General features: G+C 66.8%; 47 protein-coding genes and 2 pseudogenes. 18 read left to right on the top strand and 31 right to left on the bottom strand.

The genetic code is table 11. The annotated features are described in order from the left end of the window. Positions 1-132 precede the first annotated feature (132 nt). A pseudogene (locus tag FB548_RS18925) lies at positions 133-447 on the top strand (hypothetical protein); the annotation flags it as partial. Positions 448-1,270: 823 nt separating this feature from the next. Then, entirely contained in the window at positions 1,271-3,160 is a 1,890-nt protein-coding gene (gene mnmG / locus FB548_RS00245) for a tRNA uridine-5-carboxymethylaminomethyl(34) synthesis enzyme MnmG (RefSeq protein ID WP_142122784.1), read from the top strand. Between the two features lie 142 nt (positions 3,161-3,302). On the opposite strand, the gene FB548_RS00240 is transcribed toward mnmG, so the two are convergent. From FB548_RS00240 to glyQ, 7 genes and pseudogenes are all read right to left on the bottom strand, one after another. After that, the gene (locus FB548_RS00240; RefSeq protein ID WP_142122783.1) at positions 3,303-3,470 is read right to left on the bottom strand and encodes an oxidoreductase-like domain-containing protein; all 168 of its coding nucleotides are present in this window, start codon (positions 3,468-3,470) and stop codon (positions 3,303-3,305) included. Then, on the bottom strand, positions 3,467-5,614 hold the full coding sequence (locus tag FB548_RS00235) for a S46 family peptidase (RefSeq protein WP_142122782.1): 2,148 nt from the start codon (positions 5,612-5,614) through the stop codon (positions 3,467-3,469). The genes FB548_RS00240 and FB548_RS00235 overlap by 4 nt, the downstream gene beginning before the upstream one ends. Positions 5,615-5,687: 73 nt before the next feature. After that, complete coding sequence (locus FB548_RS00230) at positions 5,688-6,746, bottom strand: winged helix DNA-binding domain-containing protein (RefSeq protein ID WP_142122781.1); 1,059 nt, start codon at positions 6,744-6,746, stop codon at positions 5,688-5,690. A 1-nt stretch (position 6,747) separates the two neighbouring features. Then, positions 6,748-10,538 (bottom strand): annotated as a pseudogene (locus FB548_RS00225) (translocation/assembly module TamB domain-containing protein); the annotation flags it as partial. Between the two features lie 36 nt (positions 10,539-10,574). Beyond that, entirely contained in the window at positions 10,575-12,359 is a 1,785-nt protein-coding gene (locus FB548_RS00220) for an autotransporter assembly complex family protein (RefSeq protein WP_142122780.1), read from the bottom strand. A 248-nt stretch (positions 12,360-12,607) separates the two neighbouring features. Then, positions 12,608-14,785 (bottom strand): glycine--tRNA ligase subunit beta, encoded by a 2,178-nt coding sequence (gene glyS / locus FB548_RS00215; protein ID WP_142122779.1) that lies wholly within the window; start codon positions 14,783-14,785, stop codon positions 12,608-12,610. 168 nt (positions 14,786-14,953) lie between these two features. Next, on the bottom strand, positions 14,954-15,883 hold the full coding sequence (gene glyQ / locus FB548_RS00210; protein WP_142122778.1) for a glycine--tRNA ligase subunit alpha: 930 nt from the start codon (positions 15,881-15,883) through the stop codon (positions 14,954-14,956). Positions 15,884-15,966: 83 nt separating this feature from the next. Here glyQ and FB548_RS00205 point away from each other — a divergent pair, with 83 nt between their 5' ends. Both FB548_RS00205 and FB548_RS00200 read left to right on the top strand, forming a co-directional pair. Next, complete coding sequence (locus tag FB548_RS00205; protein ID WP_345775909.1) at positions 15,967-16,692, top strand: glutamine amidotransferase; 726 nt, start codon at positions 15,967-15,969, stop codon at positions 16,690-16,692. A 32-nt stretch (positions 16,693-16,724) separates the two neighbouring features. Beyond that, a complete protein-coding gene (locus FB548_RS00200) occupies positions 16,725-17,606 on the top strand; it encodes a BPSS1780 family membrane protein (RefSeq protein ID WP_142122776.1) in 882 nt (293 codons plus the stop codon). A 114-nt stretch (positions 17,607-17,720) separates the two neighbouring features. Here FB548_RS00200 and tatC read toward each other — a convergent pair whose 3' ends face one another. The 4 genes from tatC to FB548_RS00180 all read right to left on the bottom strand — a co-directional run bounded on the left by tatC (position 17,721) and on the right by FB548_RS00180 (position 20,128). Next, positions 17,721-18,473, bottom strand: a complete 753-nt coding sequence (tatC, locus tag FB548_RS00195; protein WP_142122775.1) for a twin-arginine translocase subunit TatC — start codon at positions 18,471-18,473, stop codon at positions 17,721-17,723. Continuing rightward, a complete protein-coding gene (gene tatB / locus FB548_RS00190; RefSeq protein WP_142122774.1) occupies positions 18,470-18,940 on the bottom strand; it encodes a Sec-independent protein translocase protein TatB in 471 nt (156 codons plus the stop codon). The genes tatC and tatB overlap by 4 nt, the downstream gene beginning before the upstream one ends. Before the next feature lie 24 nt (positions 18,941-18,964). Continuing rightward, positions 18,965-19,186, bottom strand: a complete 222-nt coding sequence (gene tatA / locus FB548_RS00185) for a Sec-independent protein translocase subunit TatA (RefSeq protein ID WP_062353690.1) — start codon at positions 19,184-19,186, stop codon at positions 18,965-18,967. 84 nt (positions 19,187-19,270) lie between these two features. After that, entirely contained in the window at positions 19,271-20,128 is an 858-nt protein-coding gene (locus tag FB548_RS00180) for a lipid-binding SYLF domain-containing protein (RefSeq protein WP_142122773.1), read from the bottom strand. A gap of 170 nt (positions 20,129-20,298) precedes the next feature. On the opposite strand from FB548_RS00180, the gene hemH reads away from it, so the two are divergent. After that, positions 20,299-21,261: a ferrochelatase gene (hemH, locus tag FB548_RS00175; protein WP_142122772.1), complete on the top strand. Its 963-nt coding sequence runs from the start codon at positions 20,299-20,301 to the stop codon at positions 21,259-21,261. Continuing rightward, positions 21,258-22,103 carry an alpha/beta hydrolase gene (locus FB548_RS00170; RefSeq protein ID WP_142122771.1) on the top strand — a complete coding sequence of 282 codons (846 nt, stop codon included), beginning with the start codon at positions 21,258-21,260 and terminating at the stop codon, positions 22,101-22,103. Before hemH ends, FB548_RS00170 begins: the two co-directional genes overlap by 4 nt. On the opposite strand, the gene FB548_RS00165 is transcribed toward FB548_RS00170, so the two are convergent. From FB548_RS00165 to ttcA, 4 genes are all read right to left on the bottom strand, one after another. After that, positions 22,104-22,703 carry a hypothetical protein gene (locus tag FB548_RS00165; RefSeq protein ID WP_142122770.1) on the bottom strand — a complete coding sequence of 200 codons (600 nt, stop codon included), beginning with the start codon at positions 22,701-22,703 and terminating at the stop codon, positions 22,104-22,106. It abuts the gene before it with no gap. A gap of 146 nt (positions 22,704-22,849) precedes the next feature. Further along, on the bottom strand, positions 22,850-23,638 hold the full coding sequence (locus FB548_RS00160; RefSeq protein ID WP_142122769.1) for a SprT family zinc-dependent metalloprotease: 789 nt from the start codon (positions 23,636-23,638) through the stop codon (positions 22,850-22,852). Between the two features lie 81 nt (positions 23,639-23,719). After that, on the bottom strand, positions 23,720-24,622 hold the full coding sequence (locus FB548_RS00155) for a recombination-associated protein RdgC (protein WP_142122768.1): 903 nt from the start codon (positions 24,620-24,622) through the stop codon (positions 23,720-23,722). 166 nt (positions 24,623-24,788) lie between these two features. Beyond that, the gene (gene ttcA / locus FB548_RS00150) at positions 24,789-25,712 is read right to left on the bottom strand and encodes a tRNA 2-thiocytidine(32) synthetase TtcA (protein WP_142122767.1); all 924 of its coding nucleotides are present in this window, start codon (positions 25,710-25,712) and stop codon (positions 24,789-24,791) included. Positions 25,713-25,762: 50 nt separating this feature from the next. Here ttcA and FB548_RS00145 point away from each other — a divergent pair, with 50 nt between their 5' ends. Both FB548_RS00145 and FB548_RS00140 read left to right on the top strand, forming a co-directional pair. Next, positions 25,763-25,969: a YdcH family protein gene (locus FB548_RS00145; RefSeq protein ID WP_142122766.1), complete on the top strand. Its 207-nt coding sequence runs from the start codon at positions 25,763-25,765 to the stop codon at positions 25,967-25,969. A 276-nt stretch (positions 25,970-26,245) separates the two neighbouring features. Then, positions 26,246-26,965, top strand: coding sequence for a GNAT family N-acetyltransferase (locus tag FB548_RS00140; protein ID WP_142122765.1), 720 nt, complete (start codon positions 26,246-26,248; stop codon positions 26,963-26,965). An 86-nt stretch (positions 26,966-27,051) separates the two neighbouring features. Here FB548_RS00140 and plsB read toward each other — a convergent pair whose 3' ends face one another. The 4 genes from plsB to FB548_RS00120 form a co-directional block, all read right to left on the bottom strand. Beyond that, on the bottom strand, positions 27,052-29,736 hold the full coding sequence (plsB, locus tag FB548_RS00135) for a glycerol-3-phosphate 1-O-acyltransferase PlsB (protein ID WP_142122764.1): 2,685 nt from the start codon (positions 29,734-29,736) through the stop codon (positions 27,052-27,054). Positions 29,737-29,853: 117 nt separating this feature from the next. Next, a complete protein-coding gene (locus tag FB548_RS00130) occupies positions 29,854-30,801 on the bottom strand; it encodes a hypothetical protein (protein ID WP_185741915.1) in 948 nt (315 codons plus the stop codon). Positions 30,802-31,057: 256 nt separating this feature from the next. After that, entirely contained in the window at positions 31,058-31,780 is a 723-nt protein-coding gene (pyrF, locus tag FB548_RS00125; protein WP_142122763.1) for an orotidine-5'-phosphate decarboxylase, read from the bottom strand. Beyond that, on the bottom strand, positions 31,777-32,685 hold the full coding sequence (locus FB548_RS00120; RefSeq protein ID WP_142122762.1) for a 5'-nucleotidase, lipoprotein e(P4) family: 909 nt from the start codon (positions 32,683-32,685) through the stop codon (positions 31,777-31,779). The genes pyrF and FB548_RS00120 overlap by 4 nt, the downstream gene beginning before the upstream one ends. Positions 32,686-32,802: 117 nt before the next feature. Here FB548_RS00120 and FB548_RS00115 point away from each other — a divergent pair, with 117 nt between their 5' ends. Further along, complete coding sequence (locus tag FB548_RS00115) at positions 32,803-33,456, top strand: DUF480 domain-containing protein (protein WP_142122761.1); 654 nt, start codon at positions 32,803-32,805, stop codon at positions 33,454-33,456. Positions 33,457-33,459: 3 nt separating this feature from the next. Here the strand turns inward: FB548_RS00115 and FB548_RS00110 are convergent, their stop codons facing one another. Continuing rightward, positions 33,460-33,996, bottom strand: coding sequence for a DinB family protein (locus FB548_RS00110; RefSeq protein ID WP_142122760.1), 537 nt, complete (start codon positions 33,994-33,996; stop codon positions 33,460-33,462). Positions 33,997-34,112: 116 nt separating this feature from the next. Here FB548_RS00110 and FB548_RS00105 point away from each other — a divergent pair, with 116 nt between their 5' ends. Together FB548_RS00105 and FB548_RS00100 are read left to right on the top strand one after the other, a co-directional pair. Further along, the gene (locus FB548_RS00105; RefSeq protein ID WP_142122759.1) at positions 34,113-34,787 is read left to right on the top strand and encodes a hypothetical protein; all 675 of its coding nucleotides are present in this window, start codon (positions 34,113-34,115) and stop codon (positions 34,785-34,787) included. A 16-nt stretch (positions 34,788-34,803) separates the two neighbouring features. Beyond that, positions 34,804-36,240 carry a DUF2235 domain-containing protein gene (locus tag FB548_RS00100; protein WP_142122758.1) on the top strand — a complete coding sequence of 479 codons (1,437 nt, stop codon included), beginning with the start codon at positions 34,804-34,806 and terminating at the stop codon, positions 36,238-36,240. 16 nt (positions 36,241-36,256) lie between these two features. On the opposite strand, the gene FB548_RS00095 is transcribed toward FB548_RS00100, so the two are convergent. The 3 genes from FB548_RS00095 to FB548_RS00085 are packed head-to-tail and all read right to left on the bottom strand — an operon-like array spanning position 36,257 to position 39,087. Further along, positions 36,257-36,631, bottom strand: coding sequence for a VOC family protein (locus FB548_RS00095; protein ID WP_142122757.1), 375 nt, complete (start codon positions 36,629-36,631; stop codon positions 36,257-36,259). A gap of 34 nt (positions 36,632-36,665) precedes the next feature. Then, positions 36,666-37,052, bottom strand: a complete 387-nt coding sequence (locus FB548_RS00090) for a hypothetical protein (protein WP_142122756.1) — start codon at positions 37,050-37,052, stop codon at positions 36,666-36,668. Between the two features lie 58 nt (positions 37,053-37,110). Beyond that, entirely contained in the window at positions 37,111-39,087 is a 1,977-nt protein-coding gene (locus FB548_RS00085) for a UvrD-helicase domain-containing protein (protein ID WP_142122755.1), read from the bottom strand. 97 nt (positions 39,088-39,184) lie between these two features. Here FB548_RS00085 and FB548_RS00080 point away from each other — a divergent pair, with 97 nt between their 5' ends. Together FB548_RS00080 and FB548_RS00075 are read left to right on the top strand one after the other, a co-directional pair. Then, positions 39,185-39,892 (top strand): sel1 repeat family protein, encoded by a 708-nt coding sequence (locus FB548_RS00080; RefSeq protein ID WP_142122754.1) that lies wholly within the window; start codon positions 39,185-39,187, stop codon positions 39,890-39,892. Between the two features lie 31 nt (positions 39,893-39,923). Next, on the top strand, positions 39,924-40,547 hold the full coding sequence (locus tag FB548_RS00075) for a thymidine kinase (RefSeq protein ID WP_142122753.1): 624 nt from the start codon (positions 39,924-39,926) through the stop codon (positions 40,545-40,547). Positions 40,548-40,553: 6 nt separating this feature from the next. Here the strand turns inward: FB548_RS00075 and FB548_RS00070 are convergent, their stop codons facing one another. The 4 genes from FB548_RS00070 to FB548_RS00055 all read right to left on the bottom strand — a co-directional run bounded on the left by FB548_RS00070 (position 40,554) and on the right by FB548_RS00055 (position 45,686). Then, on the bottom strand, positions 40,554-43,358 hold the full coding sequence (locus tag FB548_RS00070; protein WP_142122752.1) for a serine/threonine-protein kinase: 2,805 nt from the start codon (positions 43,356-43,358) through the stop codon (positions 40,554-40,556). Between the two features lie 24 nt (positions 43,359-43,382). Next, positions 43,383-43,949 carry an ECF-type sigma factor gene (locus tag FB548_RS00065; RefSeq protein ID WP_142122751.1) on the bottom strand — a complete coding sequence of 189 codons (567 nt, stop codon included), beginning with the start codon at positions 43,947-43,949 and terminating at the stop codon, positions 43,383-43,385. A gap of 83 nt (positions 43,950-44,032) precedes the next feature. Next, the gene (gene mutM / locus FB548_RS00060) at positions 44,033-44,860 is read right to left on the bottom strand and encodes a bifunctional DNA-formamidopyrimidine glycosylase/DNA-(apurinic or apyrimidinic site) lyase (protein WP_142122750.1); all 828 of its coding nucleotides are present in this window, start codon (positions 44,858-44,860) and stop codon (positions 44,033-44,035) included. Continuing rightward, positions 44,853-45,686 carry an ATP-binding cassette domain-containing protein gene (locus FB548_RS00055; protein WP_142122749.1) on the bottom strand — a complete coding sequence of 278 codons (834 nt, stop codon included), beginning with the start codon at positions 45,684-45,686 and terminating at the stop codon, positions 44,853-44,855. Before FB548_RS00055 ends, mutM begins: the two co-directional genes overlap by 8 nt. A gap of 85 nt (positions 45,687-45,771) precedes the next feature. On the opposite strand from FB548_RS00055, the gene FB548_RS00050 reads away from it, so the two are divergent. After that, positions 45,772-46,104 (top strand): hypothetical protein, encoded by a 333-nt coding sequence (locus tag FB548_RS00050; RefSeq protein ID WP_142124024.1) that lies wholly within the window; start codon positions 45,772-45,774, stop codon positions 46,102-46,104. 6 nt (positions 46,105-46,110) lie between these two features. Here the strand turns inward: FB548_RS00050 and FB548_RS00045 are convergent, their stop codons facing one another. The 3 genes from FB548_RS00045 to FB548_RS00035 all read right to left on the bottom strand — a co-directional run bounded on the left by FB548_RS00045 (position 46,111) and on the right by FB548_RS00035 (position 49,672). Beyond that, a complete protein-coding gene (locus FB548_RS00045) occupies positions 46,111-46,491 on the bottom strand; it encodes a tautomerase family protein (RefSeq protein WP_142122748.1) in 381 nt (126 codons plus the stop codon). Positions 46,492-46,613: 122 nt separating this feature from the next. Next, positions 46,614-48,275 carry an MFS transporter gene (locus tag FB548_RS00040; protein ID WP_142122747.1) on the bottom strand — a complete coding sequence of 554 codons (1,662 nt, stop codon included), beginning with the start codon at positions 48,273-48,275 and terminating at the stop codon, positions 46,614-46,616. Between the two features lie 11 nt (positions 48,276-48,286). Then, positions 48,287-49,672, bottom strand: coding sequence for a DcaP family trimeric outer membrane transporter (locus tag FB548_RS00035; protein ID WP_142122746.1), 1,386 nt, complete (start codon positions 49,670-49,672; stop codon positions 48,287-48,289). A 321-nt stretch (positions 49,673-49,993) separates the two neighbouring features. Here FB548_RS00035 and acs point away from each other — a divergent pair, with 321 nt between their 5' ends. From acs to FB548_RS00015, 4 genes are all read left to right on the top strand, one after another. Further along, complete coding sequence (acs, locus tag FB548_RS00030) at positions 49,994-51,937, top strand: acetate--CoA ligase (protein ID WP_142122745.1); 1,944 nt, start codon at positions 49,994-49,996, stop codon at positions 51,935-51,937. Positions 51,938-52,054: 117 nt separating this feature from the next. After that, positions 52,055-52,723, top strand: a complete 669-nt coding sequence (locus FB548_RS00025; RefSeq protein ID WP_142122744.1) for a response regulator transcription factor — start codon at positions 52,055-52,057, stop codon at positions 52,721-52,723. Positions 52,724-52,869: 146 nt separating this feature from the next. Next, positions 52,870-54,225: a Gfo/Idh/MocA family oxidoreductase gene (locus tag FB548_RS00020; protein WP_345775914.1), complete on the top strand. Its 1,356-nt coding sequence runs from the start codon at positions 52,870-52,872 to the stop codon at positions 54,223-54,225. After that, on the top strand, positions 54,222-55,379 hold the full coding sequence (locus FB548_RS00015) for an NAD-dependent epimerase/dehydratase family protein (RefSeq protein ID WP_185741913.1): 1,158 nt from the start codon (positions 54,222-54,224) through the stop codon (positions 55,377-55,379). The genes FB548_RS00020 and FB548_RS00015 overlap by 4 nt, the downstream gene beginning before the upstream one ends. 105 nt (positions 55,380-55,484) lie before the next feature. On the opposite strand, the gene FB548_RS00010 is transcribed toward FB548_RS00015, so the two are convergent. Further along, positions 55,485-55,994, bottom strand: coding sequence for an HIT family protein (locus FB548_RS00010; RefSeq protein WP_142122741.1), 510 nt, complete (start codon positions 55,992-55,994; stop codon positions 55,485-55,487). Positions 55,995-57,057 lie beyond the last annotated feature (1,063 nt).

The raw sequence follows: 57,057 nt of genomic DNA, 5'->3' as shown, positions 1-57,057 counted from the left end.
AAGGTTAACGCATCACCCGTCCATCAGACCGGTGTTGACGGGCTTTCCGCGCCCGGATGGAGCCGGAGGGGTTAAGCACTGATTCAATGCGCCGGGCAGATGCTGCAAAGGCAAAGTAACGGGGGTTCCGCCATGAAGCGCACATCTCTTTTCGCCATCGCGTTAGCCAGCCTGGCCCTGGGCGGCTGTGCGACTTATGACTATGTGGGTGATACCGCACCGGGTGGCTATTACCACGGTCGGCCCAGCACCCAGTACTACGATCCCTACGGCGGCTACTACGGTGGCGTCGGGTCTTATGGTGGCTATGGATATGGCGGACCCTATCGCTACAGCAGCTATTACGGCTATCCGTACTACGGCTACTACGGGTCTCACTACCCCTATTACCCGCCGCACCACCATCCCAGACCGCCGCGTCCCGGTGACAACACCCCCAAGCCGCCCGGCAATGGGGGAAGTGGCAATCGGCCGCCGCCGTGGCGGGACCCCACCGGTCGCTGGCGCGAAGGCGGTTCCCAGCCGATGGTCCCGAATCGTCCCGGCCAGGTCATACCTTCCCCCAGCCAGCCGCGCGTGGGTGAAGGTGGTTATCGCCCGCCCCGCGTGACGCCGTCGCCCAACCAGCCACGCATGAGTGAGGGCGGCTATCGTCCTCCCCGCGTGACTTCTTCGCCCTCCGCACCGCGCGCGGTCGAGCGGCCCCAACAGCGCATGGAGCGCCCGGCACCGGCCAGGGTGGAGCGTCCCGCGCCGCCGCCGCGACCGTCATCTGGACGTTCGGAGAATGCCACCCGTCAGCTGGAGCGCTGAAACAGCCCCCTGACGGGGTTCTTCCATTGCTTTCCCCTCGCCGTCGTCGCAGGCTCCGAACAATCAGTTGACCGGTTGCGTCGCTTTCTGACGTAAGCGGCAATAAAGGTTCAATGTCGACGTCCGGTGGGGAAATCTGGATCCCCCCTGTTCCGGCCCTGCCGGGCGTCGGCGCCTCTGCAAAAAGCCCGGCAATGCCGGGCTTTTTCTTGTCTCTGCTATCCTGCGCGCATAAAAAAGGGGCCGGTAGTCCCCCGACTACCGGCCCCTCGGCATCCCCGGCGTGCGCATGGCTGGCCCCTGTTCCAATTACCAGCCCGGCGCCCCTGGTCGCTTGCCACGACGGGTGCACGGTAGTACAGCAGGAAGCGTGCCAACTTTGCCCTCCCGGCATGCCGGATCCGCCCGACCCAATCCCATTGCCTATCGACATCCGCACAGATGCCGGACTCCCACGATGAATGCCAGCTTCCACCACTACGACGTCATCATCATCGGCGGCGGCCATGCCGGCACCGAGGCCGCGCTGGCATCCGCGCGCGCCGGCGCACGCACGCTGCTGCTGACGCACAACGTGGAAACGGTGGGCGTGATGAGCTGCAATCCGGCCATCGGCGGCATCGGCAAGGGCCATCTGGTCAAGGAGATCGATGCGCTGGGCGGCGTGATGGCGTGGGCGGCCGACCGGGCGGGCATCCAGTGGCGAACGCTCAACGCGAGCAAGGGTCCTGCCGTGCGCGCGACGCGCTGCCAGGCGGACCGTGCGCTCTACCGCAGCGCGATCCGGCGCGCGGTGGAGGCCCAGCCGAACCTGACGCTGTTCCAGGCCGCCGTCGATGACTTCGTCATCGAGCAAGGCAGCGTGCGCGGCGCGATCACCCAGACCGGCCTGCGCTTCGATGCGCCCGCTGTCGTGCTGACCGCGGGCACCTTCCTCGCCGGCAAGATCCATGTCGGCGAGACACAGTACGCCGCTGGGCGCGCTGGCGATCCACCCGCCACCGCGCTGGCGCAACGACTGCGCGAAGGCGCGTTCGTCGTCGATCGCCTGAAGACCGGTACGCCGCCGCGCATCGATGGCCGTTCGCTGGACTATTCGGTGATGGAAGAACAGCCCGGTGACGATCCGCTGCCGGTGATGTCCTTCATGGGCAGCGCAGCCGACCATCCGCGCCAGGTGTCGTGCTGGATCACCCACACCAGCGAACAGACGCACGAGATCATCCGCGGTGCGCTGCACCGTTCGCCGATGTACTCGGGCCAGATCGAAGGCATCGGCCCGCGCTACTGCCCGTCGATCGAGGACAAGGTGGTGCGCTTCGCCGAGAAGGCCAGCCACCAGATCTTCGTCGAGCCGGAAGGGCTGGATGTCAGCGAGATCTATCCGAACGGCATTTCCACTTCGTTGCCGTTCGACGTGCAACTGGCACTGGTGCGCAGCATCCGCGGCATGGAGAACGCGCACATCACGCGCCCGGGCTACGCCATCGAGTACGACTTCTTCGATCCGCGCGGGCTCAAGGCGTCGCTGGAAACGAAGGCGGTCGCCGGCCTGTTCTTCGCTGGCCAGATCAACGGCACCACAGGTTACGAAGAGGCGGCGGCTCAGGGCCTGCTCGCCGGCCTCAATGCCGCGCGCTTCGCGCAGCAGAAGGAGGCCTGGTCGCCGCGACGCGATGAGGCCTACTTAGGCGTGCTGGTCGACGACCTGATCACGCACGGCACCAAGGAGCCGTACCGCATGTTCACCAGCCGCGCCGAGTACCGGCTGCAGCTGCGCGAGGACAACGCCGACCTGCGCCTGACGGAAACGGGCCGCATGCTGGGCCTCGTAGGTGACAAGCGCTGGCAGCGCTTCGACGCCAAGCGCGAGGCCATCGCACGCGAGACCGGTCGCCTGCGCGCGCTGTGGGCCACGCCCGCGAATGCACTGGGTCGCGAGGTCGCCGACACGCTGGGCGTGCAGGTCAGCCGCGAGACCAACGTGCTCGACCTGATCAAGCGCCCGGAACTGGACTACGCCAAGCTCGTCGCCGTGCCGTCGATCGGCCCCGGCGTGGACGATGCGCAGGTGGCGGAACAGGTGGAGATCGGCGTGAAGTACGCCGGCTACCTGGACCGCCAGCGCGACGAGATCGAGCGCCAGCAGCGCAACGAATCCACGCCCATCCCGACCGGCTTCGATTTCGCCGGCGTGCGCGGTCTGTCAGCCGAAGTGCAGCAGAAGCTGGAGCGCGTGCAGCCGGAAACCATCGGGCAGGCGCAGCGCATCCCCGGCATGACGCCGGCGGCCATCTCGTTGCTGCTGGTGCACCTGGAGCGCGCACGGCGTACGCGGGTGGCGTAAGCGGACGTTGCCGCCTTTGTAGGAGCGACGTGAGTCGCGACCGCATATTCGCTGCGGCAGCGAACCATCGACAGCGGGCGAACCACGTTCCGTAGTTCGGAAGGCGTGAGGTCGCGACTCACGTCGCTCCTACAAGTAAGCCCTAAGCGGCGTCCGGATGCCGCGCCTTCCACGCCGCCAACTGCTCGCGATAGTGCTGCAGCTGTTCCGCATACAGGTCATGCACGCAGATCGGGCAGCCGCTGTTGCAGCAGTCGCCGGGCAGCGGCGGCTCGGGTTCGACCGGGCGCGGGTCGTCGTCCGGCGTCACTTCGCGCCCATCTCATCCAGCAGATGCGGCGCGGGGTAGACCTTGCCCATCAGCCAACGCAGGTAGCGCATGTCGACGTGCACGGCGCGCTTGTAGCGCGGGTCGAACATCCAGCTGGCGCTGACGGATTCCCAGTTGCTGTCGAAGTTCAGGCCGATCAGTTCGCCGCGCGCGTTGAGCACGGGCGAGCCGGAGTTGCCGCCGGTGGTGTCCAGGTTGGTGAGGAAGTTGACCGTTTGCGTCTTCAGCGCCGGATCTTCGGTGCCGGCGAAATCGCCTTTGGCGATAGCGTCCAGCAGCGGTTTCGGCGCGTCGAACGGCACCTCGCCGGTGTTCTTCTCGACGATCCCGGCGACCGTGGTCACCGGCGTGTACTGCACGCCGTCGCGGGGCGAGAACCCGTCCACCCTGCCGAAACTCACGCGCAGCGTGCCATTGGCATCCGGATACAGCGCGCGCCCCTGCTGCCGGCGCCAGGCGAACAGCGCACGCATGTAGGCCGGACGCAGTCGCAACTGTTCGCCTTCGCGCGTCTTGCGCTCCTGCTCCAGTGCCAGCTGTACAGGCACCAGCGTCGCCGCCAGGTCGATCAGCGGGTCGGCCGCCATCGGCTTGCCTTCGCGGGCTGCCGCGAAGCGCGACAGGCGTTCGGCCTCGTCGCCCAGTTTCGTGTTCGCGTACAGCGCATCCAGTGCCTGTTTCAGCGCGGCGGGCGTGCGGCCGAACGCGGCATCGAAACCGGGCAGACGCTGCGCTTCCGGCAGCTGCTGGTAGCGGGTCAGCAAGGCCGTGAGCAGGGCCTTCTCCACCTCGGGCGCATAGCGACGCTGCACCTGCTTCAGGACGCCTTCGATCAGGGCGTGGTCGCGCACCTGGTAGCCGCTCTCGCGCTCGGCGTCCGGCTTGGCCGATTCCACGCGCAGCCGTTCCAGCGTGATCGCGCTGCGCATCAGTTGGGACTGCGAGCCGAACAGCGACAACAGCAGCTCGCGCTCGCGCACCGCCGAGCCGCCGGCGATCGAAGCGGCGAGCGCATCGATGTCCGCCCGTTCCTTCGCTGCAGCCGTCGTGGCCAGCATGTCGCGCTCATCCTCGGCGCGGACGCGGACGGCATCGCTGCGCCGCAGGCCTTCCAGTTCGCCGGCGGCGCGCTTGCGGTTGTTCTTCAGCGACTGGAGCTGAGCGGCATAGCGCGTCTTCGCGTCGACATCCTGCTTGCCGGCTGCTTCGATCACCTCGATCAGCTGGTCGAACACGGCCACGCGCGCCGGCAGCGTCCAGTTGACCTGCTCGTCGAACTCGGCAGCGCTGCGGTGCCGGTACGTCGTGCCCGGATACCCGGCCAGCATCGCGTAGTCTCCGGCCTTCGGTCCGTCCTTCGCCAGCGACAGGTGCGCGGGCGCGCGATAGGGCAGGTTGTCCGGGCTGTAGGCGGCGGGCTTGCCGTCCTTGCCCACGTAAGCGCGCAGCAGAGTGAAATCGCCGGTGTGGCGCGGCCACATGAAATTGTCGATCTCGTCGCCATAGTTGCCGATCGCGCGGGGCGGTGCGTAGACCAGGCGGATGTCGCGCAGTTCCAGCTGTTTGATGCGGTAGAAGTCCGTGCCGTAGTACATGTTCGCCACGCTGCAGCGGACGCCGGCCTCCTGCTCGCAGTCGGCGACGATGGCCTTGCTGGCGCGGTCGACGGCATCGAAGTACGCGCGCCCGGTCTTGCCGGCCGCATCCTTCAGCACTGCGTCGGTGACCTTGTCGTAGCCCACCGTGACCAGCACGCGGAAATCCGGATTGGCGGGCAGCTCGGCGGCAAGATCGCCGGCAATGAAGCCGTCGTCGATCAGGTTGCGCTCGGGCTTGCTGTTGTACTGGATGACGCCGTACGCGACGTGATGGTTGGTCAGGATCAGGCCGTCGGGCGAAACGAATGCACCGGTACCACCACCCGCCCGCACCACCGCGCTCAGCGGTGCGGCGGTGACGTCGGCCAGCGTCTTCGGGTCGCCCCTGAAGCCTGCTTCGCGCAGCGGCTTCGCCAACTGCGGCAGCTGCGATGGCATCCACATGCCTTCGTCGGCGTGGGCGGGCAGGGAAAGTGCGATACCCAGGGCGAGGGCGGACGTCGGGAGTCGGCGGCGCATGGTCAGGATCCGGCGGAGAAGACGGCGACGACGATATCGGGCCCGTGGCGGTGCGGCAACGATGGCCTGTGCCGCGTCGTCAGCGGGCGTCGCCGAGGAAGCGTCGCCAGTGCTGCGCCGCGCGGTGGATGCCGGTGTGCTCGGCTTCCTCCAGCGCGCGGAGCGGCTCGAGCGCGATATCGGTGTTGCTGGCCGTGGCGCGCTTCCATGTCGCCGCCACGCGGCCCTCGATGATCGCCGTTGCCGACACCAGTCCGTTGATGCTGATCACGCGCCGGGTATGCTCGACATCCAGCACCGGTGCGCGATCGCGGTAGCCGATCAGGTATTCGTCGAACGCGGGCAGCAAGTGGATGGCGCGCGACCGTGCGGTGACGGGAGCGTCGGCTCGCCACCACCACGTCGTACCATCATGCGTCTCCTTCTCCAGCGCGGAGTCGGCGAGCGTCAGCGCCCGCAGCGCATCTTTCTGCGTCAGTCCCGACCACCACGCGAGATCGGCGGCAGTCGCCGGCCCGTGGCCCTGCAGGTAACGCTGCGTCAACCGGTGCAGGGCTTCGTCGCGGCCGAGCGGTGCACTGGGCGGGACCCAGGCATCCATCAGTACGAAGGTCGGCTGTTTGCCATGCCGAGGTCCCTGGCAGATCACGCTTTCGTGCGCCAGCCAGTTCAGCAGGTGCAGGCCGCGCTGGTGGGCGCTTGCGATACCCGCAGTCTCCATTCGTGCATACAGGTCGGATCGCGTGACCGGCGTGCCGGAGGAAAGCGCCTGCTCCATCACGCGGCGGCCGTGTGCCAGGGTGGGCATGTCGAAACCGAATTCGCGGGAGATGCGCGCAGCATTGGCGGCCTGCACGCGCGGCGCCAGTAGCGCCACCATCCAGCGCACGTCATCGCGCGCCAGCAGGTGCAGCGTGCCGCGCATCGGCCAGGTGCGCACGATCTCGCCGCCCGCGATCGCATCCTCCACCTGCGCCAGCGTGGCGCCCTTGGTGCGCAGGCCGACAGCCCACAATGCAGCGTGGTAGTCCTGCGCCTGCATCGCGCACAGGTGGCGCACCGCACCAGCGGGGGATGCCGCGGCAGGCGCGCTGATGCCCTGCGCATGCAGGCGCCGCGCCGTCAGCGACGGCAGCACGCTACTTCTCCTTGCGCCAGTTGATCGAGCCGCGCGTCTCGATGGTGCTGGATTCGATCTCCACGTCGAAGCCCTTGCGCAGCAGGTACTTCAGGGTCACGGCCGAACCGGAACCTACCATCGATACGCCGTAGCTCACGTACAGCTTGGGCGACAGGTATTTCCCCACGCCAAACACGGAGCCACCGAGCGTGCGCGACTCCAGCACGCCGGCATCGTCCAGGCCGATCTTCGCGCCGAGCTGCGATGCGAGCAGGCCCGCACCCGCGCCGAGTGCGGACGAAGCGGCGTTGATCTGCCGGCTTTCGTCACTGCTGGCGGTGTTGAGCGAACGGCCAAGCACCAGGTACGCCAGCGCTTCGGATTCGGACAACGAAGGATTCGACCACACGCGTGCGCGCGGCTGGCTGGCGCGGCCGGTGACGTCGATGCCGGCGGTGACGCTGGCACTGGCCACCTCGCGTTCGGCGCGGATGTTGATGCGCGGATCGGAGATCGCGTTGTTGCTCCAGGTCAGTTCGCCGCGGGTGATGCGCAGTTTCTGCCCGTAGGCTTCATAGCGGCCGTCCACGTCCAGGCGGCCCGTGCCCAGCATTTCGCGGCCGGGCTGCGAGCGCACGTGCAGGGTGCCGGCCAGCGTGCCTTCCAGGCCATAGCCCTTCAGGTTGACCTCGTCGCCTACCTTGAGCGCGAGGTCCAGGTCCAGTCGCGAACTCGGCGCGCGTTCGGGATCGGCGGGATCCAGCACCACCACGTCTTCCGAGGCGGACACGCCGTCATCCAGTTTCTCCACGTCGATGGTGGCCGAAGGAATGCCGACTTCGCCGCGCACGAGGATGGTGTTGTCGGCGAAGCCCACCTGGATATTCGGCGACGCGACGGCGCGCAGGTCGGTGGTGTCGGCGACCAGTACGTTGTCGCCGCGCACCTGGAACCGCAGCGGCGTGGTGTCGTTGTTCCAGCCCAGCGTGCCGGCCACGTTGAGTACGCCGCCGGTACCGGTGCCGCCGGTGGACGACACCGTCTTCATGCTGCCGTCGATGCGTGCGCTGCCGTCGGACAGCGCGACCAGTTCCGCGCCACCTTCTGCCAGCGACACGCCGAGCGCGGGCAACTCACCGGTGAACTCGGTGAGAGTGGCTTCGCCGCTCAACAGCGGTTGACCACGCGTGCCGGTCACGCCGATGTGCCCGGCCAGCTTGCCGCGCGGGCGCACCAGGTCCGGCGAGAACAGTTCCATCCAGAACAGCCGCGAGTTGTGGAAGTAGAGGTCGCCCTTCAACGGCGCGAACGCATCCCAACCGGTGTTGAACGTGGCGTCGACATAGCCATCGCCCTTGAAGCCGGTGCCGAGGCGACCCTGGATGCGCTGCGGAGTGAAGTCCACGTCGAGGGTGAAGTTGTCGTAACGGATGATCTCGCCGCGCGCGGTGGTGCCCATCTTCAGGCCGCCATCCAGCGAGGCCAGATGCACTTCGCCCTGCCATGCATTGCCGGCGGGGCGCAGCGTCGCGTCGAGGGTGAACTCGCCGCGCAGCGTCAGCGGGCGGCCGTTGCTGGGCGGCAGCCACGGCTGCACCAGTGCCAGCGACAACGCATCGCCGCGCACCTGCAGTCCCTGCCGCGGCCAGTCGGCGCTGGCGCACAGGGCGCCGCCGATGTCCGAGGCCAGGCAGCTCTCCGACAGTGTCCAGTTGGCGCCGTTCTGCGCGAATCGCGCCGGCTGCCGCAACGTCCACGGATTGCCCTTCGACGGCGCGATGCGCAGCGCGTCGAGCGTGCCCTGCCAGTTGGCGCCGCGCTTCTGCGCCGAACCGGACAACGCGACCGCGCCCATGGCATTGCGGGCATCGCCCTCGAAGCGCAGGTCCTCCACCGCCCCGCGCGCAGCGAGGTTGACGCTGTCCAGCACCGTGCCAACCTCCACGGCGCGGCCCTGCAGCGTGAGGTCGCCGTTGCCGCTGCGCCAGGGCAGGCGGCCACGCAGGCTGAGGGCACCGGCGCTCCAGTCGTTCCAGCGCAGGTTCTCACCGCCGAGATCGGCGAGGATGTCCGGCGCCGTGCGTGCACCGGTGAGATTGACCGTGCCCGCCAGCGTGCCGCTGGCGTCAGGCAGCAGGTCGGCCAGGTTGAGCGGGCTGAAAGTGGCGTTCACGTCCAGTGTGTCGCCGACCTTGCCTTTGGCGGTGACCCGGCTGCCGCCCAGTGACAGCGCAAGATCGCCTTCACCGTTGTTGCCGTCCAGCGCGAACGTGCCACGTGCGTCGAGCGGACGGTCGCGCAGGCGACCGGCGAGCTTGGGCACGTCCAGCGTGCCCTGGAACAACCCATCCTCGCGCTGGCTTCCCTTCGAGGCGAGATCGCCCGAGATGGTGCCGTTCCAGCCCGTCGCGAAGTAACCGGGATCGAAACCGGCCAGCGTCGCCTTCACGTCCCAGTCCAGCACGGGGGACCAACCCACCATGCCGGTGGCGTCCAGCGTGCCGGTGGGCATGCGTGCCTGCAGTTTCTCCAACTGCACGCGTTCGGCATCGCCACGGCCATCGAACTCCACCACCGCGCTGTCGTCGCCGCGGGTCAGCGTGGCCTTGCCGATGGCGGCCCATGCTTCCAGTTTGCCGGCCACGCCGAAATCGCCCTCGGCACCGATCATGCTGTCCGCTTCCGTGCCCCAGCGCAGGCCGCGTGCGTTCACCGCGAAGCGGAAGGTGGGGTTCTCCGGCACGGTGAAGTCCGCGCGACCACGCAGCGCGGCATAGCCGTCGAACGCACGGATCGCCAACGGCTCCACGGTCAGGACTTCGCCGTCGATGCGCGCATGCGAAGGTTCGATCACCACGGCGATGTCGCCCTGCTGCACGGTGCCCTGCAGGTCCGCGGCACCGCCCGCACCCTTGGCCACCAGGTCGAAAGAGACGGGCGCACTATCCTCCATCACGCCCAGCAGCGACAGGTCCAGCGCCTCTGTCTTCGCGGCGAGGTTCCATGTCGGCCTGGTTTCGCCGCGCAGCGTGAGCGTGGCGCGCAACGGCGCGGGCGCGGCACCGGAAATGCCCACGTTCATGCGGGCGCGATTCCCGCGTGCGACCAGTCCGATGCGGGCGGGGGTGCGCCCGCCAGCGGCCGCGAACACGCCGGTGGCCGTCAGGTCGGTTTCGTAGCCGTCGCGGGGTTCGTAACGGCCATGCACGCCGAAGGTGCCGCGATCGCTCGCGATGGCCAGCTTCTCGGCCTGCACGTAGCCGTCGCCGATATCGATGCCGCCGCCCGCATGCACGATGTCGATCAGGGGCTGCCCGCTCTGGCGGATCAGGAAGCGGTCCACCTCCAGCCGGTCGGCCTGGATCGCCAGCGGCATCTCGATCTGCGGCAGCATGTCGGGCCAGTGCGGCAGCTCGAACGGCTCGTCGCTTTCCGGCACATCGAGCATCGCACCGCGCAGCTTCAGCACATCCAGTCGCAGGCGCTTGCCGAGCAGCGGGCGCAGGTCCGGCTCCAGGTAGACTTCGTCGGCGGTGAAGCGGATCTTGTCCCAGCGGAAGTCGACGCCACGCAGCGTCAGCGGGCCCGCGATCGGGCCGTCCACTTCCCTGTATTCCAGCGAGGCGTCGGCCGGCAGTCGTGCCTTGATCTGCGCGAGCAGCATGTCGCGCCCCGCGACCGTCTGCAGCAGCCAGTACAGGCCGATGCACAGCAGCAGCACCAGCACACCGGTGCCGATGGCGCTGCGGATCGCCAGCGTGCGTATGCGTGCCCTGCGGCGCGCGCGCAACTCGGCGATGCGGGCGTCGCGCTCTTCCGGCGTCAGGTTGTCGGGTACGCGCTTCTTCACAGATCGGTCCCGATGTTGAGGTAGATCTGGAAGCTGGAATCCGGGTCATTCAGGCCATGCGCCAGGTCCAGGCGCACCGGCCCCACCGGCGAGCGCCAGCGCAGGCCCACGCCGATGCCGGTGCTCAGATCGGGACGGGTGCCGTCGAAGGCGCTGCCGGTGTCCACGAATACTGCGCCACCGTACGGGCCGCCCTTCGGATAGAACTCGTACTCCACGCTGCTGGTGAGCACGTTCTTCGCCCCCAGCGCGTAATCGCCGCGGCGCGGACCGACTTCGCGCCAGGCATAACCGCGGATGCTGCGGTCACCGCCCGCGAAGAAACGCAGCGACGGTGGCATGGCGACGAGCGAGCTGGTGAAGGTGTGGCCGTACTCGCCGCGCACGATCAGCGTGCTGTTCGTCTTGTAGCGCTGCGACCAGCGCGCGCGCATGTGGAACTGCAGGAAGTTGGCGTCCGAGCCCGCACCTTCCACGCCGCCGCGCAGCAGGATGGACCCGGCCAGCTGGTCGGGGCGGTTCGAGCCGACCGGCGAGTTGGTGTAGTCCGCGCGCAGCGACGGGTAGGTGAACGTGGCGTACTGCACGGTGGTGTCCGGCAGGCCGCTGACCGGGTCGTCTTCGACATAACGCCAGCGCTCGCGCAGCGCGTGGATCGACGCCACCGCCGTCCAGTCCTCGCTGACCTGGCCGCTGCGGCTGCCGGTGAATTCGACATGACGCAGGTCGATATAGTCGGTCTGCTCATCGCTGGCCTGCACGCCAACGGTGTACCACCCGTCCAGCCACTTGAACGCGGGAATGCGGTACTGCGTCAGCAGTGTCTTGCGCTTCTGTGCGTAATCCAGGTGCGTGGACAATTTGTGACCGCGCGAATTCACGTAACGACGGTCCAGGCCCAGCCGGATACCGGGGCCGCTCTCGGTGCCGTAGCTGACGCCGGCGGTGTAGATGTCGCGCTTGGCCAGCTCCAGGTTCACGTCCACGGGCACGCGGCCGTCCTCGGCCTTGTCCGGATTGGCCTGGATGTCGATGCTGGAAAAATAGTCCAGGCCGACCAGTGATTCACGCAGGCGGTCCAGTTTGCCTTGGTGGAAATAGCTGCCTTCCTCCCAGTACACCAGCTTGTCCAACAATCCCTGGTCGAACTTGTCCTGATGGAAGGTGGTCGGGCCCATGTCGTAGCGGATGCCGCTGACCCAACCCAGCGCGATGTCGGCGGCGTGTTCGGCCCGCGTGACTTCCACCCGGCGGTGGGTGAAGTCGGCATCGAAGTAACCGCGATCCGCCAGTCGCCGCACGATGGTCAGCTTGCTGGCTTCGTAGGTGGTGTGGTCGAAGATCTCGCCGACCTTCGGCGTGAACGCGTCCAGGTCTTCCTTCAGATAGCGGTCGTCGCCGCCTTCGCCCTCGATGGACAGGTCGCGTCCACGCACGCGCACGGGTTCGCCGAGGGTTACCCGCAGGGTGATGGTGAGCCGCTCGTCATTGGCGCCTTCGGTGCGCGGGGCATCCACGGTGATGGTGGGCGAGTAGTAGCCGAATGGCTCCAACGCTTCGCGCGTTTCGGCGACGGCTTCACCCAGCAGGTATTCCAGCCGAGACTCGCCCAGCCGCTTGCCGAGCGAGTCGTTGAGCGACAGCGCGGTGTTGACGTTTTCGATCATCAACTCGTTGTCGAGCCCTTCGATCTGCACCTTGTCGACGATGGCCGCGGCACCGGCGTGGCTGGTCGCGGCAAGGAGGAACAGGGCAGTGGCGAAGCGGGGGAGTCGACGCATGCGGGCAGGATAACCGGTGATGGTTAAGTGGAGTGAAGGGTGGGCGCGCAGTTTCAGGTCACGTTTCCCGCGAAGCGCCGTTGACCGCCGCATGCGGGAGCTCCCTCTCCCCACACGCGGGGAGAGGGAGCCGAAGGCGGGTGAGGGGCGAACTGAGACAGGATGCGTCGGAGCCTGATGAGTGGCCGCGCTGGCCCCTCATCCGCCCTCCGGGCACCTTCTCCCCGCGCGCGGGGAGAAGGAAACCATCAGCTCGACAGATGCTCGATGGCCGCGACCGCACGGAAGCGGTCGGCCAGGCGTTTCAGCAGCGCAAGGCGGTTGGCGCGCACGGCCGGATCGTCGGCATTGACCATCACGCTGTCGAAGAACGCGTCGACCTGCGGGCGCAGGCGGGCGAGGTGGTTCAGCACGGTCACGTAGTCGTGGTGGTGCAGGGCCTCGTCGGTCTCGCCGAGCACGGCCTCCACCGCTTCGGCCAACGCACTTTCCGCCGGGTCGGTCAGCAGCGTGCGGTCGATCGCGTGCGGGATGGCGATGTCCGCCTTCTTCAGGATGTTGCCGATGCGCTTGTTGGCCGCGGCCAATGCCTCGGCTTCCGGCAGCGTGGCGAAGGTGCCGATGGCATCCAAGCGTGTGTCGAAGTCGTAGAGCGAGGCCGGGGCAGGATCCAGCTCAGCAACCGCACTGAAATGAGCAGCAGGCACGCCTTTCTCTGCGTAATAGCTGCGTAGGCGATCAAGAATAAACGGATAAATCTCTTGGAAATTGGTTTCTACCAATGACCTTTGCTGGCTGTGTGTTGTGGGCGCATCTACTCCCTTCTCGCGCGCGGATTCAGCGGCAGCCACTTTCGTGCGCAGATACACGTCGGACATCGCAAACATGACGAGTTCGGCCGCCTTCTGAATCAATGAGCGGATATCCAGATTGAACCCACTCTCAATCACCGTCCGCGCCAACCCCAACGCATTACGGCGCAGCGCGAACGGATCCTTGTTGCCGGTCGGCTTCAACCCAGCAGCGAATCCACCCGCCAGCGTATCCAGCCGTTCCGCAATCGCCAGGACCTTGCCCAGCGGCGACAGCGCGATATCGTCGCCGGCGAAGCGGGGCTGGTAGGCCTCGTCGATGGCCAGCGCGATCTCCTTCGGCTCGCCAGCGGCGAGGGCGTAGTGGCGACCTGCGATGCCCTGCAGCTCGGGGAACTCGTTGACCATGCGCGACTGCAGGTCGTTCTTCGCCAGTACCGCTGCGCGACGTGCCTGGGCCGGATCGGCCCCGACCTGCGCGGCGATGATTTCCGCCAGCGCGGCCACGCGCGCGACCTTGTCGGCGACGCTGCCCAGCTTGGCCTGGTACGTGACGGTCTTCAGGCCATCGCCCATCGACGCCAGACCTTGCTTCAGGTCTTCGTCGAAGAAGAACTTCGCATCACTGAAACGCGGACGGATCACGCGCTCGTAGCCCTTGCGGACTTCCTCCACGTTCTGCGATTCGATGTTGGCGATACCGATGAAATGCTCGGTCAGCTTGCCGCCGTCGCTCAGCACCGGGAAGAATTTCTGGTTGATCTCCATCGTCTCGATCAGCGCTTCCTGCGGCACGGCCAGGAATGCGGATTCGAAACTGCACAGCACCGCGGCCGGCCACTCGGTCAGGCAGATCACCTGTTCCAGGTTGTCGTCGGTGATGCGCGCGCTGCCGCCGGCCTGCGCCGCTGCCTGCTGCACCTCGGCGACGATGCGCGTGCGGCGTTCCTCTGGATCGACCAATACGCGGGCACCGCGCAGGGCGTCCACGTAGTCGTCCGGGTTGCCGATCCACACCGGCTTGTCGTGTTCGAAACGGTGCCCTCGGCTCATGCGGTCGGACTTCACGCCCAGCACATCGGCCTCCACCACGTCCTTGCCCAGCAGCAGCACCAGCCAATGCACCGGCCGCGCGAACGCATAGTCGTGATCGCCCCAGCGCATCGGCTTGGGGATCGGCATGCCCGCGATGGCCTCGCGCACGATGTCGGGCAGCAGCGCGGCGGTCTTCGCGCCCGGCTTCACCGCGCGGTGGACGAAGCGCTCGCCCTTGCCGTCGGTGGTGCGCTCCAGCTGCGTCCAGTCGATGCCGGCCTTGGCAGCGAAGCCTTCCAGCGCCTTGGTCGGCACGTCGTTCGCGTCCAGCGCGATGTTGAGGTACGGGCCCAGCACTTCGGATTTCTGCTCAGGCTGCTCCACGTTCACGGCCGGCAGCAGCACTGCCAGGCGGCGCGGTGTGTACAGGGGCCTGGCATCGCCACGTTCGAAGCCGATACCGCGCTTTTCCAGAGCCCCGATCACGCCGTCGAAGAAGGCCTGCGCCAGCCCGGGCAACGCCTTGACCGGCAGCTCTTCGGTGCCGAGTTCGATCAGCAGGGATTTTTGTTCGCTCATGTGCATGCAACCTTGAGTTGTTCCCTTCTCCCTGCGGGAGAAGGTGCCCGAAGGGCGGATGAGGGGCGAGCGGAGTCATGACGGCCAAACCATCGGGACTCCATCGCCCCTCTCCCCAACCCCTCTCTCCCACAGGGACTTCCTGCGGTCGCCGAGGGGAGAGGGGCTTTATTCGGTGTCTTTCTTCAATCCCGGAAACCCCAGCTTCTCCCGCTGCGCGTAATAAGCCTCGGCCACCGCCTGCGCCAGCTTGCGCACGCGCAGGATGTAGCGCTGGCGCTCGGTCACGGAGATCGCGCGGCGCGCATCCAGCAAGTTGAAGCTGTGGCTGGCCTTGCAGACCTGCTCGTAGGCGGGCAGCGGCAGGCCCACGTCGACCAGCTTCAGCGCTTCCTTCTCGCACGCGTCGAAACGGTGGAACAGCTCCGCCACATCGGCATGCTCGAAGTTGTAGGTGCTCTGTTCGACTTCGTTCTGGTGGTACACATCGCCGTACTTCACCACGCCCTGCGGACCGACCGTCCACACCAGGTCATAGACGTTGTCGCAGTTCTGCAGGTACATGCACAGGCGTTCCAGCCCGTAGGTGATCTCGCCCAGCACCGGGCGGCATTCCAGGCCGCCGGCCTGCTGGAAGTAGGTGAACTGGGTGACTTCCATGCCGTTCAACCAGACTTCCCAGCCCAGGCCCCAGGCGCCCAGCGTCGGCGATTCCCAGTTGTCCTCGACGAAGCGCAGGTCGTGCACGCGCGGATCGATGCCCAGCGCCTTCAACGAACCCAGGTACAGCTCCTGGATGTTGTCGGGGTTGGGCTTCATCACCACCTGGTACTGGTAGTAGCGCTGCAGGCGGTTGGGGTTCTCGCCGTAGCGGCCATCGGTGGGGCGGCGGCTGGGCTGCACGTAGGCGGCATTCCACGGCTCTGGCCCCAGCGCACGCAGGAACGTGGCCGGATGGAAGGTGCCGGCGCCCACTTCCAGGTCCAGCGGCTGGATCAGCACGCAGCCTTGGTCGGCCCAGTACTGGTTCAGCGTCTGGATCAGGTTCTGGAATGTCAGGCCCTGGAAAGTTGCCGGTGAAATTGTCTGTCCGGTCATCGACTTATCGTGCACTGCGGAAAAGCGGGCTAGTATACGGGCAAGCCCTTTTCCCGCTGATGTTTGCCGTCGTGGATGCCGCCGTGAAAGCCCCTTTTCTCATCGTTGAAACCGGCCAGCCGGTGCGCTCGATGCGACGGTATGGCGGCTTCCCGCACTGGATCCGCGTGGCGGCCGGGCTGGAGGCGGACGAAACCGTGGTGGTGAACGTGGAGCGGGGCGACGCATTGCCGCCTCGCGAAGGCTTTGCCGGCGTCATCGTCAGCGGCTCGGCCGCGATGGTCACCGACCGGGCCGACTGGAGCGAACGCAGTGCGGACTGGCTGCGCGACGCGGCCCATGAAGGTCTGCCGCTGCTGGGCATCTGCTACGGCCACCAGCTGCTGGCGCACGCGCTGGGTGGCGAGGTGGCCTACAACCCTGCCGGGCGCGAATCCGGCACGGTCCACATCGACCTGCATCCGCAGGCGCAGGACGACCCACTGTTCGGCGCGCTGCCGCTGAAGTTCACCGCCCACGCCACCCATGTGCAGACCGTGGCGCGGCCGCCGGAGGGCGCCACCGTGCTGGCGCGTTCCGAGCAGGACGATTGCCATGCGTTCCGCTGGCGCGACCACGCCTGGGGCGTGCAGTTCCATCCCGAATTCGCCACCCACCACATGCGTGGCTATGTGCACGCCCGCGCCGACCACCTGCGCAGCGAAGGCCGTTGCCCGGGCACCATCGCGCGCAGCGTGACGGCGGCGCCGCAAGCCCGCAAACTATTGCGGCGGTTCGTCCGCCATGCGCGTGGCCTGCACGCGCGCTGAGTCCACCGCTGCACCCTCTCCAGAGAACCCCGATGTCGACGATCAACAAGGTGCCGGCCAGTGCCGGCGCGGAATGGCTGCTGGCAGGCTTCGCGCTGCTGAAGCGCGCGCCGGTGCCGCTGGCCACGCTGGCCGTGCTGTGGGGCCTGCTATCGATGGGCGTGATGCTGGTAGCCGTCACGCTGCCTGCCATGACGGTGGCCATGCAGTTCCTGCTGGTGCTCGCCGGTCCGCTGTTCTTCGCAGGCATGCTCTGGGCCGTGCGCGAAGTGGACCAGGGTCGTGCCGCGCAACCCTCGAACCTGCTGCAGCCGGTGCGCGACGGCCATGCACCTGCCTTGTTGGCCACCCTGCTGCCGCAATTGCTCGCGGCCCTGGTGATGGGCGCGCTGCTGTTCGTACTGGTGGGCACCGAACAACTCCAGCATCTGGCCGAGGTCTACCAGAAGATGCAGACCATCGCCGAAGCAGGGGGGCAACCCGATCCTGCCCTCGTGGAAGGCCTGCCTGCCGGTCGCCTGCTGTTGTGGCTGCTGCTGGTGGCGACCGTCTTCGTGGCCGTGAAGTGGATGACCTTCATCGCCTCGCCGCAGATCCTCTTTTCGGGCGCCCATGTCATGGAGGCCATGCGCAACAGCCTGCGCGCCTGCCTGCACAACTGGACCGCGATGCTGGTGTTCTACCTGTTGGCGGGAATCGCCATCTTCGCGGTCGGCATCGGCTCCTTGCTCGTGGCCTCGATCCTGGCGCTGGCAGTGGGCGCGACCATCGCGATGGGGCTGTGGCAGTTCACCCTGATGGCGGTGGTGATGCCGGTGCTGGCTGGTGCGGCATACGCGGCATGGCGGCAGATGCTGGGTGACGGGGCAGTCGCACCGGATAGCCCGGCTGCGCCTACGCGGATCGAGGTCTGAGCCTCCGACATCGCCATGCGGCGGGCCAGGGCCCGCCCTACGAGGCGACCGGGTGGCTAAAGCGCGATGGTTCTCCATCCGGGCGCGCTGCGGCGCGCTTGCTGCCGCGACTGCTCAGGCGCTATCGGGGCGCGGTTTCAGCCAGCTCGCCGCGACGATGCCCAGTTCGTACAGCAGGCACATGGGGATGGCGAGCATCAGCTGCGACACCACGTCCGGCGGGGTGATCAGCGCGGCGACGACGAACACGCCGACGATCGCGTAGCCGCGGCCCTCGCGCAGTTGCTGCGGTGTCACCCAGCCCAGCAACACCATGATCACCAGCGCCACCGGCAGCTCGAAGCTCACGCCGAACGCCAGGAAGATCACCATCACGAAGTCCAGGTACTTCGCAGGGTCTGGTGCCAGCGTCACGATGTCCGGCGTGAATACCGTCAGTGCGTGGAACACGCTGGGCAGCACCAGGAAATACGCGAACGCGCAACCCGCATAGAACAGCACGATGGCCGACGCCAGCAGCGGCATCGCCAGTCGCTTCTCATGCCTGTACAGCCCGGGGGCGACGAAGCTCCACGCCTGGTACAGCAGCCACGGCGAGGACAGGAACAGGGCGGTGAAGAAAGCCAGCTTGATCGGTGCGAAGAAGCCCGAGGTCGGGTCGCTGGCGATCATCTGCGCGGCCTGGCCGGCCGGCAGCTGCGAAATCAACGGCTGCGCCAGGCGGTCGTAGAGCTGGCGCACGAAGGGCAGCAACGCCAGCAGGATGACGCCCGTGCCCGCCAATCCACGCACCAGCCGCGTGCGCAGCTCCAGCAGATGTTCCATCAGGCTGCTTTCGGCTTCATGGTTCGAGGATTCGCGGTTCATCGCGTCTCCTTCGGCGGGAACAGGTCGGCCGTGGTGCCGGTTTCGGGCGCGTCGGTGGCGGCCTCACCGGGGGGCGTGTCGACAGCGTCGGCCGCCTGTTCGGTCGCCGCGGCCGGCCTTGCCAGCGCGGGTGGCGTGATCGCCGATGCGACGTCATCGTGCAAGGCCTTGGCGTCGTCGCGCGCGGCCTGGCGCACTTCCTCGAACTGCTGCTCGGTTTCGCGGGCGCTGTCGCGGATGCGTTGCTCGGTTTCGCGCATCGCGTCCTTGGCGTCCTGCAGGTTGCGTTTCAGCTCGTCGGCGGCGAGTTCGCGTTCCAGCTCGTCCTTCACCGAGTACCACTGCGCACGCGCGCGACGCACCCACAGGCCGGCGAAGCGCGCCGCCTTGGGCAAGCGCTCGGGACCCAGCACGATCAACGCAACGATGGCGATGACCAGCAGTTCACTGAAACCGATGTCGAACATGGCCGCGGCCGCGATGCCGCGCGATCAGTTGGCGTCGCGGTCGCGCTCTTTGGCAGCGCTGGACTCGTCGGTGCGCGACTGGTCGTTCAACTGGCCGGCCGGCTTGTCGTCGTCCTTCATGCCCTTCTTGAAGCCCTTGACCGCCTCGCCCAGGTCCTGGCCGGCGTTGCGCAGGCGCTTAGTCCCGAAGACGAGCAACACGACCACCAGCACGATGATCCAATGCCAGATGCTCAAACCGCCCATGGTGTGTACTCGCTGGAAAAGTCGGGGCGCTCAGGATAGCGCAGCCGGACCGCGGGGATGGCGATCCACCGCCCATTACTTCCGTTACGGGTTGCCGTCCAGCGGTTCGGTGCGTACTTCGCCGTCCTGCACCGGTTCGAACCCCTGCGCCTGTGCGGGAGCTTCCACCACGACCGGTGCGGTGACGGGCGCGGGCGTGGAGGCCGCCACCTGCGTGGAAGTGCCCGTGGTGCCGCGGTTGCCCCGGGCCAGTTCAGTGACCTCTTCCAATTGGTCGCGGAAACCGACCACGGCGCTGGAAGGTTGGCCGGCACGGCTCTCGAAGATCGCACGCGGCGTCGCGGCGCTGCCGTAGACCGAAGTGTTGGCCTCGTCATCAATCTGAAGCACGGCGCCATCCAGTGCCACGCCGGCGAACAGGCCGCGCGCGCGCGACCACGACCAGATTTCGGCTTTCAGCTGGCCATCGGTGGCAGCACTGGCATTGCGGCCAACGGGGCCTGCGGCCACGCCGGCATCCGCACCCAGGGTGAACTTGCCATTGACGATCGAGTCCAGCGAGCGGTCATTGCGGAATACCAGCACCACGTCCGAGGACTGCACGCCGGCCTGAAAGCCGATGCTGCCGCCGGTGAGCTTGATGAAGACTGGCTGCGACCAGCTGCCATCGGCGCTTTTCACCGACATCAGGCCGTGGCCACGACGGCCGCCGATCACCAATCCTGCCTTGAGCGTGTCCGGGATGACGATGATGGCCTTGCCTTCGTCCAGCAGCTTGTCGGGGATGCCGTTCTCCGGAATGCGCTGGATTTCATTGAGCACGCGGACCGCATTGTTCGCACGCTCGTCCTCCTTCGGACCTGCGATGGCCTGCCCGGCGAACAGGGCGGCGGCGAGCGCGAGGGCGGTGGGCGGCAGCAGGCGGCGGGACGTGCGGTTCATGGGGAGCTCCAGAAGCGGATTGGCAGCAAGTTACTGCAATCGCTTGAAAATAGGCGTGAATGGATGAATCGCCACTGACGCTGGACGGTGCTCGCCGCGGTTTGCGAGGTTGATCGCCGCAATGGGATTTCCGAATCGGTGTGCGTGCACGGCTCTGCCACAATAAGGAGATGCCCGATACCTCTCCCACCGCCCTGCTCGCCGTCAACCTGGGCACCCCGGAAGCGCCGACGGCGCCCGCTGTGCGCCGATACCTGTCCGAGTTCCTGCACGACCATCGCGTGGTCCAGCTGACCCGCTGGCTGTGGTGCCCGCTGCTGCATTTCCTGATCCTCCCGCTGCGTGGCCCCAAGGCGGCGGCGAAGTACGCGAGCATCTGGATGCCGGAGGGTTCGCCGCTCGCTGTGTACACCCGTCGGCTGGCCGGAGCGTTGCAGGCGCGGCTCCCTGATTGGCACGTGGTCGATGCGATGCGTTACGGGCAGCCCTCCGTGGGCGCGCGCTTGGAAGCGATGCGTGCCGCCGGGGTGCGGCGCGTGGTGGTGTTGCCGCTGTATCCGCAGTACTCCACCACCACTACCGAATCCGTGCGCGACGTGGTCACCCGGGAGGCCGCAGGGCTGGAGGTGCACTTCATCGAGGATTACTCGGTCGACCCCGGCTGGCTGGCGGCCGTGACGGCATCGATCCGGCAGTGGCGGCGGGCGAATGGTGCCGGCGAGCACCTGCTGTTCTCCTATCACGGGCTGCCGCAGCGCCTGGCACGCAAAGGCGATCCGTATCCGCAGCGCTGCGAGGCGAGCACGCGCGCCATCGTGCAGGCATTGGGGTTGCGCGATGACGAATGGACGCTGACCTACCAGTCGCGCTTCGGCAAGGAACGCTGGCTGGAACCCGCCACCGACGTGACCTTGCGCGAACTGGCCGCGCGCGGTGTGCGCAGGGTGGACGTGGTGTGCCCCGGCTTTGCGGTGGACTGCCTGGAAACGCTGGAGGAGGTGGGGATCGGCTTCGCCGAGGAATTCGCGCATGCCGGTGGCGAACTGCGCTACCTGCCCTGTCTGAATGACGATTCTGCCCATGCCGATGCGCTGGCGGCACTGGCGCAGCGCGCCGTCGGCACCGCCGCATGATGTTGCGCGAGTTCGAGGTCGACATTCCGCTGGGCCGGATCACGGGACTTCGTGGCGACGGTGATGGCCCGCGCGTGCTCGCCTTGCACGGCTGGTTGGACAATGCGGCGAGCTTCATTCCCCTGGCCGCCCACCTGCCGGGAGTGGAACTGGTCGCGCCCGACCTGCCGGGCCATGGCCGCAGTGCGCATCTGGCGCCGGGCGCGGAGTACACCAGTGGCGTGGCGGTCAATGCCGTGCTCGACATCGCGGACGCGCTGGGATGGGAGACGTTCTCCCTGCTGGGTCACTCGATGGGCGCTGGCATCGCGAGCCTGGTGGCCACATCCGTTCCCGACCGCGTTCGCCGGCTGGTGGTGATCGAAGCCCTGGGCGGGCTGACCGAAACCGTCGAGCGCACGGCCGACCGGTGGCGCGAAGCCATTGCTGCAGCGCGCGCGCTGCCGGGCAAGCAGCTGCGCGTGTTCACCGACCTGGCCGCGCCGGTCCGTGCGCGTATGCAGGCAAACCAGTTGAGCGAACCGGCCGCCCGGTTGCTGGTCGAGCGCGGCGTCCGGCCGGTTGAAGGCGGCTTCGTTTGGAGCAGCGATCCGCGCTTGACGCTGCCTACGCCGCAGCGGCTTTCCGAGGCGCAGCTGGCGCGTCTCGTGGCAGGTATCGAATGCCCCACCACGGTGATCTATGCGGACCCGCCGCAAGCCTATTTCCCGGAACCGTTGCGGACACAACGCGCCGCGCTGCTGCCCGATGGGCGCCTGCATGTACTGGCGGGCACCCATCACCTGCACATGGAGGATCCGGCGGCGGTCGCCGCACGGATGCAGGCGTTCCTGCGGCAGTGATCAGGCGCGTTTGGCGCGCTGGAAATCCAGCGCCAGCCGGATGTCGCCCTTGCGGATCGGCGCGGTACTGCGCCACCACGCCGTGGTGACGGCGTCGAGCTCGGAATCCTGCTGGGCCAGTCGCCGCAGGAGGGTGATGTCTTCCGCGCTGGCCAGCTGCTCGTCCGGCAGGTAGTACTGCTCGAGTGGGAGGCGCGCGGCGTCCGGCGTGCGTGTGAGCCGCGACAGCAGCGCAACTGCCGCCAGCGCCAGCAGCGCGTAGCCGGACAGCAACATGTTGATGGAGTTCTGGGCGCTACCCAACCACGCGAGTGCCGCTGCGGCGGGCAGTAGCAAGGCCAGCAACCTGGCGCGGCGATCGAATCGCTGGATCTGGCTGGCCGTGCGCCGGCGTTCCCGCGCCCGCTCGCTGATCTCCTCCACGGATAGACCCTTCCGGCTCATCAGCGCGCGCCGCGCGGCAAGGCTGGCGGCGGTTTCCGAACCTGGCATGGCGTACAGCGAGAAGGCTTTCAGCGAGGCCACGGTATCGGCCTGGCGGACTGGCCTGGTCGCGGCCGGGGTCGCGGGAATCGCGCGCGAGGGTGCGGGACGGGTCATTGAGCGGGTACCGGAGAAGACGAGGCGCCGGAGTGCAGGCCAGCTCTCCGTGCGGGACCTGCCCTCTCCGACATGTCTTCTTGATTCGTGACGCATGTCTCATTCCGGACATCGGCGCCGGAAGTCCGCGGGTTCGCAGGCCGGTGTCAGGGGGTGGCCAGCAGCCTGTGCAGTCGCGCTTTCAGGCGGCGGCCCTCGGCATGGAAATATGCGCGCTCGTCGCGCCAGGCGGGGAAGCGCGCTTCCACTTCCTGCCAGAAGGCCGGCGAATGGTTGGCCTGCAGCAGGTGGCACAGCTCGTGGACGAGCACGTACTCGAACGCCGAAGGCCGCCCCAGCACGAGGGCCAGGTCCAGGGCCAGCGTCCCGTCGGGCGCCAGTGAGCCCCACTGGGACGACATGGTCTTCAGGCGGATCTGGCGGGGCGCGCGTGGCAATCCCGCCAGATAACCGGGCAGCCAACGGCCGATGTCGGCGCGCGCCTGCGCTTCATAGAAGGCCCGCAGGGTGCGCTGCAGGCTGGCAGCACTGGTCCGCGACGTCGTGTGCATGTGCAGCGCATCACCGACCCGCTCGATGCGCGCGTAACGGCCCTCGTGCCACTGGAGCGGCAGATACTCGCCCCGCAGCGGCAGGCGATCGGTCCGGCCGGGTACCAGTGTGTCGTCCCCGTCGTCCGGCGCATGCCGGGTGATCTGTGCTGCGAGCCAGTCGCGGTGTTGCTGCAGGAAGCGGTCCCCCGCCACCAGGCTGGCGCGCATGGGGAGCGTCAGGCGCGCGCCGCGCTCGTCGATGCTGAGCTTGAGGCGCTTCGCACGTGGATCACGGACGCGTTGCACGTCCAGGATGCGTCCGTCATCGAGCTCCAGGGTGATGGTGTCCCGCTCGACGCTGCGTGGCGCGCGGGCGATCAGGAGAGAGTGCAGCGAAGGCATGCCCACGATTGTAGTGGGCATGCGCGGACTGGAGGTGGCGGATGCGATTCAGCTACACCCGATCCCGCTTCCCTGGATGGCTCAATCCGCCTTGCTGAGCTTGAGCGCATGCTCCAGCACCAGGAACAGGCGCTTCACCTCGCCGGACATCAGTGCGAAGCGGGCATCCAGCTCGGCGCGCAGGTCGTCGTGCTCGGTGTTCTCCAGCTGGTCGACGGCGCCGTCGAGGAACTTCAGCTTGCGCACGATCAGGTCCTCGCCGAGGACGAACGACACGTGGTCGTCCAGCACCAGCGCCAGCTTGGTGACCTGTTTGCCGGCGTCCAGGTGCTTGGCGATCTCGTCGCTTTGCAGGTCCTGGTTCTGGCACTTCACCACCGCGCCGCCTTCCATCGCGTCCTTCAGCTCGCACTCCTCGCCCAGCGACAGGCCTTCCGGCAGCGGTTCGCCGGCGATCCAGCCGGTCAGCACGCTGCGCGGTGCCACTTCAGCATTCAGCGGCAGCGCGGGGAAGCTGCCCAGCGCGCGGCGGACTTCCGACACTACGTTCTCGCCGGTCTTGCGCGACGACGCATCGACGGCGATGAAGCCGTGCTCCAGGTCGATCAGCGCGTCGGTGCGCGAGGGTTTGACGAACGCGCGCGGCAGCAGTTCATGCAGCAGGTCGTCCTTCAGCCGCTTGCGGGTCTTGCCGCCGGGCTTGCGGCCTTCCTTCGCCTCGATCTCCTGCAGCTTCTTCTGCAGCAGGTCGTTGACCACGGCGCCGGGCAGGATCTTGTCCTCGCCACCCACGCTCAGCCAGATCGCGTCGTTGATGCGGTGGGACAACGTGTCGTCACCGCGGCCGAACGGCGAGATGAAACCGCGCGAAGACAGTTCGAGTGGGCCGACCGGCTTGAGTACGGCTTCGGGAAGCAGTTCGTCGAGTTGGGAGAAATCCAGCGAAGTCGGGAAGCGGAACAGGGTCAGGTTGCGAAAGAACATCAGGGAATCAGGGTCCGGTAAATGAGGGGATGCGTGTTTTTGCTTTGCCCGCCGTCCCGGCCAAAGCCGGGATACATTCTGCTTCTGCTTCTGCTGTCCGCCAGTCCGCTGGAGCGCAACAGCAAGGTTCCCGGCTTTCGCCGGGTGGCGGCGGGGTGTGGCGAGGTCAGGTGTCCTCGTCAGCCAAGGTGGGGTGCGGTTCGCCCGCCAGCCATGCCTGCGCATCGGGCAAGGCGGCGCCGTCGCGGTGGCCCAGTGAAAGGAAATCAAACAGCTTCGGATCGCTGAGCTGCGACGGGCGGATGTCGCCCAGCGCGCGTGCGATGGTCTCGATGCGGCCGGGATTCTCGCGCTCCCACGCATCCATCATCTTCTTGACCTGCTTGCGCTGCAGGTTCTCCTGGCTGCCGCACAGATTGCACGGGATGATGGGGAATGCCTTCGCCTCGGCGTAATGAGCGATGTCGTCTTCGCGCACATAGGCCAGCGGGCGGATCACCACGTGCCTGCCGTTGTCGGACAGCAGCTTCGGCGGCATGCCGGAGAGCTTGGCGTGGAAGAACATGTTCAGGAAGAACGTGGCCACCAGGTCGTCGCGGTGATGGCCCAACGCGATCTTGGTGAAGCCGTTCTCCTCGGCGTAGCTGTACAGCGCGCCGCGGCGCAGGCGCGAGCACAGCGAACACATGATCTTGCCCTCCGGGATCACCCTGCTGACCACCGAATACGTGTCCTGCTCGATGATGTGGTACGGCACGCGCGCACGTTCCAGGTATTCCGGCAGCACGTGCTCGGGAAAGTCCGGCTGCTTCTGGTCCAGGTTGACCGCGACCAGTTCGAAGCTGACCGGCGCCTTCTTCTGCAGTTGCAGCAGGATGTCCAGCATCGTGTAGCTGTCCTTGCCGCCGGACAGGCACACCATGACCTTGTCGCCCTCCTCGATCATGCCGAAGTCGGCGATCGCCTGGCCCACCTGGCGGCGCAACCGCTTGGCCAGCTTGCCCTGTTCGTGCGCGGCGCGGCGCGGATCGGCGGCTGGGCGGCGCAGGACGGGGTCGGGCAAGGGCAGGACGGTACTCATGGGCGTCATTGTACCGGGGTGCGGTGACGCCCTTGCCGCCGCCGGTGTACGCTCGCCGCGTGGAAATCAGCAACCCCGCCGACATCACCCAGAAGGTCACCGAACTCAAGCTCGAGCACCGCGAGCTGGACGAGGCGATCGCGCGCCTGGTGGATGATGCCGACGCCGACGAGGTGGCGATCAAGCGCCTGAAGAAACGCAAGCTGTGGCTGAAGGACTGCATCGCGCGGCTGGAGAGTGCGTTGATTCCCGACGAGCCAGCCTGAGCCCGCGCGCCGCACGACAGCCTGGATCTGACGCTGCGCGTCACCCCCTTGCCGGCGCGGACGCATGTGTCCCGCACCTGGGGTCGCCAGAAGCCTGAAATACCCGTCCGTGGACCCCGTGGTTCCCTTCCGGTGCGGTCGGCGCAGTTGGCCCGATGCTTGCTTGATTTCCCGGCGTGGGGGTTTTCCCTACGACTGACCGTTTGCCGTCCTGCCGGCGCCGCGGTTCCCAATGACTGGCTGCGTGCGCCTCCGGCGCCGTGGCGAGGGAGTGGCATGGAGCAGGACAAACCGTTCAATCACCGCACGCCATCGTCGGTCCGTGAGGCACGGCTCGTGGCGGCGTCGGCGGACGAGGCGATGGCCGGGCTGGGCCTGCGCATGCATCGCTTCGCGCCGGGCGATTCCCTGGGGGACGTGCCGCGCCTGCGGCGCGAGGTGTATTTCCACGAACGGGGCCAGTTCGGCGACCGGAGCAAGCGTGTCACCGACGGTCTGGACGCGTGCGGCACCACGCTGGCGGTGGAAAAGGGTACGCAGGCGATCGCCACCCTGCGCCTGCACGACTTCGCGCCGCTGGCCGTGCAGGTGGAGTACGGCAGCCTGTTCCAGATCGACGCCTTCGCGCGCTCCTGGCCCCTGGCGCAGGTCGCGGTGGGTACGCGTTTCGCCGTGCAGGCCGACCAGCGCAGCAAGCCGGTGGTGGACCGGTTGATGGAAGAAGCGTACCGCTGGGCGCAGGAAAACCGCATCCAGTTCTGTCTGCTGGCATGCGAGCCGTTCCTGCACGATGTGTTCGAGCACTATGGCTTCCGCGAATACTTGCCCCCGGCCATCCTGCCGGGCGGCGTGGACCTGTTGCGGATGGTGCTGGTGATCGAGGACGAGCCCTATCTGTCCGAATGCGGCTCGCCATTGCACCGCCTGATACGGGATCCCTCGCGCGCGCTGCCGGCGAAGGCGTGGCTGACGCGCTCGTTCAGTGCGGTGTCCTGAGCGGTACTGCCATGCGAAAACGAAACCGACCGGTTACGTCCTGCGTGATGCGGCGGGCATGACCATCAGCTTCCAGTAGCAGGACCTCAGTCCTGCGGCGTCGGTGTCGGCTCGGCCGGTTTGGCGGCTTCCGGGCTGACCTTCTCGATGGTGTGGCGCAGTTCGCGGCCGAGGATGGCCTTGGCGTCGCGCGCCCAGGCATCCAGGCGTTCGTCGAACAGCAGCTTGCTGTTCTCGTCGGGCCAGACCAGCTTCAGTTCGCGCAGTTTCTGGATGAAGCCGCGGAACAGCGTCTTGTCGAAGAACTCAGGCGCAGCAGGTGCGTAGAGCAGGCTCAGGCGCTGAGCTGCTTGCTGGCACAGGCTCTCCAGCTCGGCGGCGCCCAGCGTGCCGGGGCCGTTCTTCACCAGCACCGAGATGGCGATGTAGTAGCGCTCGAACGCCTGCTGCAGCGAGTGGCCGATCGCGCGCAGGCGGAACACCTCGTCGGTCTGGCCGGCGCTGCGCGCGAGGATGCCGCCATCGTCGTCGTTGACCTGCTGCAGCAGGCCCTCGCGGATGAATACCTCGATGGTGCGCTCCATGCGTTCGGCGAACTCGTCTTCGCTCCATGGCAGGAACAGCTCTTCCTGCAGGAACGGATACAGCGTGCGGCCCAGGCGCAGCACGCCGGCACGACTCATGCGGCGGTTGTTCTGGAAGCAGCAGGCGATCCACGACGAGGCCGTGAACAGGTGCAGTACGTTGTTGCGGTAGTAACTCAGCAAGACGGCGGTATCGTCGTCCACGCTCAGCACATCGCCGAGCGGATGCTTGATCCGCTGCAGCATGTTGATCTCCTCGGCATGGGAGATGATGCGGTCGGGCGAGTGCGGGGTGACGGTCACGCGGTCGGAATACGGCAGCTCCGCCAGCAGCGTCTTGGACAGTTCGATCTGCGCGACCAGGTCGGCTTCGCCCATCGCGTGCTTGGGCGTGGACAGCAGCGCCAGCGCCAGCAGGTTGATCGGGTTCACGTCGGCGGCGCGGTTGATGTTGACCTGGATCTGCTGGGCCAGTGCATCCACGATCTCGGACAGCCACGCGGGCTTTTCCTCTTCGCCCACCGGCGTGCCGTCCCACTCGGGTGCGTACCTGGCCAGGGCGTCGTTCAGCGGGATCGGCTCGCCGAAGTTCACCACCACCTGGCCGTAGTTCTGCCGCAGCACCTTGGGGATGCCCCACAACACGGCCCAGATGGATTCCTTCTCCTTCGGCCGGCCGCTGAGTTCATCCAGGTAGCTGGTGCCCTCCAGCAGCTTCTCGTAGCCGATGTAGACCGGCTGGAACAGCACCGGCTTGCGCGGCTGGCGCAGGAATGCGCGCAGGGTCATCGAGATCATGCCGCCCTTGGGCGGCAGCAGCCGGCCGGTGCGCGAGCGCCCGCCTTCGATGAAATACTCCAGCGAATAGCCGCCGGAGACCAGCTGCGCCACGTACTCGGTGAACACCGCCGAGTACAGCGGATTGCCACGGAAACTGCGGCGCATGAAGAACGCGCCGCCCTTGCGCAGCAGCGTGCCCACCACCGGCAGGTTGAGGTTGATGCCTGCCGCGATGTGCGGCGGCACGATGCCGCGTTCGTACAGCAGGTACGAGAGCAGCAGGTAGTCCATGTGGCTGCGGTGGCAGGGCACGTAGACCACTTCGTGGCCGGGCGCGGCTTCCTTGAACTTGTCGAGGTGGTGCACCAGCACGCCGTCGTAGATCTGGTTCCATACATGGCTCAGCAGGAAGCTGGCAGAGCGCACCACGGGGTTGGAATAGTCGGCGGCGATTTCCCACGCGTAGGCGTGTGCCTTCTTCCACGCATCCTCGGGCTTGGACTTGTCGCGTCGTGCCTGTTCGGTGATCGCTTCCTTCACCGGCTCGGCGGCCAGCACCTGGTCCACCAGCAGGCGGCGCGTGGACAGGTCGGGGCCGATGATGGCTTCGCGGATGCGGTGGAAATGCGTGCGCAGTACGCGCGACAGCTTGCGGACGGTGCGCTCGGGCTCAAGGCCTTCATCGACCGTGCCGCGCAGCGACACCGGCGGCGCGAACCGCACGATGGTGCCGCGGCCGTTGAGCAGGATCGCCAGCAGGCGGCGGAAGCGGCCGACGATGGCCCAGTTCTCGGAGAACAGCACCGAGAACCAACCGCTCTGCTTGTCCGGCGCGCGGCCGACGAAGATCGACACCGGCACCAGCTGCACGTCCAGTTCCGGATTGCCGCGATGCGCCTCCAGCAGGCGCGCCAGCGAACCGGAATGCGTCTTGGCGCTCACCTGGTCGGGGATCAGCGTGCTGGCATTGCGGCGCGACAGCGCCACGTACGCGCGCTTGCGGCCGAGCGGGTTGCCGCCCACCGGCAGCGGCACCAAGGGCGAGGGCAGGCCGGCGTCGCGGCAGGCGCGATCGAGGATCAGCGCGTTCGACAGGCCGTAGTCTTCCAGCACGTAGCAGACCGGGCGCCCGTCCAGCAGGTCGGCCGGGACGCCGGGCTCGATGTTCAATGCCAGCCAAGGATCGGCCAGGCGGCCCAGCAGCCGCGCCCACAGCGGACGCTTGGCTTGGCGATGGACGGGCGGCGTCATCGGGACACCTGCCGTGACGGGCGCATCGGCGACCACCGGGGTGTCCGGGGTGCTTCCGGGTGCGGCGGGGTCCGTCGCACCCGGGGTCTTTTCCGGTGTCGTCGGTTTCGGGGCGTCCGGGAACGGCAGGGGATTCTGTTCAGGCATCCGGCGCATTATGGCGCACGCCCGTGACCGGCTGGGAAGCGGTTACAGGTTCAGGCGGAGGCCCTCCGTCCATGGGGAGGGACCAAGTGGGCCCTGTGTCGGCACCGGGGTCCGGATGTCGACGGCCTAAGATGCTGGATCGATATCGCCCTGCGGCGAGACGGGAGGGGGCTCGGTGGTGGGTGGCGCGACCGGGGGCGGGGGCGCAGGCAATGCCTTCAGCAGGTCCTCGGCATGGCGGAGGTAGTCGGTCAGGTACCACTGCCCGCCGCGCCGGGTCAGGCTGACCACGGTATCGATCTCGCGTTCGGCCAACGGATAGTGGATGCGCACCGTGGCGGTGTCGCCCTTCTGTTCGATCAGGCCGGTCCGCAGGTCGTTGAAGGTCTTATCCAGGGGCAGCCCGTAGCGGGCGAAGGTGGCCTTGGTCTCGATGAAGAATGGCGTCAGCCGTTGCAGGCTGGTGACCATGCCCGCTTCGCTGAGGGACTGGTCCGTGATCAGGCCGCTGCGGCGTGCGGCCGGTGCCAGCCGGGACAGCGTGGTCTGTGCCAGTGCGGTATCGCCGAGCGGCGCCTGTTGCGCCCACTCGCCAAGGGCGGCGATCACCTGCGCGTAGTGGTCGCGTTCTTCCTGGGTATAGTCGCCTTCGTTCTTCACGTACTGCACACCGAACAGGCCCAGCGTACGAGCGGCTTCCTTCAGGTCGCGGTCCTGCCGGCCGAATTGTCGGTCGAAGCTGCGTTGCAGCGTCTTTTCAGAATCTTTCGCAGCCAGCGCGGCCAGCATCGGCACCAGCTTGTCATCCAGCGGCAGCTCGGTCAGCGGCCAGCGACTGTGGCCCTGCCGCCAGGCGGCGTCCAGCCGGGCGTGCAGGTCGGCGGGGACGGCGTCGCGTGCGAAGGCCACCAGGTCGTTGCGCTGCAGATGCGTTGCCAACTGGCGCACGGCGGCAGCCGGCTCGCTGGCCGCGCCGGCGAGTTCTTCGGGTTCGGGTTTGCAGGCGGCCAGCAGCACGAGCGACAGCCCGAAGGCGGCCAGCGCGCGCAGCAGGGACGCGGACGGCGTGGACATGATGCGGTGACTCCCCAGTCTCCCCGCATCTTCATGGCAGCGGGGGAAGGCGGCAAGCATGGCCGTCGCAACTCGCCTCGCAGGCAATAAAAAAGGAGGCCGGGTGTCTTGCGACCCCGCGGACCTCCTGAAGTCCGGCCGAAGCCGGAGGACGAAGTGTTGTGGCACATCTCCGGCCCAAGGGCCGGATGCACACAGCCTACCTGCGACCGAATGCTAAGGCAATACCTGAAATAGATATGTGTAAGCTATTGAATTATTTGATGGCGTCAGCGATTTCCTGCTGGATCGCCTCGGCGGCGGCACGCGGATCGGTTGCCTTGCTGATCGGTCGGCCCACCACGATGGCGTCCGCGCCCAAGGCAAACGCCTCGGCCACGCCGACCGTGCGCTTCTGGTCGTCGCCCACCGGGCCGCCGGGTCGGATGCCGGGGCAGACGATGGAGAATCCCGCGCCCGCGGCGGCGCGGATCATGCCGGCCTCCTGGCCGGAGCAGATCACGCCATCAATGCCGGAAGCTTGCGCTGCGAGTGCACGTTGCACGACGATGTCGGCAGTTTCGCTGCTGTTGATCCCCATGGCGCGCAGGTCTTTGCCGTCCATCGATGTCAGCACCGTCACCGCGAGCAAGCGCAGGTCACCCCCACGGGCTTCGGCGGCCGCCTCCATCATGCCGGCGTGCCAGCCGTGGATGGTCGCGTAGGTCACCGGCCAGCGCGACAGGCCACGGATCACGCCGGCCACGGTGGCGGGAATGTCGAAGAATTTCAGATCGACGAACACGCGCTTGTCGCGGCGGGCCAGCTCGTCCAGCACGGTGAAATAGTCGCCGCTGGCCAGCAGCTCCATGCCGATCTTGTAGAACTGCACGGCATCGCCCAGCCGGTCGACCCACGCCACGGCGTCCGCGCCGGACGGGGCGTCCAGCGCGAAGATCAATCGCTCGCGAGGGGTCAGCGCGACGGGGCCCGGGCTCACGGCGCGTAGTCCAGCGCGTCGCGCTTGGCCTGCGTGCGTGCGGCCGCCGGCTGGTCCCAGGCATTGTTGAACAGCGCGGGTTCCCACGACCCGTAGGTCGGGTTGGGCAGCATCCACCAGCGCTCGCCGAACCAGTCGTCGTATTCGTCGAACAAGGCCTGTCGGCCTTCGCGTGTGTTGGCCACCACTTCGGTGAAGTCGCCAATCTGGTCGCCGAACTGCATCAGCACGCGGTACTTCTGCCCCGCCAGGCGGCGACGGCAGTTCTTCTCGCTGCCGTTCTGCTCACAGCCTTCCAGCACCGTGCCCAGGCCGAGGAACACGCTGTCATCCGCGACCGGCAGGCCAGCGTCGCGCAGGTTGGCCAGCGTGGCTTCCTTCAGGTGCACGGCGCGGTTGGAGATGTAGAGGATGGTCACGCCCTTTTCGGCCGCAGCCTTGGCGAAATCCACCACGCCCGGCAGCGGCTTGGCCTTCTTCTCCGCGACCCACTGGTCCCAGCTGATTTCGTCGTATTCCTTGCCATCACGGATCAGGCGGGCCTGGTAGGGCGAGTTGTCCAGTACCGTCTCGTCCACGTCCATCACCACGGCCGGCTTCAGTCCGGTGGCGGCGTTGCCGCGCTCATCGGGGACCAGCGCATCCCAGTGCTTTTCCTTCAGTGCGGCATCCAGGTGGTCGGCGGCGGCACGGAAGGTCTGCGTGGTGATCGCGCGGTATTCCACCGAGGTCTGCACCCACGCCACGGCGTTGAGGTTGTCGTGCGCGCCGGTCGGCTTCACCGGCGCCACAGCGGCCGCGGGCGCAGCGGTGTCCGCTGGCACGGCCGCGGGTTCGGTGCGCTTGCACGCGGACAGGGTCAGCAACGAGGCCGCCAGGCCGGCGGCAAGCAGGGAAACGCGCATGGGCAATCCGGTCTTCGAGGTGCGTGGATTCTAGCGGACCTGTGTTGCAGTCGGTGTCCGGCGCCGTCCGGGACACGGGTTATCCTGCACGCCCTCGCATCCGACAACTGTGTCCCCATGGAAGACGCCGCGCCCGTACTGAATGCCGCCGAGGCCCGTTTGCTGGGCTGCCTGATCGAGAAGGAGGCCACCACACCGGAGACCTATCCGCTGACGGTCAACGCCGCGCAGGTCGCGGCCAACCAGAAGACCGCGCGCGATCCGGTCATGGCGCTGGACCATGGCGCGGTGAACCACGCGTTGCGTCAGCTTGAGCAGAGGGGGTTGGCGAAGCAGGTGTTCTCCTCTCGCGCCGAGCGCTACGAGCACCGCACGGCAGCGTTCTTCGGCATACCGCAGCAGCAGGCCGTGCTGCTGGGGTTGCTGCTGTTGCGTGGCGCGCAGACAGTGCACGAACTGCTCGCGCGCAGCGAACGTCTGTTCAAGTTTGCCGATGCGGACGACGTGCGCCACCACCTCGAGCGCCTGATCCAGCGCGAACCTGCGTTGGTCGTGCAGATCCCGCGCGGGCCCGGCCAGCGTGAGGACCGTTACATGCACCTGCTCGGCGGACCGGTGGACGTGGCGGCGATCGCGGCACGGCTGCCGTCAGCTTCGCTCGCCGGCGAGCCCGCGAATGCGGAACTCGAAGCGCGCGTCGCCGCGCTGGAAGGTGAGGTCGCGGCGTTGCGCGAGCAATTGGCCGATCTGCTCGCGACACGCGAAGGCTGAGCGTCAGGCTTCGTCCGGTAGCAGCGCCAGCAGGTCGGTCACGCCCACGTCGACGCCCGCCTGCGACAGCAAAGTGGTGACCTGCCCACGATGATGGGTCTGGTGATTGAACAGGTGCGTGAGCAGGCCTTCGACGCTGCGCGTGAACGTGGCTCCCTTCGTGTTGGTGTAAGTCAGGCGGGACGACAACTGCGCAGGCGTGATCGTGTCCACCCAGCGCAGGATCAATGCATCCAGCCATTCGCGTCGGGCGCGCAGCGCGGGAAGCGTCGGGTAAGGCATGGCGTCCAGTGCGGTCGGCATCGGTGTGTCGTCCAGCGCGGCAAGGATGCCTGAAGCGTTGGGTGCGGCTGCGAAGCGCTTGAGCCAGATCGTGTCGGCCACGACCAGATGATTCAGCGTGCCGAGCACGGAACCGAAGAACGCGCCGCGATCCTCGGCCAGCGTTTCATCCGGCAATGTCGCGGCCGCATCATAGAGGCGCTGGTTCATCCATTGGTTGTAGGACGCCAGCAGTGTGAGTCGTGCATCGCTCGCCATGTGCATGCTTCCTCTGTGCTTCTGACATTCTTGCTTTCGCATCGATCGCATCGATCGCATCATCGAGCGCGAGAGAAATGAGAGAGCAGGTTCATGTGAATACCTTCCAGCGATGATTGCAGGCAACGCCGACCCACGCTAACGTCGGCATCGCCGACAGGCTGGGAAACGCCATCATGGAACGACGCCTTCTCCGGAACCTCGCCACCAGCGCGCTGATCTCCGTTGCCACGACAGGATGCCACGCCACCATGTCCACATCGACCTCATCCGGTCCTTCTTCCGCGCTGCCGGAGGGCCACTACACCAACGTCGGCGCCGAATGGCCGTTGAAGTTCAGGGCGCATTATTTCGGTGGCCACTGCTTCGACACCCAATCGTGCGAGATTGTCTACCGTGGTTTCAGGCATGGAGCGGAAGACAGGCCGTCGCCCGCGGTGGAATCGTATGGGCGACCGCTCGAGAAGCTGCTGAGTGCAGGCCGTGGCCCCATCCCGAACTTCCCGCCCCCGGCCCGCGTCACCTGGCGCTCTAAGGACGGGGCGCCGCTTGAGGCCGAGATCGATATCGGTGAAATTTTCCGGGATGAGCTGATACGACACCATGTCGCACGGGAAGATGCCCTGGATCCTGCGACCAGCGGGACACCTGGAATCATCCTGGAGGTGAACGATCGGACCATCAACGTCTACATGCGGGCCATGATCGCGTTGAAGAAGCCGCAGTTTCCGGATCGTCCGCACAGTGATTTCCGCGACGACCTGATCAAGGTATTCAGCCGCACGTACTGAGCAAGGAGTGCTCGTCATGGGTTCGGTCCACAACTCGCAGCCGCGCGATAGCGGTGTCGACATCGAGATTGTCGGTGCCGAGGGTCCCGAGAGTTATCGTAGCGCCGAGGAGGCTTTGACGCAGCTCCGTATCCCTGTTCTCCTTCGGGAAGATCGTCCGCACGAACGACTGTATGTTGCGACGATGGACGGTACCGGCAATAGCATGTTCGACGACGAGCCAGAGAAATGGAGCGCCGTCGCCAAGCTGTATGACCAGATCGAAGAAAGAAAGCCGGCGCGCATCGCAGCGGGATATGTAGAGGGCACCTATACCCAGAATGGCCTACTTAAGAAGCCTGAAAAGCTGTGGGACGGCCGCTTCGGCCATACGTTCGACGAGCGGGTCGAGACGGCCTATCTGCAGCTTTGCGAGCAGGCCAAGAAATGGCTCGATGAAGATACCCGGGGGCAGATCCGGATTGCGGGCGTGGGTTTCAGCCGTGGCGGGGAGGGGATTGCGGCACTGGAGCGCATGGTGCACGAGCGAGGCATCCGCGATCCGGTGGGCGTGAAGGTGGAGCGTGACGCGGAAAATCTCATCGTGAGCATCCAGTATGCGGATCGTCCCCTGCTCGTGGAGCCGGGGAGAACGCCGCAAGTCGCGTTGCTCTTCGATCCTGTGTCGACGGGGGTCGAGGAACACGACCGGCGCCTTCCGCCCTCGACGCTGTCCACCTTGCAGATCACGGCACAGCATGAGCGCCGCGACCTTTTCCCCTCCAGCCAGCATGTTTCCCCGGGTTTCAGCGAAGACCATCGCAACTACAACGCATGGGTGGCGGGTTGCCATAGCGACATCGGCGATACGTACCAGCGCAACGGCTTGGGCACGCTGAGCTTCAATCTGGGCGTGGAGTTCCTCAACCGGTTGAGTGACCAGCCCTATGTGGAGAAGCGGTCCGTTCCAGACGATCCTGCGCAGTTCGTCATCCATCGCTCCGACCAGCACATGGGCGGTCTGTACGGCACGCGCGGTTACGACCGGGACGGCGTGCGCGATCATGTGGACACGCTGGCGCCGGAACAGCTTTGCCGGCGCAGCGTGGTCGACGACTGCAACCGCAAGGAGCCGATCGACGAGGCACTCGATGCGCGGGTCGAGCGCCGCACCGGGGCATCGTTGCAGGCGCCAGGGAAGGCCGAGGGTGGACATGTCGACATGGCTGGGGATCGCGCCACCTGGCCCGGGCTGAATGAGATCGTGGAGCAGGTGCCACGGGCAGGGGCGACGAACGGGGGAGACCCGATGGCAGCCGTCGTCAGCGAATACCTGCGGGGCCCATGGGCCCGTCAGTTCCACGCGGATGTCGCGCGGGAACTGGCAGCGCGGGAGGAACAACCGTTGCACGTGGCGCCTCCGCCGACTTCGCCCGCAGAGCCTGCGCGCGAGCCGCCCGCGCCGGTGCGGTGAGCGCACCCGGGGTGCGTCAGCGCTTCTCTTCCATCAACCCCACCAGGTTGCCGTCCGGATCGCGCAGGAAGCCGATCCAGAGTTCGTGATCCGGCATGCGGGCGGCGAATTGCGGTGGCCGCTCCTCGGTCGCGCCGCGCGCGACCAGCGCCGCCTGGGTGGAGACGATGTCCTGCACCGTGAAGTAGAGGATCGAGTTGGCGCCCGCCGCACCGGCGCCCTGTGGCGTGGTCAGCATCAGGCGAATGCCGCCGGCATCAAGGAATGCCAGCTGTGCGGCAGGCTGGAACAGGAACGTCAGCCCCAGTGCATCGCGATAGAAGCCCAGCGCAACCTCCACGTCGCTGACGGTGATGGCGATCTGGCGGATCCCGGACAGGTGCGGTGTCATCGGCGTGCCTTGTCAGTATGTCGAATGGAAGACATCAACCGGGGCGTCGGCTGCTGCGCAGCAGGAACAGGCTGCCGACCAGCATGCCGAGCAAGGCAGTCGCCAACCCCAGTCCCAGGCCTATGGCTACATCGGCGACTGCCAGGCCGGGACCTTCCATGCCACGCAGGGCATTCAGGCCGAGCCGCACGAGGACCGCGGCCGGCACGGCCATCGAGATCAACAGCCACAGTGGCAGGAAGCGACCGGTGCCGAACGCGCGCAGCAGCATGGCGACCACGCCGACCGCCACCAGCCCGGGGCCGTAGAGGGCGCGCGGCAACCCGGCCAGTTCCGGGGAGAGTTGCCAGTAAGGAAAGCCCACGCCGACCAGGGCGATCAGGAAGCCGATCCACCGCCAAGCCCTGCTGTCGCGCGTCATGCCCCGCTCCGTACGTATGCGATGCCGCGCAGCGTAGCGCAACCGTCGTCGCTGCGCGTCAGTCGAACATCGCCTGGATCGCGGCCAGGCCGGCGCTGGCGCGTTCCTTCTTGCGTTCCGCATCCGCCACCGGGTCCGCGCCGTCGCGCTGCAGTTCGTCCGCGGGCAGTTCGTCGATGAAGCGGCTGGGCTGCAGACGCAGGCGTTCGCCGAAGCGGCGCGTCTCCCGATTGTGGCTGAGCCACAGCTGTTCCTTGGCGCGGGTGATGCCCACGTACATCAGGCGCCGCTCTTCCTGCAGGTTGCCTTCCTCCACGCTGGTCTCGTGAGGCAGCGTGCCGTCCTCGCACCCGACGATGAAGACGTAGCGGAACTCCAGCCCCTTCGCCGCATGCAGGCTCATCAGCCGCACCTGGTTGCCGCCGTCGTCCTTGTCGTTGCGCGACAGCAGCGCGAGCTGGGCGGCCAGATCGCCGGCCGAGCTTCCGCGCGGGCCGCCCTCGAACCAGTCCGCCAGTTCGTCCAGGTTGGCGCGGCGACGCTGGAACGAGGCTTCGTCCTTGCACTGCGCGCGCAGGTCGGCGAGCAGCCCGGAGCGTTCGCTCAATCGGCGCACCAGGTCGGCAGGTGGCAGCTCCTCGGCATGCCGGCGCAGGTCGCGGATGATGTCGACAAAGGCACTGAGCCCGTTGGCCGCGCGCGGCGGCAGCGCCTTCAGCGCCCCCATCGATTCGGCGGCGCGCGAAAGCGGCAGGTGCGCGTGCTGGGCCATCTCGGCGAGTTTCGCCAGCGACGTGGCGCCGACTTCGCGCTTGGGCGACTGCACCGCGCGCAGGAATGCTGCATCGTCGTCGGGATTCACCAGCAGGCGCAGCCACGACATCGCGTCCTTCACTTCCTGCCGCTCCAGGAAGGCGGTGCCGCCGGTCAGGTGGTAGGGGATGCGCAGCAGCTGCAGCGCCTTTTCCAGTGCGCGCGACTGATGGTTGCCGCGGAACAGGATGCAGAAGTCGCTCCACGCGGCGCTCTTGGACGCATGCACGAACGAGATCTCGGCGGCGACCTTCTCCGCCTCGTGCTCATTGTCGCGGCATTCCCAAACGCGGATGCGCTCGCCATCTGCCTGATCGCTCCACAGCGCCTTCGGATGTTCGTGCGGATTGTTGGCGATCAACGCATTGGCCGCGCGCAGTACGCGGTTGCTGCAGCGATAGTTCTGTTCCAGCTTGACGATCTGCAGTGCCGGGTAGTCCTTCGCCATCTGCAACAGGTTGTCGGGGTTCGCGCCGCGCCACGCGTAGATGCTCTGGTCGTCGTCGCCCACGCAGGTGAAGTCGCCGCGCTCGCCGGCGATCGCCTTCAACAAGCGGTATTGCGCGTCGTTGGTGTCCTGGCATTCGTCGACCAGCAGGTAGCCGATCCGCTCGCGCCATGCCGCGGTGATCTCGGGATTGTTCTCCAGGATCTGCACCGGCAGGCGGATCAGGTCGTCGAAGTCCACCGCATTGAACGTGGTCAGCCGGTCCTGGTAGCGCTGGTACAGCAGTGCGGCTTCCTTCTCGCGGTTGGTGCGCGCTTCGGCAAGGGCCTCTTCGGGCGACAGGCCGGCGTTCTTCACGCGGGAGATCAGGTTCTTCGCCGCTTCCACGTCGTCGGGCTTGGCGCCATACATCAGGTCCTTGACCTGTGCGTGGGCGTCGTCCGCATCGAAGATGGAGAAGCCGCGCTTCAGGCCCACCGCCGCGTGTTCGATCTGCAGGAATTTCAGCCCCAGCGCATGGAACGTGCAGATGGTCAGCCCTTCGGCCACGTCGCCCTTGATCCGCTTGGACACGCGTTCGCGCATTTCCTTGGCGGACTTGTTGGTGAAGGTGATCGCCGCGATCCGGCGCGCCGGGAAATGGTTGCCGGCGATCAGGTGCGCGATCTTCTCCACGATGACGCGCGTCTTGCCGCTGCCGGCGCCCGCGAGCACCAGCAGAGGGCCCTTGCTGTGAAGGACGGCGGCGCGTTGGGGGGGGTTGAGACCGTGCATGGGAGTACTTCTGCGTAGGCCATCAGTTTACAGACAACGGCGCCCTGCTTCTCCTAGCATGTCGACACTCCATGCTTCCGGATGCAGGCGTATCGCCATGAATGCCTTCCGTTGCTGTGTGCTGGTCATGGTGGCCCTGTTGCCGATGGGGCCGGCGACGGCCCAGGAGCCGAAGCTCGATCAGGCGGTGTTGACCGAAGGCTTCCTGGCCGCGCACCCGGACCTGCGGTGGCGGTCGGAGGGCGCGCGCGCTTACGAACGGCAGGACTATGCCGGCGCGCTGGAACGGTTCAAGCGCGCGGCCTTCCATGCCGACAAGCCCTCGCAGGCGATCATCGCGGACATGTACTGGCAGGGCACCGGGGTCACGCAGGATCGTGCCATCGCCTACGCATGGATGGACATCGCGGCCGAGCGGCTCTATCCGGACTTCCTCGCCCAGCGCGAGTTCTACTGGGCGCGGCTGGACGACGTACAGCGCAAGGAGGCCATCGAGCGCGGGCAGGCGATCCTGGCCGAATACGGCGACGGGGCGGCCAAGCCGCGGCTGGAGAAGATCCTGCGACGGGCCACGCGCAGCACGACCGGCAGCCGCGTCGGCTACGTGGGCAACCTCACCATCATTCCCCACACCGGGCCGCTGGCCGGCACCGGCATGACGGTGCGGGGTGACCAGTACTACGACCGCAAGTACTGGCAGCCCGAGTACTACTGGCGGCTGCAGGACGCGATCTGGAAGGCGCCCATGAGGGGCAAGGTCGACGTGGGCGAAGTGGAGCCGGTGAAGGCGCCCGAAGGCAGATAAGCGGGAAGCCCGCCCGTTTTACAATGACGGCATGGCCAAACTCTATTTCTACTATTCGGCGATGAACGCCGGGAAGACCACCACGCTGCTGCAGTCGGCGCACAACTACCGCGAGCGCGGGATGCGCGTGGCGATCCTGACCCCGCGGCTGGACGACCGTGCCGGACCCGGCGTGGTGGCGTCGCGCATCGGTCTGCGTGCGGATGCGGTGGCATTCGAGCGCGATGATGACCTCGAGCGCCGGATTCGCGATGACATCGCCGTGCATGGCAAGCTCGATTGCGTGCTGGTGGATGAAGCGCAGTTCCTCAGCCGCGCCCAGGTCTGGCAGCTCAGCGAAGTGGTGGACGCGCTGCGCATCCCCGTGCTGTGTTACGGCCTGCGTACCGACTTCCGCGGCGAGCTGTTCGAAGGCAGCCAGTACCTGCTGGCCTGGGCGGACGAGATCAGCGAGATCAAGACCATCTGCCATACCGGCAAGAAGGCGATCATGACCGTGCGGGTCAACGAGCAGGGGCTCGCCGTGCAGGATGGGCCGCAGGTGGAGATCGGCGGCAACGAACGCTATGTCTCGGTCAGCCGCGCGGAATTCAAGAAGATCGCGCGCGGCGAGGGTCGCATCGATCCCCAACAGCCGGGGTTGTTGCTGGAGTGACCGGCCTCAACGGCAGGCGGTGCGCAGGTCGGCGACTTCACGCGGAATGATGCCGCCATCAGGCAGTGCGCTGCGAAGTTCTCCCGCCAGGGCATCCAACTCGCGCCGCGCGCGTTCCTTCTCGCCCATGCCGCAACGCGCTTCGGCCAGATAGGCGCGGGCGAGCCAGCGCAGCTTCGGCGCTTCGCTGCCGCCACCCTCATGACGCGTCAGTCCTTCCAGTGGGGCGACGGCGTCCTGCGGGCGCCCCAGCCGCGTCAGGTGACGGGCCATGGACAGTTCGGCGAACCAGGTGCGCGGATGCTCCGGACCGAAGCCCACGCGGGTCAGGCGCACGGCGCGATCGAAGCGCGCGCTGGCGCCCCGAAGGTCACCCTTGGCGGCCAGCACTTCGCCGATCATGCGGTCCGTCTCGCCGATCAATGCATGGCTGGCGCCGATCGTCGTCACCCGCATCTGCCGCGATTCTTCCAGTACCGCGAGTGCTTCGTCGTGGCGGCCAGCGCTATGCAGCACCATGCCGTAATTGAACAGCCCGCCGGGCAGGATCTGCAGGCTCTCGCTGCTGCGCCAGATGCCGACGGCCCGGGCGACATTGTGCACCGCAGTCTCGTTGTCGCCCCGTTCCCAAGCGATGATGCCCATCGAATTCCAACTCGACGCCGTGTCGCGATGCTGCGGGCCCAGCGACTCCAGCGTCATCGCGTGCAGGCGGCGGAGTTCCTCGTCGGCTTCACCCAGCTGGCCCAGGTCGACCTGTACGGCCGCGATGTGGCGGCGCAGGGCTTGGGTGAGCGGATGACGCGCGCCATGGATGTCCTCGGACAGCGCGCGCGCGCGCTGGAACGAGGCCAGCGCCGCATCCGTATCGCCGCGGTTGCGGTACAGCAATGCCAGGCTGCGCTGGATCTCGATGGCCAGCGTATGACGTGCATGGCCGTGTGCCTGCAGGTGTGCCAGTGCGGCGCGGTAGCCACGCGCGCCGGCGTCGGCGTTGCCAAGTTCGACATCCAGCTGGGCCAGGTCGCGCATGTTTTCCGCTACGCCCGCTTCGTCCTTCAGGGCGCGGCGGATATCCAGCGAGCCTTCGAACATCTGACGCGCCACCTGTTTCTCGCCGGCGTCGGCACGGCAGCGTCCGTTCTGCGACCGGAACTCGGCCACCAGAAGCGGCAACCGGGAATCGAGCGACGCCAGCCGCGCCTCCATCGGCGCCATCACCTGCACGCATTGGCGCGAACGCCCGAGCAGACGCAGTACGCGTCCGTGCTGGGTCGCGGCCTGCAGGCGCAGGCTGTCGGGCGCATCGTTCGCTGTCGCGAGTACCCGCGCCTGCTTTTCCAGCAGCGCCAGCGACTCGTGGTAGTCGCCCAGGCCCAGCCGCAGGCGGGCGATCACGCCCAGCAGTTCTGCCTGCGCGCGTGGCTGGTTGGCGAGTTCGCGTGCGCCGCGCCGTTCGCCGGCCGCCAGCAGCTCGCGCGCATCGAAGGTGTTGCCCTGCTGCGACGCGGTGGCATTGTCGAACAGGCCGATTACGAAGTTCTGCATGGCCTGCGCACGCGCCGCCTCGCGCATCGCCTGGCGGCCCTGCCAGAGGCTCACCGCCAATGCGGTCACCAGCACGGCAGCCGCCAGGCCGCCGAAGGCGAGTGTCCAGCGTTGCCGGATGAGGTACTTATGCAGCCGGTAGCCCATGCTCTGGGGGCGCGCCAGCACGGGGCGCCCCTCGATGTGCCGCCGCAGGTCCTGCGACATCGCTTCGACGGACGGATAGCGCTGCTCCGGCGCCTTCTGCAAGGCTTTCAGCGCGATGTTGTCCAGATCGCCGGCCAGCCTGCGTGCGTTGCGGCGGGCATCCGGGCATCGGCTGCGGCTGCCGTCGGTGGTGCGCAGTGTCGCCACCGAGGGTTTCAACGGTTCTACGGCGAGGATCGCCTGCTCCCATTCGGCGTCGGTCTGCCGGCGCAGGCGATAGGGCTTGGTGTCCGCGATCAGTTCGTACAGCACCACGCCCAGCGAATACACGTCGGTCATGGTGGTGACGAGTTCGCCGCGTACCTGCTCCGGCGCCGCGTAGTGCAGGGTGAAGGCGCGCACCTCGGTGCGTGGATGTACGGGAGCAGGCTCCGGGTCGTCGAGCAGCTTGGCGATGCCGAAGTCCAGCAGGCGCACCTCGCCATTGGGCGTGACCAGGATGTTGGACGGCTTGAGGTCGCGGTGGACGATCAGGTTCGCGTGCGCATGGCTGACCGCTTCACAGATCTGCAGGAACAGCGTCAGCCGCGTGTCCAGGCCGATGTTGTTGGCCAGGCAGTAGTCGGTGATCGACACGCCTTCCACGTATTCCAGCGCCAGGTAAGGCTGGCCTTCGCTGCCGATGCCGGCGTCCAGCAGGCGCGCGATGTTCGGATGCTCGAGGCGCGCAAGGATTTCGCGTTCGCGGGTGAAGCGCAGGCGCAGGTTGGGATCGGCCAGGCCGGGGCGAAGCAGCTTCAGCGCGACGCGGCGCTGGTACAGGCCGTCCGCACGCGAGGCCAGCCACACCATGCCCATGCCGCCTTCGCCCAGCATCGATTCCAGCTGGTAGGGCCCCACCCGCATGCCCGGTTTCAGCTGGCCCGGCTTGTCGACCAGGGGCTGGTCGATGAAGTCGTCGCCTTCCTCTTCCAGGGCGAGCAGTTTCTCCAACTCGCGCGCGGCATCGGGGTCGTCGGCGCGCAGGATTTCCAGTTGCTGCGCCCGGGCGTCCGGATCGAGTTCCAGCAGGATGTCCAGCAGCGGGGACAAGCGTTGCCAGCGTTCGGCGTCCATCTCAGGGGGCGCGCAGTACGGGTCTCAGCTGTCCTGCATGACCGACAGCAGGAACATGCGCGCCTTCTGCCAGTCGCGGCGGATGCTGCGTTCGGAGCGTTGCAGCAGCTCGGCGATCTCCAGCTCGGACAGGCCGGCGAAATAGCGCATCTCCACCACCTGCGCCAGGCGCTCGTCGGCGGAAGCCAGCTTCTCCAGCGCGTCGTTCAGCGCCAGCATGTCCTCGTCCAGGCGCAGGTTGCCTTCCACCTCTTCGGGAATGTCCGCTACGCGCTTGAGGTCGCCGCCGCGCTTGCGCGCCAGCCGGCTGCGGGCGTAATCCACCACCACGCTGCGCATCGACGAGGCGGCGTACGCGAAGAAGTGCGCGCGGTCCTCGAACTTGGCGGTGCCGGTGGAGCCGAGCAGCTTCAGGTAGGACTCGTGCACCAGCGCGGTCGCATCCAGCGTGTAGCCGTGCTGGCCAGACAGCTGGCGGCGCGCCATGGTGTGCAGTTCCTGGTACAGCGTGGCCAGCACGCGGTCCAGCGCAGCGCGATCGCCGCTACGGGCCGAGTCCAGCCACAAGGTGATGTCAGGTGCGTCGGCCATCCGTCTTCCCCACGAGCCAAGGGCGCGAATATAACGTCATTTCTCTCACAGGACGTGATCGTGGCAGGGGCCCGCCCGGGTCGTCAGCGCTGGCAGTACCCGCACCAGACTGTGGTCCGCTGGCCGATGGTGGCCTGCTTCATCGCCCGGCCGCAGCGCGGGCAGGCTTCGCCGCCACGGCCGTAAGCCGACAGTTCCTGCTCGAAATAGCCCGGTGCACCGTCCGGATTGAGGAAATCCCGCAGCGTGGTCCCGCCGCGGGTGATGGCATAGGCGAGGATGTCCTTCACGGCCGTCGCCAGCGCCACGTAGCGCTCCCGCGACACCTTGCCGGCCGCACGCAGCGGCGAGATGCCGGCGCGGAACAGGCTTTCCGCCGCGTAGATGTTGCCCACGCCCACCACCACGGCCTGGTCCATCAGGAAGGTCTTGACGGGTGCCCGTCGGCCGCGGCTGAGCGCGAACAGGTAGTCGCCGTCGAACGCATCCGACAACGGCTCCGGCCCCAGCCCCTGCAGCAGCGGATGCACCTGGCCGACGGGCTGCCACAGCAGGCAGCCGAAGCGGCGCGGGTCGGTGAAGCGCAGCACGCGGCCGGACCTGCCACGTTCGCTGTCCAGCGCGATGTCCACGTGGTCGTGCGCACCTACCCGGGTGGTCGCCGGCAGCACGCGCAGGCTGCCGGACATGCCCAGGTGCAGCACCGCGCTGCCTGCGGCGGTGTCCATCAGCAGGTACTTTGCACGGCGCCGGACGGCATCGATCCGCTGGCCGGGCAGTTCGCGCGCCACTTCCGGGGGAATCGGCCAGCGCAGATCGGGCCGGCGCAGCGTCACCGTATGGATGCGGCGGCCTTCCACGTGGGGCGCCAGGCCACGGCGCGTGGTTTCGACCTCGGGCAACTCAGGCATGGGCGGGCATCGCGGCGTAGAAGCCGCCTTCGTGACGCACCTGGATCGGACCGCCGAAGGCCTGGCTCAGTTGCGCATCGGTCAGCGTAGTGGCACGGCCGCCGTCGGCATGGACTGCGCCGTTGCGAAGCAGCAGCACGCGGTCGATCTCGGGAATGATCTCCTCGATGTGGTGGGTCACCAGCACCAGGGTGATGCCGCGCTGCGCCAGGCTGCGCATCAGCTCCAGGAAGTGTTGCCGTGCGACCAGGTCCAGGCCGGCAGTAGGCTCGTCCAGCAGCAGCGCCTCCGGCTCATGCACCAGTGCCCGCGCAATCAGCACGCGCCGCATCTCACCGGTGGACAGTTCCGCCACCTGGCGGTCGGCCAGCGGTATCGCGCGCACCTGCTCCAGTGCGTGCCGTGCACGGGCGCGCATGCCGGGGTCCACCTGCCGGTGCGGAGGCACCACGAAGCTGGAGAAGAAGCCCGTCACCACGGCGTCCTCCACGCGCAGGTACGGCGTCTGCTGCAGGTCGCGGGTCAGGTCGCTGGTGACCAGGCCCAGGCGGTTGCGCAGTTCGTTCACGTTCCAGCGCCGCAGGCCGAACACCTTCACCGGCGCGTCTCCTTCGCGTGCCAGGGGATACAACTCGCGATTGATCAGCTTGATGAACGTCGACTTGCCGCAGCCGTTCGGGCCGAGGATGGCTGTATGTTGGCCCAGCGGGATGGTCAGCGACAGGTCGTGCAGGACGCGCGTGGCGCCGCGCACCACGGTGGCGCGGTCCAGTTCGAACAGTGGGGCTGCGAGCGTTGCAGCGACAGGGGATGCAGGCAGGTTCATCGCGGGGCGAGGGGAGAGGTTGCTGGTGCAGCGTACCCGAATCGTCGCGGGCAACGGCAACGCCCGGCGGCTCTACAATGCCGCCATGCACCTGTTCTTCTCCGCACTCCTGCTCACCGTCGTACCCCTGCCCGTGCTGGCCCAGGTCGCCGCCACCGGCGATTACCTCGCACGCATGGATACCGATCGCGACCACCGCGTCAGCCTGGCCGAGTACCAGGCCTGGATGAGCTACGCGTTCGACGGCATGGACCGTAACCGCGACGGCGTGCTGTCCGTGGAGGAATTGCCGGGCGGGAGAGGCAAGCCGATCACCCGCGAGGCGCACCTGGCGCAGCTGGCCGACCGCTTCAGACGGCAGGATGTGGACGGCAGCGGCTTCCTCAGCGAAAAGGAGCTGGCGGCACCGCCACGGTGATCCGTCTCATGTATGGATCAGGCGTCCCCCTGCGAACGCCCAGTTCTCCCATGTGGTTTCCTTGAAGCAGACCATCACGTTCTCCGGATTCCTGCCGGCGGCGGCCAGGCGCTGCATCAGATCCGAGAGAAGCGCTTTCTTCACTTTCACGCTGCGTCCTGCCGACCACAGGATTTCGATCAGCACGAAGTCCTCGTCGCGTGCACCGGCGACATCCGGATAGGCCGGGTCGTAGCGGAAATCCTCCGCCGACAGTTCCAGCACGCGCTGGAAACGATCGGCAATGGGCACGCCCGAGGCCACCAGCGCGGCATGCACGGCGTCCAGCACGGATGACTTGAATGCGTCGTCCTTGGGCTTGCGGATGGTCAGGGTGATCAGTGGCATGGCGCATGCCCTCGTGGCGGGAGGGCCAGCTTACATCCGCGAATGCACCAAAAAGAAAACGCCGGCCACGAAGGCCGGCGTCCGGGTTGCCGGCCCTGGAGGGACCGGCGGGGGAGGAGCGTTTACTTCGTGATGTCGACGTGGTTGGTCTCACGCAGGAACAGCGTGCCGATAATCAGCGTCATTACCGCGATACCGATCGGATACCACAGGCCGTAGTACAGGTTGCCCGTACCTGCCACCAGGGCGAACGAGATCGCCGGCAGGAAGCCACCGAACCAGCCATTGCCGATGTGGTACGGCAGCGACATGGAGGTGTAGCGGATGCGCGTGGGGAACAGCTCCACCAGGTACGCGGCGATCGGGCCGTAGACCATGGTCACGTAGATCACCAGCACCCACAGCAGGAACAGCGTCATCGGGATGTTGATGCGCGCGGTGTCCGCCTTCTCCGGATAGCCGGCGCTGGTCAGCGCGCCCTTCAGCGCGGCGCCGAACTCGCCCGACTTCGCCTTCAGGTCATCCTTCGACAGGCCCGCCGCCTCGTACGAAGCCACCGCGGAGCCGCCGACCTGGACCTTGGCCACTTCGCCAGCCGGACCCGGTTGGATTTCATGCGGCACGCCGGCCTTGGTCAGCGCAGCCGTGGCCACGTCGCACGAGCTGGTGAACTTGCGGATGCCGACCGGATCGAACTGGAAGCTGCAGGTGGCCGGGTCGGCGACGACTACGGCCGGCGACGACGTGCGGGCTTCCTCGATGGCCGGGTTGGCGTAGTGGGTGATGCCCTTGAAGATCGGGAAGTAGGTCAGCGCGGCCAGCAGGCAGCCGGCCATGATGATCTTCTTGCGGCCGATCCTGTCCGACAGCCAGCCGAAGAACAGGAAGAACGGCGTGGCGAGCAGTAGTGCACCGGCGATCAGCAGGTACGACACCGTCGGGTCCACCTTGATCATGCTCTGCAGGAAGAACAGCGCGTAGAACTGGCCGCCGTACCACACCACGGCCTGGCCGGCGGTGGCGCCGAACAACACCAGCAGCATCAGCTTCAGGTTGCCGCCCTGCAGGCTGTCGCGGAACGGCTTCTTCGAGCCCTTGCCTTCGGCCTTCATCTGCTGGAACAGCGGGGATTCGGCCAGCTGCAGGCGGATCCACACGGACACGCCCAACAGCACGATCGAGCCCAGGAACGGAATGCGCCAGCCCCAGTCTTCGAATGCCTCGGTGCCCAGCGTCAGGCGGCACGCCAGGATCACCGCCAGCGACAGGAACAGTCCCAGCGTCGCGGTGGTCTGGATGAATGCGGTGTACAGGCCGCGCTTGCCGGGCGGCGCGTGCTCGGCCACGTAGGTGGCTGCGCCACCGTACTCGCCGCCCATCGCCAGGCCCTGCGCCAGGCGAAGGATAATCAGGATCACCGGCGCGGCGAAACCGATCGTCGCGTAGTTGGGCAGCACGCCGACCAGGAAGGTCGAGATGCCCATGATCAGGATGGTGACCAGGAAGGTGTACTTGCGGCCGATGCGGTCGCCGAGGCTACCGAAGAAGGCAGCGCCGAACGGACGTACGAAGAAGCCGGCCGCGAACGCCAGCAGCGCGAAGATCATGCCGGTGGTTTCGTTGACGCCACTGAAGAACTGCTTGGCGATGATGACCGCCAGCGAGCCGTAGAGATAGAAGTCGTACCACTCGAACACGGTGCCGAGGCTGGAGGCGAAGATGACCTTCTTGTGGCCCTTCGTCAGCTCGCCCGACGACGAATGCTGCACAGTCGTGGAACTCATGTGGTTTCCCCTCAGAAAGTGTATTTGACGGTCGTGTGCAGACGCTTCAGGTCGCCTTCGCGGTCGTCCTCAAGCGAACGCTGCCCGTAGATGAGCTCCGCCCCGATATCCAGTTTCGGGAACGGCGAGTAGATCAGGTTGGCGTGCATGGACTGCGTGCGCTCGGTGACGCCGAAGCCGGTGAGTGCGGCGTCGTTGTCGAAGTGCGAGGCGGCATACATCAGGTTGGTGCGGATCTTCGGGCTGAAGACATGGCGCCATGCCACGAAACCGCCGTAGCCGTCCAGCGCGCTGATGTCGCCATCGGCCTCGGTGACCACGTCGCTGCCCACGCCGAACGCCAGGTAGCGGCCGATACCCTGGCCGGCATTGACCGCATAGCGGATGTCATCGCTCTTGCCCAGGTTGAACTTGCCCGACACGCTCACCGAACCGCCAGTGTCGGTTTCGTCGGCGACCTTGAACTGGCGCACCATGCCGGCGACGGTGAAGTGGCCCCAGTCGCCCTTGGTCAGCCAGCGTGCCGTGACATCGGGCATCGCGTTGTCGCCGCTGTTGAAGCGGGTGCCGGCGAGATAGGGCGTGACCGTGGTCTGCGGATTCTCAATCGAGAACGACCATGGGCCCTTGGTGTAGCGCACCTGCGCCTGGCGCACGAATACGGTGCCGTCGGTCGGACCGACAAAGTCGACCGCATCCGGCAGTGCCGCCACGTCCATGAAGTTGGACCAGGTCTGGCCGGCCAGCCAGCTGTTCCAGGTCACGTAGGCGTGGCGCAGGCTGACGGCGTAGGTGTTGGTGGCGGTTTCGTTGCCGGCCAGCGCATTGCTGCCGCCGCCGAAGAAGTCCGCTTCAATATAGGTCTTGAACTTGTCGCCGCCCTCGGTGACATGGTCGGTGCTCAACCAGAAGCGCGAGAACTGCGCATGGAAGTCGGCGTAGGCATCGCCACCGTCGGCACCGGCGCCGCCCACCGGAATGGTGCTGGGCACGTAGAACAGGCGGCCCGACGAGCCGTCGGCGATGCGGCCGTCGCTGGTGTCGGTGGCCATCGCATCCAGCTTGATGAAGCCGCCATACGAGAACGTGCTGCCCGGCGTGGCGGCGGTCAGGATGGTGGTGTTCTGGATCGGCTGCTTGCCGGTGGGCACGGGTGCCGGCAGTGCGGCCTGCGAGGCCTGCACTTGCGTCACCTGCTCCTGCGTGGTGGTGATCTGCGACTGCTGCTGTTGCTGCGCGGACAGCAGCATCTGCACCTGCCGCTCAAGGTCGGCGACGCGCGCCTCCAGGGCTTTTTCCTTGGCGGTCTGCGCGAATGCCATGCCTGGCGCGAGCAATGCGACGAAGAGCGCAGCGGCCAGTGGCCGTCGCGCCATGAGTGCGGAACGTTGGGTCATAACCCCTCCCGAAAGGTTGATGGCCGCGTTGCGCGGCTGACGGAGACTTGCGCCTGCGCGCCGGCAGCGCCTATTCGCCATTAGTCGTAATCGCACCGTCGGGCAGGCAAACCCTTGCCGCAGAAGGGGTGCGGCGATCGGTCGCAGGGAGCACGCGGCTGCTTTACGACCATTGTCTAAGCCGGATGCTGCGATGCCGCACGACCGTATGCGTCAAACTCGGCGTGCCGGACGCACCGCACGACCTACTTCCGTCGCTTCGCCCGGTCTTCGTCCATGCTTCAGAATCGACGCTTCACAGGAACGTCCCGGGAGGACCTCATGACTGATCTCTATCCGGTCAAGCCGGAATTCGCCGCCAGCGCGCGCATCACGCGCGAGCAGTACCTGCGCGATTACCAGGCCTCGATCGACGATCCCGATGCATTCTGGAGCAGGGCAGCCGAGCGCCTGGACTGGTTCAAGAAGCCGACGCAGATCAAGGACGTCAGCTACGCCCTCGACGATTTCCATATCCGCTGGTTCGCCGATGGCGAACTCAATGCCAGCGTCAACTGCCTCGACCGACAGCTGGCCACGCGCGGCGACAAGGTCGCCCTGCTGTTCGAGCCCGACAGCCCCGACGCACCCTCGTACGGCGTCACCTATCGGGAGCTTTACGAACGCACCTGCAGGCTGGCCAACGCGCTGCGCGCGCTGGGCGTGCAGAAGGGCGACCGCGTGACGATCTACCTGCCGATGATTCCGGACGCGGCGGTGGCCATGCTTGCGTGCGCACGCATCGGCGCCATCCACTCGGTGGTCTTCGGCGGCTTCGCACCCAATTCCATCGCCGACCGCGTGGCCGATTGCGGCACCAAGTTGATCATCACCGCCGACGAAGGCCTGCGCGGTGGCAAGAAGGTACCGCTGAAGGCGAACGTAGATGCCGCGCTGAAGCTGCCGGGCACCAATTCCGTCGAGACCGTCCTGGTCGTGCGCCACACCGGTGGCGCCGTCGACATGCAGATGCCGCGCGACCGCTGGTTCGATGCCGTCGTCGACGCGCAGCCCGCCGAGTGCGAGCCCGAGCGCATGAACGCGGAGGACCCGCTCTTCATCCTCTACACCTCCGGTTCCACCGGCAAGCCCAAGGGCGTGCTGCACACCACCGGTGGCTACCTGCTGTACGCGGCGTACACGCACGAAGCCGTGTTCGACTTGCGCGAGGACGACATCTACTGGTGCACCGCCGACGTGGGTTGGGTCACCGGCCACAGCTACATCGTCTACGGCCCGCTGGCCAATGGCGCCACCGCGGTGATGTTCGAGGGCGTGCCCAACTATCCCAACGTGTCGCGCTTCTGGGACGTCATCGACAAGCACAAGGTCACCATCTTCTACACCGCTCCCACCGCCATCCGCGCGCTGATGCGCGAAGGCGAGGCGCCGGTGAAGAAGACCTCGCGCGCGTCGCTCCGCCTGCTGGGCAGCGTGGGCGAGCCGATCAACCCCGAAGCCTGGCGCTGGTACTACGACGTGGTCGGCGACGCGCGCTGCCCCATCGTCGATACGTGGTGGCAGACCGAGACCGGCGGCATCCTGATCACCCCGCTGGCCGGCGCCATCGACCTCAAGCCGGGTTCTGCCACACTGCCGTTCTTCGGCGTGCGGCCCGCGCTGGTCGATGCCAATGGCGAGCAGCTCGAAGGCGCCACCGAAGGCAACCTGGTGCTGCTGGATTCCTGGCCGGGCCAGATGCGCACCGTGTACGGAGACCACCAGCGTTTCATCGACACCTACTTCCGCACGTATCCCGGCACGTACTTCACCGGCGACGGCTGCCGCCGTGATGCCGACGGTTACTACTGGATCACCGGCCGCGTGGATGACGTGATCAATGTTTCCGGCCACCGCATCGGCACCGCCGAAGTGGAAAGCGCACTGGTCGCGCACCCGAAGGTGGCCGAGGCGGCCGTGGTCGGCTTTCCGCACGACATCAAGGGGCAAGGCATCTACGCCTACGTCACCCTGAAGGCCGGCGAAGCGCAGAGCGACGAGCTGCTGAAGGAACTCGTGGCCTGGGTGCGGAAGGAGATCGGACCCATCGCCACGCCGGACCACCTGCAGTGGGCCCCCGGCCTGCCGAAGACGCGTTCGGGCAAGATCATGCGCCGCATCCTGCGCAAGATCGCCGAGAACGCGCCCGAGCAACTCGGCGACACCTCGACACTGGCCGACCCCACGGTGGTGGAATCGCTGGTCGCCGAGCGCAAGGTCAAGTAAGCACGACCGGCCCGTCGCGGGGAGGCGGCGGGCCAGCAGCATGCGGGCGTGTGACGCCCGCACCTGTGCAGCACGAACCCCACGGATTACCCTTCCCCCACGATGGACCGCACCGCCATGCCCACCCTGCTGATCGCTGACGACCACCCGCTGTTCCGCGAAGCGCTCCGCGGCGCCGTGCAGCGCGTGATGCCGGGCGTGAAGCTGCACGAAGCCGACAGCGTGGATGCGTTGTACGTGCTGGTGGACGCGCACCCGGACGCTGACCTGCTGTTGATGGACCTCAACATGCCCGGCGCGCACGGCTTCAACGCGCTGGTGCACCTGCGCGCGCTGCATCCGCAGCTGCCCGTGGTCATCGTATCGGCGCGCGAGGAGCCGGCGGTCATGCGCCGCGCGCTCGACCATGGCGCGCTCGGCTTCATTCCCAAGTCGGCCGATTCGGACACCATCGGCCAGGCCATCGGCGCCGTACTCGATGGCGAGCGCTGGGTGCCGGCCGAAGCGCACAACGCACCGGCCACCAGCCGGGACGAACAGGAAACCGCGCAACGCCTGCGCGACCTCACGCCGCAGCAGTTCAAGGTGCTGCAGATGCTCGGCGCCGGCCGCCTCAACAAGCAGATCGCCTACGACCTGGGCGTGTCCGAGGCCACCATCAAGGCCCATGTCACCGCCATCCTGCGCAAGCTGCACGTCACCAACCGCACCCAGGCCGTGCTCGCGGCCGGTCGCCTGGCCGTGGACCCGGACGGCATCGTGTTACCGCCGGAAGAAGCGGAGTAGGGCGCCCGCCATCGGTGTGGTACGCCACACCAGCCACGGCGCGAACACCAAGCACGCGCCCGCCGCCCGCAACGGATCGGGACATCAGCATGGAATGCACCCGTCCGCAAGACGAGGCGAAGACATCGTGAAGCTTGAGCGAAAGCATGCGCGCGCGATGGCTACGTCTGGCGGGTCCGGGAGCTGCCAGTCGACGTCGTCGCGATGCTCGCGCACTACGCGATGGCCTCCGCCATTTCTGCGAAGCCATCAGGCTCCTGTCGTCTCATGTTGCGGCAAGGATCATCGCGCCTGACGCCGTGATGCGTCGGGTTACGCCTGTTGTGGGCACTCAGGGCCGGGCGGCATCGGCCCCGGGCGAGGTCGCATTCCCGCCCAGGCAAATTTGCGAGGTGGTCCACCACACGGCCGGTCGATGGGCCAATTTACGTATCGCTAGTGTGCTGACACGGAGAGGGACCTTGACGAGCTTTGATTCCAACCAGCCCGTACGGCTTGGCATTGTGGGGTGCGGGGCAATCACGCGCGAAGCGCATCTGCCCGTGATCATCGGGGACCGTCGGGTCGAGGTGACCGTGCTCTGCGACCGCGACCACCGCAACGCCACGCATGCCGCACGCGCCGGTGGTGTCGAGGCGGAGATCACCACCGAGCTCGCCGGGCTTGCCGGCAAGGTCGATGCCGCCATCGTGGCCGTCCCGCCGCGCTTTCACGCGCCCGTCGCCATCCAGTTGATGGAGATGGGGATCGACGTCCTGTGCGAGAAGCCGTTGGCGATAACGGTCGCCGACGGACAGAAGATGGTGGAAGCCGCGCGCAGGACCGGTCGCGTGCTGGCGGTTGCGCTCATGATGCGGTTCTTCCCCCACAACAGGTGGCTTGCGGACCTGGTGGAGGACGGTGAGATCGGCGAGGCCTGTGAAGTGATCGTCGAGGACGGTGCCCCCCTCGACTGGCCGATGGCGAGCAACAGCTACTTCGACCGCAATGCGACGGGCGGCGGCGTTCTGTTCGATACCGGCGTGCACCTGCTTGATCGGGTGCTGTGGCTGTTCGGCGACCTCACGGAAATCGCCTACGAGGACGACGCGTTTGGTGGCTTCGAGAGCAATGCGAAGCTGACCGGCACGCTGCAGATGGGTGGGCGGCCGGTGCCCGCGCGCCTGGAGTTCAGCTGGTCGCACCGCCTGCGTCGCAGTATCCGGGTAGTGGGCGAGCGCGGCACGCTCGAGGCTTCAACCTCGGATCCCCGCACGCTGACACTCCACCGGACCACGCGCCGTGGCCCGATGGAGATGCAGATCCTGTGTGCCAAGCGATGGGATGGGCGCAGCCACTACCGCGCGCAGCTCGACGACTTCATCGGGGCAGTCCGCGAGCGGCGCGCACCGTTCGTCACCGGGGAGTCGGCGCTGCACGCGCTCGCCGTCATCGAGAAGGCGTATGCGAGGCGCACACCCATGGCGCAACCATGGCTGGCACGCATGGGGTCCTCGGCATGATGCCCGCCAAGATCCTCGTCACCGGCGCCACCGGGTTCATCGGTTCACGCCTGTGCGAACTCCTGTCGCTCGAGTACCGGCTCCCGTACCGTGCGCTGGTCCGCGACTTCTCGCGCGCCGTGCGGATCGCCCGGCTGGATACCGAGCTGGTCGCAGGCGACATGCTCGACGCCGACAGCCTTGCGCGGGCAGTGGAGGGATGCGATGCCGTCGTCAACCTAGCCCACGGCGACGACGAGAGCGCCCGGACGCAGGTCACGCAGTTGATCGAGGCCTGCACGCGTGCCGGCGTCCGTCGCTTCGTCCACGTCAGCTCGATGGCCGTGCATGGCCCATCGCCCAAGCTGGACGTGCTCACCGAGGCCACCGCGCCTATCCAGCGATGGAACGAGGCCTACTCCGATGCCAAAGCAGCGTCCGAGGCCGTGGTGGTGGCAGCCGGCAAGCGAGGCGCGCTGGAGACCGTCGTGCTCCGTCCCACCATTGTCTACGGTCCCTACAGCTTCTTCGTCACGCCGATCGTCCAGGACGCGCGGGCGGGTCGGATCAGCCTGATCGATGGCGGCCGGGGCATCTGCAACGCGGTGTACGTCGATGATGTCTGCGAAGCGATCATGGCGGCGCTCGAACGCGACGACGCGGTCGGCGCTGCGTTCCTGATCAATGGCGATACCCGCATGACGTGGGGGGACTTCATCACCACGTTCGCCGGCATGGTCGAGGGCGAGAAGACCGTCCATGACCACGCGCTCGAAGACATCGCAGCCTATTGGAAGTCCAAGCAGCCGAATGCGCGCGACAGCATCAAGGCAGCCATCCGGCTGGCGGCTTCCCCGGCATTCCATGCCCAGTTGGGCACCATCCCATCGCTAGGTCAGTTGATCCGGGGCACCAAGGAGCTGGTGGCCCGTCGGATCAGCCCCGAGCAGAAACTGAAGATCAAGTCGCGACTGCAGAATCGCGGCCCCGCCATCCATGCCGACGACCATCCGCCGGTACGGATGCCCAGCGAAGGCCGCGTCGTACGCGAGGCATATCGATCATGGGTGTCGAACGATCTGGCCAGGACCCGGCTGGGCTGGGTGCCGGCGCATTCGTTCGCGCTCGGCGCGCGGCGCACGGGTGAATGGATGCGTTTCGCGCGCATCGTGTGATCGAAAGGTTGCAAGGCCCGTGCGAATGGCCGGGCGGTCACCGATTGGCTCCGTGCCAGACTCGCCGTTGTCCGGCGCCTGAGCCGGAACACCGCAGCAAACAGGTTACTCCGGCAGATTAGAGCGGATCAGCTCCACGGCCTCGGCAAGCTGCTCGGCGGAAGCCCGGACCCGCTCTCGGCGCTGTTCATCTCCGCCTGGATCGTGTGAGCTACCCCTTGCTCGTCCGGCGCCATCGAAGGTGGCGAGTTGGGGTGGACCCACGCCCCAATCGCTGCCCTTCTGTCGAGGGACGACATGGAAATGGAAGTGCGGTGTTTCCTGCCCGCTGAAGACCCCGTTGTTCTGGAACGTCAGGATTCCGAGGGGTCGATAGGTCGTGACGAGTGCCTCTGCGACTCGCTTGGCCGAGATCATGACGGCCTCGCATTCCAGATCGGAAAGATCAAGCAGCGTTGCGACATGGCGACGTGTGATAACGCAGCACTGGCCAACTTCGAATTGCCACGGATTGATCACGGTCAAGGTATGTTTGCTCTCGTCGATGATCTTCCAATGTTCTTCGCGAGCCGCCACGCAAAGGTCGCATGGATCCCTCAAGGGGAGTTCGATCATCTACCTCTCCCATCAGACGGGGCTGTTGCACCAGGGGTGTTAATTTACCTGCCATCGCCGGACAACTCGGCTACAGCAGCCTTTATTTGGCGCTCCGTCAATCCTTTGGGGTACGTGGAGCACGATCTGATTCGCTTGTACCCATCCAGAAAGAACATCACGCTCTCGCCTGGAAGTACGCCTGTGCCGCAATCAAAGTTACGAATCTCACCACCGGGAAAGTTGCCCTTGTAGGTCTCAGTGACGCTGACAGTTGGTTGATCTCGAGTCTCATTGGAACCAATCTGCGGTGGCGCAATAGATGCGACAGTGCCGAGGAATACGTACGTGGAGCTTTGGTACATGCCTCTAGCCCAGTCAAGCGGATCGGCTTTCACTGGTTGGCAGGTGCAATCCTGAGCGGCAACGGACCAAGGAAGTACTAGCAACAAGGCCGCGACAATCTTTCTCATGGAACCCAACACCAGAGTTAAGCCGACCCGCGAAGCGGGTTCGGCTTGAATGAATTGTTAGGGTGCAGTCCGACTACACAAATTCTTTGCATGCATCTGGCTCCTCTTTGGCGCATGCCAAGTAAGCACGCAGCCTCATGATGCGGTCTTCTGTGAAAGAGGTCAGACAATACACGGTGCGTGTGGACTGCCAAATAGGCGCGCCGCCGGAGATGCTGCCCTCAAACGAACACGTTGCATCACGATAGTGAAGCCATGCGGTCTGTGCATGGGTCAAACGAACACGTGCCGAGGACTCACCATGATCTTGCGGTAGGGCATCGATGAGTTGGGCGTAGATGGCGAGCATTGCTTTATTGTGCTGGTCCAGCTTGCGCTTTGCGCACTCTCCTTGACCTCGCGCACTTCCGGCATTGCATGGATCAGCATCAGGATCATTGGGCCACTCGGCTCCGGTCGTTGCGAATGATGCGGACAGAAGGATAGCTAGAAGTACGCGCTGCATTTGATCTGCACCCTAACGCCTTATGTCTTTGAACTTCCCTACTGTAGTGGCCGAGAACCCGGCGTGCGCGCCCGATAACGCCTCGGTGTAGCCGCACCGTAATTCA

The organism is Pseudoxanthomonas sp. 3HH-4 (assembly GCF_006716465.1).
In the GTDB taxonomy this organism is placed as follows: Bacteria; Pseudomonadota; Gammaproteobacteria; order Xanthomonadales; family Xanthomonadaceae; genus Pseudoxanthomonas_A.
This window is presented reverse-complemented; position numbering and strand designations above follow the sequence as displayed.

What these genes read in the sequence shown, in the direction of transcription:
- FB548_RS00200 (WP_142122776.1), top strand. Translation starts at nt 16,725, where the DNA reads ATGTCGACGATCAACAAGGTGCCGGCCAGTGCCGGCGCGGAATGGCTG.
- FB548_RS00120 (WP_142122762.1), bottom strand. Translation starts at nt 32,685, where the DNA reads ATGCGCGTTTCCCTGCTTGCCGCCGGCCTGGCGGCCTCGTTGCTGACC.
- FB548_RS00070 (WP_142122752.1), bottom strand. Translation starts at nt 43,358, where the DNA reads ATGGACGCCGAACGCTGGCAACGCTTGTCCCCGCTGCTGGACATCCTG.
- tatA (WP_062353690.1), bottom strand. Translation starts at nt 19,186, where the DNA reads ATGGGCGGTTTGAGCATCTGGCATTGGATCATCGTGCTGGTGGTCGTG.
- FB548_RS00075 (WP_142122753.1), top strand. Translation starts at nt 39,924, where the DNA reads ATGGCCAAACTCTATTTCTACTATTCGGCGATGAACGCCGGGAAGACC.
- FB548_RS00055 (WP_142122749.1), bottom strand. Translation starts at nt 45,686, where the DNA reads ATGAACCTGCCTGCATCCCCTGTCGCTGCAACGCTCGCAGCCCCACTG.
- FB548_RS00100 (WP_142122758.1), top strand. Translation starts at nt 34,804, where the DNA reads ATGGGTTCGGTCCACAACTCGCAGCCGCGCGATAGCGGTGTCGACATC.
- FB548_RS00040 (WP_142122747.1), bottom strand. Translation starts at nt 48,275, where the DNA reads ATGAGTTCCACGACTGTGCAGCATTCGTCGTCGGGCGAGCTGACGAAG.
- FB548_RS00115 (WP_142122761.1), top strand. Translation starts at nt 32,803, where the DNA reads ATGGAAGACGCCGCGCCCGTACTGAATGCCGCCGAGGCCCGTTTGCTG.
- acs (WP_142122745.1), top strand. Translation starts at nt 49,994, where the DNA reads ATGACTGATCTCTATCCGGTCAAGCCGGAATTCGCCGCCAGCGCGCGC.
- FB548_RS00065 (WP_142122751.1), bottom strand. Translation starts at nt 43,949, where the DNA reads ATGGCCGACGCACCTGACATCACCTTGTGGCTGGACTCGGCCCGTAGC.
- FB548_RS00160 (WP_142122769.1), bottom strand. Translation starts at nt 23,638, where the DNA reads ATGCCTTCGCTGCACTCTCTCCTGATCGCCCGCGCGCCACGCAGCGTC.
- FB548_RS00045 (WP_142122748.1), bottom strand. Translation starts at nt 46,491, where the DNA reads ATGCCACTGATCACCCTGACCATCCGCAAGCCCAAGGACGACGCATTC.
- glyS (WP_142122779.1), bottom strand. Translation starts at nt 14,785, where the DNA reads ATGAGCGAACAAAAATCCCTGCTGATCGAACTCGGCACCGAAGAGCTG.
- FB548_RS00140 (WP_142122765.1), top strand. Translation starts at nt 26,246, where the DNA reads ATGGAGCAGGACAAACCGTTCAATCACCGCACGCCATCGTCGGTCCGT.
- FB548_RS00020 (WP_345775914.1), top strand. Translation starts at nt 52,870, where the DNA reads ATGCGCGCGCGATGGCTACGTCTGGCGGGTCCGGGAGCTGCCAGTCGA.
- FB548_RS00090 (WP_142122756.1), bottom strand. Translation starts at nt 37,052, where the DNA reads ATGACGCGCGACAGCAGGGCTTGGCGGTGGATCGGCTTCCTGATCGCC.
- FB548_RS00165 (WP_142122770.1), bottom strand. Translation starts at nt 22,703, where the DNA reads ATGACCCGTCCCGCACCCTCGCGCGCGATTCCCGCGACCCCGGCCGCG.
- mutM (WP_142122750.1), bottom strand. Translation starts at nt 44,860, where the DNA reads ATGCCTGAGTTGCCCGAGGTCGAAACCACGCGCCGTGGCCTGGCGCCC.
- FB548_RS00220 (WP_142122780.1), bottom strand. Translation starts at nt 12,359, where the DNA reads ATGCGTCGACTCCCCCGCTTCGCCACTGCCCTGTTCCTCCTTGCCGCG.
- FB548_RS00050 (WP_142124024.1), top strand. Translation starts at nt 45,772, where the DNA reads ATGCACCTGTTCTTCTCCGCACTCCTGCTCACCGTCGTACCCCTGCCC.
- FB548_RS00180 (WP_142122773.1), bottom strand. Translation starts at nt 20,128, where the DNA reads ATGAACCGCACGTCCCGCCGCCTGCTGCCGCCCACCGCCCTCGCGCTC.
- tatC (WP_142122775.1), bottom strand. Translation starts at nt 18,473, where the DNA reads ATGAACCGCGAATCCTCGAACCATGAAGCCGAAAGCAGCCTGATGGAA.
- mnmG (WP_142122784.1), top strand. Translation starts at nt 1,271, where the DNA reads ATGAATGCCAGCTTCCACCACTACGACGTCATCATCATCGGCGGCGGC.
- FB548_RS00085 (WP_142122755.1), bottom strand. Translation starts at nt 39,087, where the DNA reads ATGCACGGTCTCAACCCCCCCCAACGCGCCGCCGTCCTTCACAGCAAG.
- FB548_RS00130 (WP_185741915.1), bottom strand. Translation starts at nt 30,801, where the DNA reads ATGTCCACGCCGTCCGCGTCCCTGCTGCGCGCGCTGGCCGCCTTCGGG.
- FB548_RS00025 (WP_142122744.1), top strand. Translation starts at nt 52,055, where the DNA reads ATGCCCACCCTGCTGATCGCTGACGACCACCCGCTGTTCCGCGAAGCG.
- FB548_RS00170 (WP_142122771.1), top strand. Translation starts at nt 21,258, where the DNA reads ATGATGTTGCGCGAGTTCGAGGTCGACATTCCGCTGGGCCGGATCACG.
- FB548_RS00080 (WP_142122754.1), top strand. Translation starts at nt 39,185, where the DNA reads ATGAATGCCTTCCGTTGCTGTGTGCTGGTCATGGTGGCCCTGTTGCCG.
- FB548_RS00110 (WP_142122760.1), bottom strand. Translation starts at nt 33,996, where the DNA reads ATGGCGAGCGATGCACGACTCACACTGCTGGCGTCCTACAACCAATGG.
- tatB (WP_142122774.1), bottom strand. Translation starts at nt 18,940, where the DNA reads ATGTTCGACATCGGTTTCAGTGAACTGCTGGTCATCGCCATCGTTGCG.
- glyQ (WP_142122778.1), bottom strand. Translation starts at nt 15,883, where the DNA reads ATGACCGGACAGACAATTTCACCGGCAACTTTCCAGGGCCTGACATTC.
- hemH (WP_142122772.1), top strand. Translation starts at nt 20,299, where the DNA reads ATGCCCGATACCTCTCCCACCGCCCTGCTCGCCGTCAACCTGGGCACC.
- FB548_RS00155 (WP_142122768.1), bottom strand. Translation starts at nt 24,622, where the DNA reads ATGTTCTTTCGCAACCTGACCCTGTTCCGCTTCCCGACTTCGCTGGAT.
- FB548_RS00035 (WP_142122746.1), bottom strand. Translation starts at nt 49,672, where the DNA reads ATGACCCAACGTTCCGCACTCATGGCGCGACGGCCACTGGCCGCTGCG.
- plsB (WP_142122764.1), bottom strand. Translation starts at nt 29,736, where the DNA reads ATGCGCCGGATGCCTGAACAGAATCCCCTGCCGTTCCCGGACGCCCCG.
- ttcA (WP_142122767.1), bottom strand. Translation starts at nt 25,712, where the DNA reads ATGACGCCCATGAGTACCGTCCTGCCCTTGCCCGACCCCGTCCTGCGC.
- FB548_RS00010 (WP_142122741.1), bottom strand. Translation starts at nt 55,994, where the DNA reads ATGATCGAACTCCCCTTGAGGGATCCATGCGACCTTTGCGTGGCGGCT.
- FB548_RS00095 (WP_142122757.1), bottom strand. Translation starts at nt 36,631, where the DNA reads ATGACACCGCACCTGTCCGGGATCCGCCAGATCGCCATCACCGTCAGC.
- FB548_RS00015 (WP_185741913.1), top strand. Translation starts at nt 54,222, where the DNA reads ATGATGCCCGCCAAGATCCTCGTCACCGGCGCCACCGGGTTCATCGGT.